At 53.8% G+C, this 57671-nt stretch carries 49 protein-coding genes (2 of these 49 running past the window's edge); 22 read left to right on the forward strand and 27 right to left on the reverse strand.

The window, feature by feature from the left end; genetic code table 11:
- Both ACONT6_RS12230 and ACONT6_RS12235 read left to right on the forward strand, forming a co-directional pair.
- Nucleotides 1–504: the end of a cytochrome c3 family protein gene (locus tag ACONT6_RS12230; protein ID WP_428818773.1), read on the forward strand. Its footprint begins 840 nt before the window's first position; 504 of the gene's 1344 nt are visible here — the last part of the coding sequence; its start codon lies beyond the left edge, outside the window; its stop codon occupies nucleotides 502–504.
- 101 nt (nucleotides 505–605) lie between these two features.
- Nucleotides 606–1073 carry a Tll0287-like domain-containing protein gene (locus tag ACONT6_RS12235; protein WP_428818774.1) on the forward strand — a complete coding sequence of 156 codons (468 nt, stop codon included), beginning with the start codon at nucleotides 606–608 and terminating at the stop codon, nucleotides 1071–1073.
- Nucleotides 1074–1231: 158 nt separating this feature from the next.
- On the opposite strand, the gene ACONT6_RS12240 is transcribed toward ACONT6_RS12235, so the two are convergent.
- Entirely contained in the window at nucleotides 1232–2551 is a 1320-nt protein-coding gene (locus ACONT6_RS12240; protein ID WP_428818775.1) for an NCS2 family permease, read from the reverse strand.
- Nucleotides 2552–2791: 240 nt separating this feature from the next.
- Between ACONT6_RS12240 and ACONT6_RS12245 the strand changes: the two genes are divergently transcribed.
- A complete protein-coding gene (locus ACONT6_RS12245; RefSeq protein ID WP_428818776.1) occupies nucleotides 2792–3889 on the forward strand; it encodes a nucleoside hydrolase in 1098 nt (365 codons plus the stop codon).
- Here ACONT6_RS12245 and ACONT6_RS12250 read toward each other — a convergent pair whose 3' ends face one another.
- Complete coding sequence (locus ACONT6_RS12250; protein WP_428818777.1) at nucleotides 3890–4543, reverse strand: TetR/AcrR family transcriptional regulator; 654 nt, start codon at nucleotides 4541–4543, stop codon at nucleotides 3890–3892.
- 228 nt (nucleotides 4544–4771) lie between these two features.
- On the opposite strand from ACONT6_RS12250, the gene xdhA reads away from it, so the two are divergent.
- From xdhA to ACONT6_RS12290, 8 genes are all read left to right on the forward strand, one after another.
- Nucleotides 4772–6226: a xanthine dehydrogenase small subunit gene (gene xdhA, locus ACONT6_RS12255; protein ID WP_428818778.1), complete on the forward strand. Its 1455-nt coding sequence runs from the start codon at nucleotides 4772–4774 to the stop codon at nucleotides 6224–6226.
- The gene (gene xdhB / locus ACONT6_RS12260) at nucleotides 6219–8558 is read left to right on the forward strand and encodes a xanthine dehydrogenase molybdopterin binding subunit (RefSeq protein WP_428818779.1); all 2340 of its coding nucleotides are present in this window, start codon (nucleotides 6219–6221) and stop codon (nucleotides 8556–8558) included. The genes xdhA and xdhB overlap by 8 nt, the downstream gene beginning before the upstream one ends.
- Complete coding sequence (gene xdhC / locus ACONT6_RS12265; protein ID WP_428818780.1) at nucleotides 8555–9463, forward strand: xanthine dehydrogenase accessory protein XdhC; 909 nt, start codon at nucleotides 8555–8557, stop codon at nucleotides 9461–9463. The genes xdhB and xdhC overlap by 4 nt, the downstream gene beginning before the upstream one ends.
- Nucleotides 9460–9957 (forward strand): 2-oxo-4-hydroxy-4-carboxy-5-ureidoimidazoline decarboxylase, encoded by a 498-nt coding sequence (uraD, locus tag ACONT6_RS12270; RefSeq protein WP_428818781.1) that lies wholly within the window; start codon nucleotides 9460–9462, stop codon nucleotides 9955–9957. Before xdhC ends, uraD begins: the two co-directional genes overlap by 4 nt.
- Before the next feature lie 34 nt (nucleotides 9958–9991).
- Nucleotides 9992–10324 carry a hydroxyisourate hydrolase gene (uraH, locus tag ACONT6_RS12275; RefSeq protein WP_428818782.1) on the forward strand — a complete coding sequence of 111 codons (333 nt, stop codon included), beginning with the start codon at nucleotides 9992–9994 and terminating at the stop codon, nucleotides 10322–10324.
- A gap of 55 nt (nucleotides 10325–10379) precedes the next feature.
- Nucleotides 10380–11762, forward strand: a complete 1383-nt coding sequence (gene guaD / locus ACONT6_RS12280) for a guanine deaminase (protein ID WP_428818783.1) — start codon at nucleotides 10380–10382, stop codon at nucleotides 11760–11762.
- A gap of 58 nt (nucleotides 11763–11820) precedes the next feature.
- Nucleotides 11821–13059, forward strand: coding sequence for a urate hydroxylase PuuD (locus tag ACONT6_RS12285; protein WP_428818784.1), 1239 nt, complete (start codon nucleotides 11821–11823; stop codon nucleotides 13057–13059).
- Between the two features lie 377 nt (nucleotides 13060–13436).
- Entirely contained in the window at nucleotides 13437–14750 is a 1314-nt protein-coding gene (locus tag ACONT6_RS12290; protein WP_428818785.1) for an endonuclease, read from the forward strand.
- Nucleotides 14751–14900: 150 nt separating this feature from the next.
- Here the strand turns inward: ACONT6_RS12290 and ACONT6_RS12295 are convergent, their stop codons facing one another.
- From ACONT6_RS12295 to deoA, 4 genes are all read right to left on the reverse strand, one after another.
- Nucleotides 14901–17141, reverse strand: a complete 2241-nt coding sequence (locus ACONT6_RS12295) for an aldehyde dehydrogenase family protein (protein WP_428818786.1) — start codon at nucleotides 17139–17141, stop codon at nucleotides 14901–14903.
- A 63-nt stretch (nucleotides 17142–17204) separates the two neighbouring features.
- Nucleotides 17205–18149, reverse strand: a complete 945-nt coding sequence (deoC, locus tag ACONT6_RS12300; RefSeq protein ID WP_428818787.1) for a deoxyribose-phosphate aldolase — start codon at nucleotides 18147–18149, stop codon at nucleotides 17205–17207.
- Nucleotides 18146–19435, reverse strand: coding sequence for a phosphopentomutase (locus ACONT6_RS12305; RefSeq protein WP_428818788.1), 1290 nt, complete (start codon nucleotides 19433–19435; stop codon nucleotides 18146–18148). The genes deoC and ACONT6_RS12305 overlap by 4 nt, the downstream gene beginning before the upstream one ends.
- Before the next feature lies 1 nt (nucleotide 19436).
- Complete coding sequence (gene deoA, locus ACONT6_RS12310) at nucleotides 19437–20780, reverse strand: thymidine phosphorylase (RefSeq protein ID WP_428818789.1); 1344 nt, start codon at nucleotides 20778–20780, stop codon at nucleotides 19437–19439.
- Between the two features lie 278 nt (nucleotides 20781–21058).
- On the opposite strand from deoA, the gene ACONT6_RS12315 reads away from it, so the two are divergent.
- The 4 genes from ACONT6_RS12315 (at nucleotide 21059) to ACONT6_RS12330 (ending at nucleotide 24646) form a co-directional block, all read left to right on the forward strand.
- Nucleotides 21059–22267: a NupC/NupG family nucleoside CNT transporter gene (locus tag ACONT6_RS12315; RefSeq protein ID WP_428818790.1), complete on the forward strand. Its 1209-nt coding sequence runs from the start codon at nucleotides 21059–21061 to the stop codon at nucleotides 22265–22267.
- Nucleotides 22268–22298: 31 nt separating this feature from the next.
- Nucleotides 22299–23240 (forward strand): cytidine deaminase, encoded by a 942-nt coding sequence (gene cdd / locus ACONT6_RS12320; protein ID WP_428818791.1) that lies wholly within the window; start codon nucleotides 22299–22301, stop codon nucleotides 23238–23240.
- A 73-nt stretch (nucleotides 23241–23313) separates the two neighbouring features.
- On the forward strand, nucleotides 23314–23949 hold the full coding sequence (upp, locus tag ACONT6_RS12325) for a uracil phosphoribosyltransferase (RefSeq protein WP_428818792.1): 636 nt from the start codon (nucleotides 23314–23316) through the stop codon (nucleotides 23947–23949).
- A 61-nt stretch (nucleotides 23950–24010) separates the two neighbouring features.
- Nucleotides 24011–24646, forward strand: a complete 636-nt coding sequence (locus tag ACONT6_RS12330) for a TetR/AcrR family transcriptional regulator (RefSeq protein WP_428818793.1) — start codon at nucleotides 24011–24013, stop codon at nucleotides 24644–24646.
- Nucleotides 24647–24664: 18 nt separating this feature from the next.
- On the opposite strand, the gene ACONT6_RS12335 is transcribed toward ACONT6_RS12330, so the two are convergent.
- From ACONT6_RS12335 to ACONT6_RS12355, 5 genes are all read right to left on the reverse strand, one after another.
- Nucleotides 24665–25885: an allantoate amidohydrolase gene (locus tag ACONT6_RS12335; RefSeq protein WP_428818794.1), complete on the reverse strand. Its 1221-nt coding sequence runs from the start codon at nucleotides 25883–25885 to the stop codon at nucleotides 24665–24667.
- Nucleotides 25882–26904: an adenosine deaminase gene (locus ACONT6_RS12340; protein ID WP_428818795.1), complete on the reverse strand. Its 1023-nt coding sequence runs from the start codon at nucleotides 26902–26904 to the stop codon at nucleotides 25882–25884. Before ACONT6_RS12340 ends, ACONT6_RS12335 begins: the two co-directional genes overlap by 4 nt.
- 34 nt (nucleotides 26905–26938) lie before the next feature.
- A complete protein-coding gene (locus ACONT6_RS12345) occupies nucleotides 26939–28075 on the reverse strand; it encodes a pyridoxal-phosphate-dependent aminotransferase family protein (protein ID WP_428818796.1) in 1137 nt (378 codons plus the stop codon).
- A gap of 112 nt (nucleotides 28076–28187) precedes the next feature.
- Nucleotides 28188–29000 (reverse strand): sulfite exporter TauE/SafE family protein, encoded by an 813-nt coding sequence (locus tag ACONT6_RS12350; protein ID WP_428818797.1) that lies wholly within the window; start codon nucleotides 28998–29000, stop codon nucleotides 28188–28190.
- A 32-nt stretch (nucleotides 29001–29032) separates the two neighbouring features.
- Complete coding sequence (locus ACONT6_RS12355) at nucleotides 29033–30586, reverse strand: gamma-glutamyltransferase family protein (protein WP_428818798.1); 1554 nt, start codon at nucleotides 30584–30586, stop codon at nucleotides 29033–29035.
- A gap of 376 nt (nucleotides 30587–30962) precedes the next feature.
- On the opposite strand from ACONT6_RS12355, the gene puuE reads away from it, so the two are divergent.
- Both puuE and ACONT6_RS12365 read left to right on the forward strand, forming a co-directional pair.
- Nucleotides 30963–31880: an allantoinase PuuE gene (gene puuE / locus ACONT6_RS12360; RefSeq protein WP_428818799.1), complete on the forward strand. Its 918-nt coding sequence runs from the start codon at nucleotides 30963–30965 to the stop codon at nucleotides 31878–31880.
- A 49-nt stretch (nucleotides 31881–31929) separates the two neighbouring features.
- Nucleotides 31930–32223 (forward strand): DUF1330 domain-containing protein, encoded by a 294-nt coding sequence (locus tag ACONT6_RS12365; protein ID WP_428818800.1) that lies wholly within the window; start codon nucleotides 31930–31932, stop codon nucleotides 32221–32223.
- 3 nt (nucleotides 32224–32226) lie between these two features.
- Here the strand turns inward: ACONT6_RS12365 and ACONT6_RS12370 are convergent, their stop codons facing one another.
- A complete protein-coding gene (locus ACONT6_RS12370; protein WP_428818801.1) occupies nucleotides 32227–33588 on the reverse strand; it encodes a uracil-xanthine permease family protein in 1362 nt (453 codons plus the stop codon).
- A gap of 100 nt (nucleotides 33589–33688) precedes the next feature.
- On the opposite strand from ACONT6_RS12370, the gene ACONT6_RS12375 reads away from it, so the two are divergent.
- Nucleotides 33689–33919, forward strand: a complete 231-nt coding sequence (locus ACONT6_RS12375; RefSeq protein WP_428818802.1) for a DUF4089 domain-containing protein — start codon at nucleotides 33689–33691, stop codon at nucleotides 33917–33919.
- The gene (locus ACONT6_RS12380) at nucleotides 33919–35334 is read left to right on the forward strand and encodes an AtzE family amidohydrolase (protein ID WP_428818803.1); all 1416 of its coding nucleotides are present in this window, start codon (nucleotides 33919–33921) and stop codon (nucleotides 35332–35334) included. The genes ACONT6_RS12375 and ACONT6_RS12380 overlap by 1 nt, the downstream gene beginning before the upstream one ends.
- A gap of 61 nt (nucleotides 35335–35395) precedes the next feature.
- On the opposite strand, the gene ushA is transcribed toward ACONT6_RS12380, so the two are convergent.
- Entirely contained in the window at nucleotides 35396–36991 is a 1596-nt protein-coding gene (gene ushA / locus ACONT6_RS12385) for a bifunctional UDP-sugar hydrolase/5'-nucleotidase UshA (protein ID WP_428818804.1), read from the reverse strand.
- Nucleotides 36992–37126: 135 nt separating this feature from the next.
- A complete protein-coding gene (locus ACONT6_RS12390; protein WP_428818805.1) occupies nucleotides 37127–40264 on the reverse strand; it encodes a TonB-dependent receptor in 3138 nt (1045 codons plus the stop codon).
- 474 nt (nucleotides 40265–40738) lie between these two features.
- Here ACONT6_RS12390 and ACONT6_RS12395 point away from each other — a divergent pair, with 474 nt between their 5' ends.
- Nucleotides 40739–41545, forward strand: coding sequence for a S1/P1 nuclease (locus ACONT6_RS12395; RefSeq protein WP_428818806.1), 807 nt, complete (start codon nucleotides 40739–40741; stop codon nucleotides 41543–41545).
- Nucleotides 41546–41817: 272 nt separating this feature from the next.
- The gene (locus ACONT6_RS12400; protein ID WP_428818807.1) at nucleotides 41818–43092 is read left to right on the forward strand and encodes a tyrosine-type recombinase/integrase; all 1275 of its coding nucleotides are present in this window, start codon (nucleotides 41818–41820) and stop codon (nucleotides 43090–43092) included.
- Nucleotides 43093–43224: 132 nt separating this feature from the next.
- Here ACONT6_RS12400 and ACONT6_RS12405 read toward each other — a convergent pair whose 3' ends face one another.
- From ACONT6_RS12405 to ACONT6_RS12455, 11 genes are all read right to left on the reverse strand, one after another.
- The gene (locus tag ACONT6_RS12405; RefSeq protein WP_428818808.1) at nucleotides 43225–43779 is read right to left on the reverse strand and encodes a hypothetical protein; all 555 of its coding nucleotides are present in this window, start codon (nucleotides 43777–43779) and stop codon (nucleotides 43225–43227) included.
- Between the two features lie 3 nt (nucleotides 43780–43782).
- Complete coding sequence (locus ACONT6_RS12410; RefSeq protein WP_428818809.1) at nucleotides 43783–44130, reverse strand: hypothetical protein; 348 nt, start codon at nucleotides 44128–44130, stop codon at nucleotides 43783–43785.
- 9 nt (nucleotides 44131–44139) lie between these two features.
- The gene (locus ACONT6_RS12415) at nucleotides 44140–44916 is read right to left on the reverse strand and encodes a TIGR04255 family protein (RefSeq protein ID WP_428818810.1); all 777 of its coding nucleotides are present in this window, start codon (nucleotides 44914–44916) and stop codon (nucleotides 44140–44142) included.
- 350 nt (nucleotides 44917–45266) lie between these two features.
- Nucleotides 45267–45851 carry a hypothetical protein gene (locus ACONT6_RS12420; protein WP_428818811.1) on the reverse strand — a complete coding sequence of 195 codons (585 nt, stop codon included), beginning with the start codon at nucleotides 45849–45851 and terminating at the stop codon, nucleotides 45267–45269.
- On the reverse strand, nucleotides 45841–46572 hold the full coding sequence (locus ACONT6_RS12425; RefSeq protein WP_428818812.1) for an AHH domain-containing protein: 732 nt from the start codon (nucleotides 46570–46572) through the stop codon (nucleotides 45841–45843). The genes ACONT6_RS12420 and ACONT6_RS12425 overlap by 11 nt, the downstream gene beginning before the upstream one ends.
- Before the next feature lie 257 nt (nucleotides 46573–46829).
- Nucleotides 46830–47399: a hypothetical protein gene (locus ACONT6_RS12430; protein WP_428818813.1), complete on the reverse strand. Its 570-nt coding sequence runs from the start codon at nucleotides 47397–47399 to the stop codon at nucleotides 46830–46832.
- A gap of 114 nt (nucleotides 47400–47513) precedes the next feature.
- On the reverse strand, nucleotides 47514–48176 hold the full coding sequence (locus ACONT6_RS12435) for a recombinase family protein (protein ID WP_428818814.1): 663 nt from the start codon (nucleotides 48174–48176) through the stop codon (nucleotides 47514–47516).
- Nucleotides 48177–49265: 1089 nt separating this feature from the next.
- Nucleotides 49266–49649, reverse strand: a complete 384-nt coding sequence (locus ACONT6_RS12440; protein ID WP_428818815.1) for a hypothetical protein — start codon at nucleotides 49647–49649, stop codon at nucleotides 49266–49268.
- 613 nt (nucleotides 49650–50262) lie between these two features.
- The gene (locus tag ACONT6_RS12445) at nucleotides 50263–51645 is read right to left on the reverse strand and encodes a hypothetical protein (RefSeq protein WP_428818816.1); all 1383 of its coding nucleotides are present in this window, start codon (nucleotides 51643–51645) and stop codon (nucleotides 50263–50265) included.
- Nucleotides 51646–51853: 208 nt separating this feature from the next.
- Nucleotides 51854–52072 (reverse strand): hypothetical protein, encoded by a 219-nt coding sequence (locus ACONT6_RS12450; RefSeq protein WP_428818817.1) that lies wholly within the window; start codon nucleotides 52070–52072, stop codon nucleotides 51854–51856.
- A gap of 21 nt (nucleotides 52073–52093) precedes the next feature.
- A complete protein-coding gene (locus ACONT6_RS12455; RefSeq protein ID WP_428818818.1) occupies nucleotides 52094–52624 on the reverse strand; it encodes a hypothetical protein in 531 nt (176 codons plus the stop codon).
- 1400 nt (nucleotides 52625–54024) lie between these two features.
- On the opposite strand from ACONT6_RS12455, the gene ACONT6_RS12460 reads away from it, so the two are divergent.
- Nucleotides 54025–54906 carry a DUF2971 domain-containing protein gene (locus tag ACONT6_RS12460; RefSeq protein ID WP_428818819.1) on the forward strand — a complete coding sequence of 294 codons (882 nt, stop codon included), beginning with the start codon at nucleotides 54025–54027 and terminating at the stop codon, nucleotides 54904–54906.
- Between the two features lie 634 nt (nucleotides 54907–55540).
- On the opposite strand, the gene ACONT6_RS12465 is transcribed toward ACONT6_RS12460, so the two are convergent.
- Both ACONT6_RS12465 and ACONT6_RS12470 read right to left on the reverse strand, forming a co-directional pair.
- On the reverse strand, nucleotides 55541–57121 hold the full coding sequence (locus ACONT6_RS12465) for a glycosyl hydrolase family 18 protein (protein ID WP_428818820.1): 1581 nt from the start codon (nucleotides 57119–57121) through the stop codon (nucleotides 55541–55543).
- 91 nt (nucleotides 57122–57212) lie between these two features.
- Nucleotides 57213–57671, reverse strand: the 3' portion of a protein-coding gene (locus tag ACONT6_RS12470; RefSeq protein WP_428818821.1) for a glycosyl hydrolase family 18 protein. The gene runs 2406 nt beyond the window's last position; 459 of the gene's 2865 nt are visible here — the last part of the coding sequence; its start codon lies beyond the right edge, outside the window; its stop codon occupies nucleotides 57213–57215.

Below are 57671 nucleotides of genomic sequence, written 5' to 3' on the forward strand. Positions count from 1 at the left end.
CTGTCACAGGATGTGCCCGAGGCATTTCGAAGGGAGTCCGGTGCAATGACGCCGTTGGAAGCCGTAATCCCGATGAAAAGTACTGCAAAGGGTGAGCTCAGCTGCATCAGCTGTCACGGTGCGCACGAGACTGACACGCGCTACGCCGCCGTAGACGCCTGCCTCAGTTGTCACAACGATGAACACAGCCTGGCCTACCGCGCATCTGCACACTTCAACCGTTGGCAGTCGGATGCTTCAAGTGGTGTCAGCTGCGCCAACTGCCATATGCCGCGAGAGGTGCGCGGCGATCAGGTTGCGGTCAACCACAACCAGAATCACAACCTGCGCCCCAATGAAAAAATGCTGCCGGTATGCCTCAGCTGCCACGGAATCGAGTTCTCCGTTGCTGCGCTGGCAGACAAGCAGTTACTTAAGAACAACTTCAATGGTCCGGTAAAAAACCAACACGAGACGTTCCAGCTGATTCGTGAACGGATCGCCAAGATTCAATCCAGCAAGTAATCCCATCAGGAGGGGAAACCATGCGAACTAGAGCGTTCATCTTGGCTGCAGTGGCAGCGCTTTCAGGTTGTGGGGAAAAATCAGGAATCGAACCCCAGAGAATGGCCGATGCGATTTTCGCAGTCATCGAGGCAGACCGCGCAAGCTATACCACCAATGTGGTCAACCGACTGCAGAATGAAGAAAAAGTCATCAAGGCGGATGAGCACTGGCAAGACAATCAGGCACTGCCGCTGCCCGCGCAAATGATGCGCATGGGGGCCGAACGTGTGGCGGAACAGGAATCCGGTTTCAATTATGCGTTACTGTCCCAGTGGGCCATCAACAAACAGAACAAGCCGCGCACAGAGTTAGAGCGCCAGGGCCTGGAGTTTATTGTCGAGAATCCCGGACAGAACTTCTACGGAACCGAGAAGCTCGGCGACACTGAATATTTCACCGCGGTTTATCCAGACGTGGCCGTGTCTCCCGCCTGCGTCAGTTGTCACAATGAGCATGTGGACAGCCCGCGCAAGGACTTCGAGCTGGGACAGACCATGGGTGGTGTGGTGATCCGTTTCCCCCTATGAGTTGTGGATAAGTTTTCATGCGCGGTTTCCGCCAATAAAAAAACCCGGCTTTTGCGCCGGGTTTTTTTATTGGCGGATTTACCGGCGCGAGGCCGGGAAAGCCTGGAAAGCCTGAAAAGCGCTCCTGACCACCCGCCTTTGCGTCAGGCCAGTCGCTACTATAGAAAAGCGAACTTCAGCACAAAGATACTAGCTACCAGATAAACCACCGGCGGACACGTCTTAAACTGGCCATTGAGCAGCTTGATACCTGCGTAGGAAATAAACCCGAGACCAATACCATCGGCAATGGAGTATCCCAGCGGCATCGCCAGTGCGGTAATCACCGCTGGCGCGCTCTCACTGTGATCACTCCAGTCCACATCCGCCAGGCTGCGCGCCATCAGGCAGGCCACAAACAACAGCGCCGCGGCAGTGGCATAGGCCGGTACACTCTGCGCCAGCGGCGCAAACAGCAGGCACAGCAAAAACGCCAGCCCGCAGACGATTGCCGTAACCCCCGTGCGGCCACCAGCCTCAACCCCGGCAGCACTCTCGATATAGCTGGTCGTCGATGAAGTCCCCAGTAACGCACCACCCAGGGTGGCCCCGGAGTCGGCCAGCAACGCCTTGCCAAGACGGGGCAGCGAGCCGTCCGGGCGCACCAGACCAGCGCGATTGGCCACCCCCACCATAGTACCCGCGGTATCAAACACATCCACCAGCAGCATGGTGAGGATTACCGTGACCATCGATATATCAAATGCACCGGCAATATCCAGCTGCATCAGTACCGGTGCCGGTGAAGGGGGCATGGATACCACGCCTTTGAACTCCACCGCCCCAAGTAGCCAGCCGGCCGCACTGACCGCGATGATGCCAATAACCACCGCTCCGGCGACACCGCGCTGGGAAAGCGCTGCGATCAACACAAAGCCAACCAGACACATGAGCGGCTCGAACGCCGTGAGATCGCCAAGAGATACCAGCGTGGCCGGACTGTCGACCACAACTCCGGCATTGCTGAGCGCCACGATCCCCAGGAACAATCCTATCCCGGCGGAAATACCCAGTTTAAGATTGCGCGGGATGGCGTTGATCAGCCATTCGCGAAACGGCAGCAGGCTCAGCGCCACAAACAATATTCCGGACAGGAACACCGCCCCCAGCGCTGTCTGCCAGGGATGCCCCATCCCCAACACCACGGCATAGGTAAAAAACGCATTCTGCCCCATGCCCGGCGCGAGCCCCACCGGATAATTACCCAGCAGCCCCATAAGAATGGAACCAAACGCTGCCGCCAGGCAGGTCGCCACGAACACCCCACCAAAGTCCATACCGGTCTCGGAGAGCATCGCCGGATTGACCACGGTGATATAGGCCATGGCCAGGAAGGTTGTCAGCCCCGCAAGCACCTCGCGGCGCCAGAAGTTTGCCGACACCTCCCCCTTCAGCGACGTCGCCGGCCCGAAATTGAAGTACTCCACCACTCTCTGCATATCAGTTCACCGATGTTCTCGTTCCCAATTAAGTGGGCCAACCCCAAACAGGTGTAACCCAGATGCTTTTAACGACTGCAATTTTTAAACCAAGTGGTCAACTTTTTGGCGCGACACTTGCTTACCCGTAGAGAGCACAGACTGCTCCCCGGTTTGACTGTGGAGGATTCCCAATATGGAAGGCTGTCTGTTGCGGCGAAGGACACAGTAAAACACCACAACGATGGTTTGACCCCCACGATGAAAAAACGAACACCTCTCAGTATTTTCTGCATCTGCCTGCTGATCACTTTGCTGTCGAGCGCCCACGCGTCCAGTCCGCGGCCGGTGATCTTCGATACCGATATGGCTATCGATGACTGGTCTGCGCTGCTGGTGCTGGCCATGCATAAGGAACTGGAGCTGGTCGCCGTTACCAGTAACGGCGCCGGCGAAACCCGCTGCGCCCCCGCGCTGGACAATATCGGGGCGCTGCTCGACCTGACCGCCAGCGGTGACGTGAAGATCGCCTGCGGAGACGACTACCCCATGGACGGATACTTCGCATTTCCGGAGCCCTGGCGGCAGCAGGCCGACACGCTCTCCGGCATTACATTGCCCGACAGCACCCGCACCGCCACTGAAAAGCACGCAGTGGATGTCATACACACCACCCTGGCCGACAGCGATCAACAAGTCGTATTGGTAGCCACCGGGAGTCTGACCAACATCGCCCAGTGGCTCGAAAAATACCCAGCAGATACCGATAAGGTCCAGCGTCTGGTCATCATGGGCGGCGCCTTTGAGGCCCCGGGCAATATCATCGTGCCCGGGTTTACCGACAACCACCCAAATACAAAAGCGGAATGGAATATTTTTGTCGACCCAGAAGCCGCGGCCCAGGTTTTCGCCTCCGGACTGCCCATTGAAGTCGTCGGTCTGGATGTCACCAATCAGGTGAAAGTAACCGAGGCATTCGCCCGCGACTTCAAAGCGGTTGCGAAAACCCCGGCTGCGCAGTTCTGGGATGCGGTGTTGGATGACAACGACTGGTTTATCGAATCCGGGGAATACTATTTCTGGGACGTACTGGCGGCACTGGTGGCACTGGACCCGGCCTTCTGCCAAGGAGACATGGCACCGGTTACCGTCAGCCTGGAAACCGGATCTCCCTGGCAACCATCATCCCTACGCTCAATCCCCAATATCACCTACAGTGGCGCCGAGCGGCGACACCTGGATGCGGAGAAAAGTGGCATTACCCGCACTGGCGGTGACAACCCGGCGGTAAAAATCTGCCGTGAAACCGACGCCGAGCGAGCCTTTAACCTATTTACCCAGACTCTCAACCAAAGCTGATCAGCGGGGGGCTTCCAGCCCTACTCCGGCGAGGATGGAGCGGCTGAGAAAGTCTGCGATGCGGTCGATCATCGACCGCTCGTATTCAGCGCGGTTGAGAATGGTCAGCACCTGCGCCTCGAAATCCGCGTAATGCTGCGTGGAAGACCAGATCAGAAAAATCAGGTGATAGGGGTCCACCGGTGCCATTTTCCCGGCAGCGACCCAGGCTTCAATCACCTCCGCCTTTTTTCTCATCCAGGGACGCAAATCATTGCGTAAATAGTCCCGCAAGTGCGGTGCCCCCTGAATGATTTCCATCGCAAACAGCTTGGAAGACTGCGGGTGGGTATAAGAAAGCTCCACTTTGCGGCGAATAAAACGGTCGAGTACCTCGGCCGGATCATCCTCCGCGCGCAGCTCATCGAAGTGGTCGTTCCAGAGGACAACAATTTCCTCCAGCACCGCGACATAGAGATTCGACTTGGTTTTAAAGTAATAGTGCACATTGGCCTTGGGCAAACCTGCGCGGTCCGCAATGGCCTGAATACTCGCCCCGGCGAATCCCTTGAGTACGAACTCCTCTCGCGCCGCCCCGAGTATCCGCTCCAGGTTCTGGTCACGGATCTTTCCGCGACGATAGGTTCTTTTTGTTTCTGCCGAGCTGTCAGCCATTGTTATCAACCATTGCCGTAAAGTCCCTGAAAGAATCCCCGAAGTTGTCCATTGCGACAAGATTACCTAGCGCCGCCCCATTAACGCAACTTGCGTGCCAGAGGCCTCCAGATAGAAAGAATAAGGTCACCCCATTAAAACCTGTCCAGTTGGCCAGCTTTTTGCTTGAGCAGTATCTATCGGATGCAAGTCTTCCGGATTCGGTAAAAAAAGCTGCTGGAGCCTCTGTTGAAATTTGTCCTGAATCACGATCTTGTCGAGGAAACCGCACCCGCTGCGGATACCACGCTACTGCGCTATCTGCGGGAGTCCAAACGCCTGTGCGGCACCAAAGAGGGCTGCGCTTCCGGCGACTGTGGTGCCTGCACGGTATTGCTGGGAGAGCTGGACAACGGGCGTATCCACTACAGCACTGTTAACGCCTGTATTACCCCCGTCGCTGCTGCCAACCGCCGCCACCTTGTCACCATTGAGGCCCTGGCCAATGGTGGAAAACTACACCCTGCGCAACAGGAAATGCTGGACAACCACGGTTCCCAATGTGGTTTCTGCACACCGGGCTTTGTCATGTCGCTGGCGGGCCTGCACCAGCAATTGCTTGCGGGCGAATATGCGCAGGCGGACCGCGCGCAGGTGTGTGAAGCCATCTCCGGTAACCTCTGCCGCTGCACCGGCTATCGCCCCATCGTCGATGCAGGCCTGAAAATGGTGCAAGCGCCTGACGAAGCGCACCGTCTCGACGCACAGACGCAAATCGAACAACTGGCCAGTATCGCCGACACAGACGCGCCAGCGGATTACCTCCAGCCACAGAGCCGCAAAGAACTAGAACAGGGACTGGCCCTGCATCCAGATGCTCGCCTGATCGCCGGAGGCACTGACCTGTTACTGGAAGTCACCCAGCAGTGCCAGCCCATTCGCAAAATGATCGATCTGTCCGGTGTAAAGGAGCTGCACCGTATCGAAGAGCGCGACGGTGTGATTCACCTGGGCGCGGCGTTGACTTATCGCGAGCTGGAAACATTCTTTGCCGGTCGCTCCCGCAGTATCAGCGCCCTGTTTGAACGCATTGGTTCGCGCCAGATCCGCAACCGCGGCACCCTGGGCGGCAATATCGCCAATGCCTCGCCCATTGCCGACCTGCCACCACTGCTATTAGCGCTGGACGCCAGCATTACCCTGGCGGACAACCGCGGTGACGAGCGCCAACTGCCCCTGTTGGATTTCTATCGAGGCTACAAGGAAACGGCACTGGAAATCGGGGAATACCTGGCCGAGATCAGTTTCCCCGCCAGGGCTGTGAATGATTTCCACCGGGTTTATAAAGTCAGTAAGCGGCGCGAGGACGATATCTCCGCAGTAATGGCGGCCATCCGTTTGCGCACCGGGGCCCGCGAATACGGCGACGAGTTTACCGAGGTGCGCATTGCCTTCGGAGGCATGGCGGCCACCCCGGTGCGAGTCACCACTGCCGAATCAGAACTTCTCGGGTCTAACAGACAGGATGAAAGCGCGCTCCACGCTGCACTGGCCGCTGTCGCAGAATCTCTAAAGCCCATTGGCGATGTCCGCGCCAGTGCCGACTACCGGTTGCAGATCGCACAGAACCTGCTGCGCAGTGCCTGGCACGCGTTGAATAGCGAACGGTCCAGGAGCCACGCATCGGAGGCGCTCCATGCGTAAGCTGCCAAAAGCACTGGAGCGCGTGCAAACGGAAAGTGCACACAAGCCCACGTCTATCGCCCACGAGTCGGCCTACAAACACGTTACTGGTCGCGCACAGTACCTGGACGACATCCCCGAGTGGCCGGATATGCTGCACCTGGCCACCGTGGGTGCCGAGCACGCCAGCGCGATAATCGAGAGTATTGAACTCGACGCCGCGCGCCGCGCACCCGGCGTGGTGGATGTCATCACGCAGGGGGATATTCCCGGCAGCGCCGATGTATCACCCGTATTCAGCGGCGACTTGCTGCTCGCCGGCGAACGCGTCGACTATATGGGGCAACCGGTAGTGGCGGTGGCCGCCACCAGCCTGGAAGCCGCACGGCGCGCGTGCAAGCTGGTAAAAATTCGCTACCGCGCACAGCCTGCGCGACTGTCTGTGCAGGAAGCACTTGAGCGGGAGGAGTTCGTACTGCCAAGCCATACGATCAGTTCCGGCGACGCCAGTGCCGCCATTGCCAGTGCCGAACACCAGCTGCACGGCGAGCTCTACCTGCGCGGCCAGGAGCATTTCTATCTCGAAGGGCAGATCAGTATCGCCCTGCCCAACGAGGATGGCGGTGTGCGCGTCCACAGTTCGTCCCAGCACCCGGCCGAAGTACAGAAGCTGGTGGCTCAGGTGCTCGGCGTACCACTTCATCTGGTGCAGGCGGAAGTACGGCGTATGGGCGGGGCCTTCGGTGGCAAGGAATCCCAGGCCGCCGCGCTGGCGTGCATGGCCGCGGTTTTCGCGGTGCGCAACCAGCGACCGGTGAAATATCGCATGCCGCGACGCGACGACATGACACAAACCGGCAAACGCCACGACTTCTGGAACCAGTACCGCGCAGGCTTCGACAGTAGCGGGGTTATCCGCGGTGTAGAAATGGATCTGGCGGGCCTGTGCGGCCACAGCGCCGACCTGTCCGACGGGGTCGTCGACCGCGCCATGTTCCATGCAGACAACGCTTATTTTTACTCGACGGCGCGTATCAGCGGCCACCGCTGCCGCACCAATACCGTATCCAACACCGCGTTTCGCGGCTTCGGCGGCCCCCAGGGCATGCTCGCCGCCGAGGCCATGCTGGACGATATCGCCCGCGCTGTGGGTGCGGACCCACTGGATGTCCGCAAGCGCAACCTGTACAGCGCCGACAGAAATACCACGCCCTACGGCCAGGCACTGGAGGAGGAAGTGTTGCCGCAGTTGATCAAGCAACTGGAACAGACGGCCGACTACCGCGCGCGCCGCGAACAGATCCGTGCATTCAATGCATCCAGTACGCAGGTCAAAAAAGGGCTGGCGCTCACGCCGGTAAAATTCGGTATTTCCTTTACCTCCAAGCACCTGAACCAGGCCGGTGCGCTACTGCATATTTTTGCCGACGGCAGTATTCACGTCAGCCACGGTGGCACCGAAATGGGTCAGGGATTGCACACCAAGATCGCACAAATCGTCGCGCGGGGATTTGGCGTAGACCTGGAGCGAGTGCGGGTGGCCGCCACCGCCACCGACCAGGTCCCCAACGCCTCCCCCACCGCCGCGTCCGCCGGCACAGACCTGAACGGCATGGCGGCGCTGAACGCGGTGAATACCCTGAAGCGGCGCCTGCTGGAATATGCCGCGGAGACCTACGGTGCCGATATCGAGCGCATCAGTATCCGCGACGACCAGTGCTGGGTTACGGAGCGCGCGATTCCCTTTGCCGAGCTGGTGAAAGGCGCCTATATGGAGCGCGTGTCCCTGTCTGCGACCGGCTTCTACCGCACCCCGAAAATCGGCTACAACCGCACCGCCGCACGCGGCCGCCCCTTCCTCTACTTCGCCAATGGCGCAGCGGTCTCGGAAGTGGAGGTGGATCTGTACACCGGCGAGTACCGGGTAATACGGGTGGACATCCTCCAGGATGTGGGCGACTCACTGAATCCGGCGATCGATCTCGGTCAGGTGGAAGGCGGCTTTGTGCAAGGAATGGGCTGGGTCACCAGTGAAGAACTGCTGTGGAACGATCAGGGGCGGATCATTTCAGACAGCCCCGCCAACTACAAGATTCCCACTGCCGGCGATGTGCCGGAAATCTTTAACGTGGATTTTTTCCAAAGGCCGAATGAGGAAGAGACGGTATACCGCTCCAAGGCGGTGGGCGAGCCGCCTTTGATGCTGGCCATCTCCGTCTGGTGTGCACTGCGCGATGCCTGCGCCAGTCTCGCCGAGTATCGCTACAGCCCTCCTCTCGGCGTACCCGCCACGCCCGAGCAGGTGTACTTCTGCGCACGCGCAGCGAAAGATTATTCGGAGGCAACATCGTGATCAATAAAACCCCCTGGTTCGAGGCGGCCGCCGACCGTCGCCGTCGCGGCCAGCCGTGGGTACTGGCGACCGTATTGAGTACCCGGGGATCCGCACCGCGTAACAGCGGGACCAAGATGGTCATCGACGCCCGTCACAGCTTTGACACACTGGGTGGAGGGCAACTGGAATTCCAGGTAATTACCCGCGCCCGCGAGCTGATCCAAGACGGCCGCGAGCGGCAGCTGCTGGAACACTTTCCCCTGTCCTCTCGCGCCGGTCAGTGCTGTGGCGGCAGTGTCTCGGTACTGCTCGAATGCTTTGCGGGCGCAGAGCTGCAGCTGCACATTTTCGGTGCCGGCCATGTGGCCCGCGCCCTGCTGCCGGTATTGGCCCCCCTGGAGTGGCAACTGCACTGCATCGACAACCGAGCGGAACTGCTGGATGAAATAGCGCTCGAGGACAATCTAAACGGCCGTGTGCACAACCATTTCCTCACAGACCCGGTGGAGCATATATCCCGGATGAATACCGGTGCCTTTGCGCTGGTCCTGACCCAGGATCACGCCCTGGACTACCGGCTGCTTCACGCCCTGCTGGATCGCGACGACTGTGCCTATCTGGGTATGATCGGCTCACGCACCAAAGCACTGCGTTTTCGCCGTCGGCTGGCTGGCGATGGCCTTACACCGGAGCAGATAGACAGCTTTTACTCTCCCGTTGGTCTAACAGACGTACCCGGTAAAAAACCGGCAGAAGTGGCCATTTCCATCGCCGCCCAGTTGCTCGCGGAAAAACACCGGCTCGCCGCCAGTGAGGAACAGAAATCCACCGGAATCAACTGGAAAACCCTGCGCGAGAGCCTGAATACCGATCTCGCAGCAAGTGGTAAAAACACAAAAGTACATGAGAGAGAAACATCGTGACACCGCACACGCTCAAGCAATTCAACCAGCTTGCACCGGAGCAACAGCGAGACCTGTTACTGGACTGCTGTCATTGCAGTCGCTGGGCAGAGAGGCTGCTGGAACTGGGCCCGGCCAGAAGTGTTGGGCAAATCCAGAACCGTGCATTCAAAGCCTGGAGCAAACTCCACGAAACCGACTACCTGGAAGCATTTGCCGCGCATCCGCGGATAGGCGACCTGCAGCGACTGAAAGAAAAATTCGCCAGCGCAGAGCAAGGGCAGGTTGCGCACGCCGATGAAGCCACACTTGAGGAATTACAGCGTCTTAACGACACCTATTACGAAAAGTTTGGTTTTATTTTCATCATCTGCGCCAGTGGAAAATCGGCGCAGGAAATGCTTGCCGCGATAAAGTCCCGTATCGACAACAGCCGCGAACAGGAAATAGAAAACGCTGCCTGTGAACAGGCAAAAATCACCCGGCTGCGGCTGACAAAATTGCTGACGGCGTAAACCGAGCCGTGCCGAAGGAATAAGGGAAAGTACTATGCATAAATCCCCGATCACCACCCATATCCTCGACCTGCACCGGGGGCAACCCGCCGCCGGGGTCCGCGTGGAACTTTACTGTGCCGGTGACTTGATCGCCATCGCGAACACCGACAGCGATGGCCGTGTCGTTCACTGGGATACAGGTTTTGAGCTGGCACCCGCGCACTGGGCACTGGTATTCCAACTACATCCATGGTTCCAGCAACAGGGAGACGAATGCTTTTTCCCCAGCGCGACACTGGAATTCAGTATTTCCGACTGCACACGCCACTACCATATCCCGCTGCTGCTCAATCAGTACGGCTACACCACCTACCGTGGAAGCTGAGAAAAGTCGAAACGATATTGAGCCTGAAGCACAAGAGTATCGAGAGGATATTGAATTGAAACAAACACTGCTGCGCAGTCGTATAGTGCACTTTCGTGACGATGTCGCCGGCTCGCCGGATACTGCACTCGAGTATTTCGAGGATGGCGTTATCGGCTTCGCGGATGGGCGTATCACCCTGCTTGAAGATGCTCGCCGTGCCGAGAAGCAGGGCCTGGACCTGAGCACCGCTGAACACAGGCCCGAGGCGCTGGTCACCAGCGGCTTTATTGATGCTCATGTGCACGCACCACAGCTTGCCGTGATGGGCAGCTACGGCGAAAAACTGCTGGACTGGCTACACAAATACACCTTTCCTGCGGAGCTGCAATTTGCCGACGAGGAAATTTCCCGGCAAAACGCCGAATTTTTTATCGATGCCCTGCTCGCCTGCGGAACCACCAGCGCCATGGTATTTACCACCAGCTTCGCCCACAGTACCGATCACCTGTTCCAGGCCGCCGAGCGCGCTGGCATGCGACTGATCGCCGGTAAAGTATTGATGGACCGCAACGCCCCAGATGCGCTGCTGGATACTCCGGAACGCGCCCTGCGCGAATCTGCCACGCTGATCGAGAAATGGCATGGACGCGGTCGGCTCGGCTACGCCGTCACCCCCCGCTTTGCCGGCACTTCCAGCCGCGAGCAACTGTCGGTAGCGGGTCAGTTACTACGGGATTATCCCGACCTGTGGCTACAGACGCACCTGAGTGAAAATCTCGATGAAATCACCTGGACCGCCTCTCTTTTTCCCGAAGCCAGCGACTACCTCAACACCTATGAACTGTATGGGCTGCACGGCGAACGCAGTATCTACGCCCACTGCATTCACCTGAGTGAATCAGAACAACACCGTATCGCCTACGCTGGCGCCTCTGTGGCCTTCTGCCCCTCGTCCAATCTTTTTCTCGGCAGCGGCCTGCTGAAACTACAACAATTGCGCGAGCACGAAATCCCGGTGGCGCTGGCCACCGACGTGGGCGCCGGCACCAGTCTGTGTCAACTGCGGAGCATGGGGGAAGCCTACAAAGTCTGTCAGCTCGGAGACTATCCCCTGGGGGCCGCTGAGGCTTTCTATATGGCCACACTTGGCGCTGCCCGCGCCCTGCACCAGGAAAGGCATATAGGCAACCTGGCACCGGGCAAGGAAGCAGATATTCTGCTGCTAAATGGCAACAGGGAACCGCTATTGCGCGAGCGGCTACGTCACTGCCGGGATATTCGCGAGGAGCTTTTTGCCTACATGTCCATGGGGGACGAACGCATTATCGAGCGCACTTATGTAGCAGGAAAGGTGGCAGGCAAGATGGCAGGAGAGGTGGCGGGAATGAAAACAAAAATGGGCACATGTTCGCCCCGCCACGAACCGCAACATCACGAACGCGTGCACGCACCCTAAGAAATTTAGCCATGCCTACCCGGGCCCGCATGGCAAACCGGAATAAAAGAGATCACAGATGGAAACCCTGCTCTACGATTGGTTCAACCTGCTGTTGCGTATGCTGCACGCCATTGCCGCCATTGCCTGGATAGGCGCTTCATTTTATTTCGTGTGGCTCGATAACAATCTTGAGGCGCCAGATAGTGAAGGAAAAGCCCGTGGACTGGCCGGTGGCCTGTGGGCATTTCACGGCGGCGGCATCTACCAGGTGAGCAAATACAAGCTCGCACCACCGGTGATGCCTGAACGCCTGCACTGGTTCAAATGGGAGGCCTATACCACCTGGATTAGCGGCGCGTTACTGCTGACACTGGTTTACTACGGGCGCGCTGACCTGTACCTGTGGCAACAGGGCAAGTGGTTGGCCACGCCGACCCTAGCCATCTATATGAGCATTCTGTTTCTCGCTGCTGGTCTGCTGTGTTACGAGCTGCTATTCCGTTTCCTGCGCCCGCACAGTCGCCGGGTGTTCAATGCCCTACTCATAATGCTCATCGCCCTCGCCTGCTGGCTCTCCAGCCAACTGTTCAGCGATCGCGCGGCCTTCCTGCAAGTGGGTGCACTGCTTGCCAGCATTATGGCCGGCAACGTCTTTTTCGGCATTATCCCTGCCCAGAAGGGTTTTATCCACGCGCTGGACCACGGCGAGGAACCCGACGCGGTCCCGATGCTGGCAGCCAAGCATCGCTCGATACACAATAATTATTTCACACTGCCGGTAGTATTCTGCATGCTTAGCAATCACTACCCTTTTCTTTACGGTCACCCGTTCAACTGGCTCGCCCTGATGGCTATCGTCGCCCTCGGCGCCTATGTGCGACATTTTTTCAATCTCCGCCACCGCGGACAGTTAAAGCTGCATATTCCCGCGGTCGCCGCCGTCGGTTGCATGCTGCTAGCCCTGGGCCTGGCCCAGACGCAAAAAAACAGCACCGACCTGAACGACACTGGTGCGCAGCAATCAATCGATGTATCCGGCGGTGCTCCCATGCATCTGGCTCCCATGCATCTGATAGAAACCCACTGTCAGGGCTGCCACTCCTCGGCTCCCACTCAGCCGGGCTTCAGCGCCCCTCCTCTGGGACTAGAACTGGATACCGCTCAGCAGGTTAAGGCTGCACGCAGTAGAATCCTGCCGACACTACAAAGTCGCTATATGCCTCTGGGTAACATTACCGGCATGAGCGACAACGAGCGTGCAACACTGATCGCCGCACTGGAAACCGATAACGAAGTCACTTTCACCGAAGACTGAATTCCCCCAGTAACCCCCTGAGAAATCCCTCCTGAAAAACGCACCAATTACTGTCACATATGCACGTTAATGTGGCAGTAATTATCTGCGTTTCCCGATTGAAAATTTCACCTTGACGCCGGTAGAAAGCATTTTTAAAGTTGACCAACTGATCAGGATAAATACTTGCTCAGTGCCTTTAATGCAGCCCCCAAAAGCTTCGCATTTACCTGCGGATGAATCGGTACCCGGGTAGAAGTGGTCGGTGCGCACTTCCACATTTTGAGTGCCTATCGACCAGCTGTAGTGGTAACCAGGCGGGAGCCCTAGTGGACCACACAGTCAATTCTGTAACCACCCACTGGAGTCCCCGAAAATTCATCCTCAGGAAAATTGTAATGAAAAAGCATCTAGGTACTTTTGTATTGCTTGCGGCATTGAGCGCATGGGTAAATGCCGATGTAGATAATGGAGACTTTGAAGACTGGACGAGTGGCAGCCCGGACGGCTGGACCACAATCGATTCAGGTATCGACGTAAGCCGGACAACGTCCACCGTATACAGCGGTAGCTCGGCGGCGTCGGTGAGAGTAACAACCGGCACGCAATCCTCAACGGATCTTCGGCAGACCGTCAGCGTCAGTGCCGGCCAGACCTATAACTTTTCCGTCTGGGTCCGTCATACCGAGGGCAGTGTCGCCGCACGACTCTATGTCAACGGTTACCGGGATTACACCAACTACTCGCAGACGGGTCAGTGGCAACAGCTGAGTTACAGTTTTACCGCCAGCGGCAGCGGCACCATCGAAGTGGGACTGCGCTTTTACGACCGCTGGGGATTCGACGGCTCAGAGGTAGTTTATGTCGATGCGTTTGAACCCACCAACACCAGTGGTGGCGGATCCAGTGGCGGGGGCTCCGGTGGCAGCAGTTCCAGCGGCGGCGGCAGTTATTACGATTCCGCAAATGGCCTCAGTGGATACACGCTGAAAACTGCGCTCTACAATATTATCCAGGGGCACAGTACCCGCAGCTATGGAGACTTGTGGGATTTCTATGCCGCCAGTGACCGGGATTACTACTACGAATATGATGGCTCCATTGTGGATATCTACTCCGAGAACCCCGCTGGCAGTGATCCCTACAATTACACAGCGGTCAACGATCAGTGCGGAAACTACAGTGGTGAAGGAGACTGTTACAACCGCGAGCACAGCTTCCCGCGCGCCTGGTTTGGCGGTGCCGTAGCGCCAATGAACACCGATGTGCACCACATTTTCGCCTCCGACGGCTATGTCAATTCCATGCGCAGCAGTTACCCGTTTGGCGAAGTGGCTACGACCAGTGCCATATCCAGCAACGGCAGCAAGCTCGGCAGCGGCCAGTCCAGCCAGGGCTATACCGGCACGGTGTTCGAGCCCATTGATGAATTCAAGGGAGACCTGGCGAGAGCTTATTTCTATATGGCTACCCGCTACCAGAATGTGATTGCCGGTTGGGAGAACAACAGCAGTTACGGCAATGCCATGCTCAATGGCTCCAGCAATCAGGTATTCGAGAACTGGGCGCTCCAGCTGTTGATCGACTGGCACAATGCGGATCCGGTAAGTCAGTGGGAGATTGATCGCAACAATGCCGCGTACAATTTCCAGGGCAACCGGAACCCCTTTATTGATCATCCGGAATATGTAGAGTCTATCTGGGGACAGTAATCATTTCTGCGGGAGGTGATTTTCGCGATATGTGACAAGCGCCACCCTGCGGACTCGCCGGCGAGATTTTTCGCCGGCGAGCTCGCTCAAGCTTTTTTCCATCTACCAGTTACCGGGCACCACCGGTTAATAGCTTTTTATAATCCCTTTCTAGTTCCCGCATGGAATCAGGATATTCTTTACCGCGCAGGCTTCGCGCAGAAAGTGCTTTCCCTCCCCCTCTGCAAGGGAAAACCAGTCCGGGAATTTACCGCGATTTACCCAGATGCGCTTGTTAGTCTGAGCCGAGGATTGCTCGATCTGACCACTGCCTTCGGCACTGCCGAAGTACCAGACATGATCCACCCGCTCATGGGCGGCAAGCTGCTGCATTAAATCGTCGCGAACACCAGTGACAATATTGACCACGCCGGCCGGTATACCGGAGCTTTCCAGTAGCTGCGCCAGCAAGCCATAGAAACCGGCCCCAACCTGTGTATTGTTTTCCGAAGGCACCAGCACCACGCGATTGCCCATAGCGATGGCCGGCGCCAGCAGTGAAACCAGTGCCAACAGTGGAAGCTGGTCCGGGCAGGCTATACCAACCACACCGACCGCTTCATTCATTGACATTGCAACCCCGGAGGGGGATTGCCGGCGCATTGTGCCGTCAATTTTGTCGGCCCAGGCGGCGTATGTGAAAAGACGCTCCACGCTGTTGCCCACTTCGCGTTTTACCGCCTGTTCAGGCACGTCACCAGATTGCCCCAGATGCCAGCCAAACTCCTCAGCTCGCGCACTCAGGTTCTCGGCCACTGCGTATAAAGCCCCGGCACGCTGGCAGCCGCTAGTGCGGGGCCAGCTCTCCACCTTGAGTGCAGCCTCCACAGCACCTGCGACAGAACCGGCGTTGCTCGCAGTTGCAACGGAGCTCTTTCCCGAACGCGTAGCAGTGTTAGAAAATTCAAACCGCGGACGCAGGTACACTTCCAGTCCCCCAGCGCCCCGTTCATATCCAGATTGTCCACCGAAGTCGCAATCGATATCAAAAGGATCGCAGGAATTGATACAGATCGTGTCGGCGTTAAGCTTTGGCCCCACCTCCAGGGCGCGATTGACATTTTCCGACCACACACTGGCAAGTGTGCTGCGACCAAAGCCGTTGGCAAGCGCCACAGCCTCGGACTGGAGCCGGAAAGTCATCACGCTAAGTACCGAGCCGAACACATCTTCGCGGGCAGCTGTGTTTGAGGGTTCGACAGCACTCAGCAGCGTCGGTGGATAAAATTGGCCCTCAAGTGACGACGAGATGGGCGATTGCCAGAGTTCAGCTCCGTCATCCACACCCTGCGCCACCAATTCAGCGATACGAGCATACCGTGCCGGGTCAACAATAGCGCCCAGGTCGGTGTTGCTATCCAGCGGATCACCTACACGCAGCTTTTCCATGCGCGCACGGATTTTTGTAATGGCCGCGGCTTCAATGCCCTCCTGTACCAGTAGTTGCGCACTGTTCCACATGCCCTGTCCCTGGTTACACCAGATGGCATCGACCAGGCCTTCCACGGCACTATCCAGATCCGCGTCTTCAAAGAAGATAAACGGGCGCTTGCCCCCCAGTTCCAGGTTCAGCGCTTTGCCGCTGCCGGCAGTGCGGTTACGGATGGCACGGCCCACTGCCGCAGAGCCGGTAAAGTCGAGCAGGTCGACCTCCCCGTGATCCACAAGGAATTCACCGGTGGCTGGACCACCGGTAACAATGTTGACCACTCCTGGCGGCAAGCCAACTTCCTCGCACAGCTCAGCAAACATCAGCGCGGTGAGGCTGGTATGTTCAGAGGGTTTCAGTACGATGCAGTTACCTGCGGCGAGTGCCGGAGCGATTTTTTGCGCAGCCACCAGCAGTGGAAAACCTGCCGGATTAAAAAGGCCCGCTACGCCTCGGGCCTGTCGGCCGGATAATTCCGTATCAAATAGCTGCGCCCAGCCCGCATAGTGCTGAAAACAGCCGCTAGCGAGGGGAAGATCGATATTGCTGGTTTCGCGAATAGGTTTGCCGCTATCCAGGGATTCCAGCACCGCAAATTTCCGCGCCTGCTTCCGCAGCAGCTTCGCCAACTTGTAGAGATAGTGGGCGCGACCACGGCCGCCGAGCTTCTCCCAGGTGGATTGCGCTACGTGTGCAGCATTTACCGCGGCATCCACCGCATCCCTATCGGCAGCCGCAATCGTTGCCAACCGCCTGCCAGTGGCTGGGTTAACACTATCCAGCGTTTCCGCTGAAGATACCCACACCCCATTGATAAAAAGTCCGCAGCCTTCCGCGCGGGCGTCCAGCCAGCTATCGACTTCTGCAGTATTCACCGCGGCGGGGCCGTAGTTCATGGTTTTAAAAATTTCCGCGACCTGCATAAGGTAGTATCCACTGTTTCAACACGCTGATGCATTTCAGAACCTTTCCCTGGCTGCATCCGCTCACGCACACTGTGCCAGTTGCCGTTCGATATCATCCAGAAGACTCGAGGCACCAAACCGAAACAGCTCCGGTGTCAGCCACGCGTCTCCCAGCTCTTCCTTCACCAGCACCAGATAGTTGAGTGCATCTTTCGCTGTCGAGATGCCACCGGCGGGCTTAAATCCAACAAGGTGGCCGCTCAGGGTTTCGTAGTCCCGAATTGCGCGCAACATCACCAGGCTTACCGGCAACGTCGCGTTGGTGGACTCCATACCGGTAGACGTCTTGATAAAGTCGCTACCCGCCATCATGGCGACCATAGACGCGCGGGCAACATTGGTCAGGTTGTCCAGTTCACCGGTGGAAAGGATGGTTTTCATATGCGCAGCACCGCAGGCAGCGCGAAAAGCTTGCACCTCCCGGTAGAGGGAAGCCCAATCGCCGTTCAACACATGGGCGCGGGTGATAACGATATCGATCTCCTGTGCGCCCGCGGCAACCGAGGCTTTGATTTCCGCAATGCGGGTTTCCAGCGGCGACAGACCGGCGGGAAAACCGGTGGACACTGCGGCCACGGGGATACCGCTACCGGCCAGTGCGCAAACGGCGGTTTTCACCATCTGGTGGTAAACGCACACGGCACCGGTTGTAAGCTGTAGCGATTCAATATCCAGCGCGTGTTGCAACCCAGGACTCAGCGGCGCACGCGCCTTGGCACAGAGACGGCGCACTTTACCCGGCGTATCCTGGCCAGACAGCGTCGTCAGGTCGATACAACTGATCGCTTTCAACAGCCACGCCGCCCGCCAGTTTTTTTGCAGGGAGCGGCAGGCAGCCAGCGCAGCAATACGACGCTCAACGGCACTGCGATTTACCCGGATTTCCGCCAACCAGTCCGCATTGAATACGACACCCGGGTTGGCAATCTGGCCAGTGGCAGGCGGTGGCTCCATCTTCTGATTCATCGGTATCCGCTTCCCTGCGAGTGCAACTGAGGATAGAAAGACCGACCACTCGCCAGTGGCGCCAGTCGGAAAAATTCGGCCAGGGTCTGACCGATATCCGCAAAGCTGTGCCGCAACCCCAAGCTGCCGGGGGCAACGCCGGGGCCGGAAAAGAGCGCGGGGATATGCTCGCGGGTGTGGTCACTGCCAGGCCAGGTGGGATCGCAACCGTGATCGGCGGTAATGACCACAACATCGCGGGGACGCAGCAGCGCCTCCAATTCCGGCAGGCGGCGGTCCATGGCTTCCAAAGCGGCGGCATAACCGGGCAGATCCCGACGGTGGCCATAGAGGGTGTCGAAATCAACAAAATTGGTAAATATCAGGGTCGGCTTATCCGGCTGCTCACTCGCAGCCGCGAGCGTGGCATCGAACAGCGCCATATTGCCGTCAGCCTTGATGCTGCGGCCAATACCACGCCCGGCGAAAATATCGCTGATTTTGCCGATCGCCACGACTTCACCACCGCTGCCTTGCAAACTATCCAGCAGTGTAGGTCCGTGTGGTGGTGTCGTGTAATCGCGGCGGTTAGCAGTGCGCGAGAAGGTATCGGTACTCTCACCGATAAAAGGCCGGGCGATCACCCGCCCCACATTCAGCGGATCAACCAGCGAGCGCGCGGTTTCACACAACGCCAGCAGGCGCTCGAGACCAAAGTGGGTTTCATGGGCGGCAATCTGCAATACCGAATCCGCAGAGGTATACACAATCGGCTTGCCGCTGCGAATATGTGCTTCCCCCATTTCCCGCAGAATTGTGGTGCCGGAGGCATGACAGTTGCCGAGGATCCCGGGCAGGTGACCGCGGTGGATCAACTCATCGGTCAGTGATGCGGGGAAAGCCGGCACGGCGTCGGGAAAGCAGGTCCAGTCAAACTCTACTGGCAGGCCGGTAATTTCCCAGTGGCCACTGGGCGTGTCCTTGCCGGCGCTGACTTCGGCGCAATGGCCGTATGCGCCAGTAATCGATGACGGCGTTTGGATACCCTCAGCCACACCACCGCTGCATGCTTCCAGCGCGCGCCCCAACCCCAGTCGCAACAGGTTGGGAATGGTCAAAGGACCACTCCGCAATCCCTCCCGATCTCCGTGCCCACGACTGCAACCTGCGGCAATACTGGCAAGGGTATTGGCCCCCGAATCACCAAATTTGTGGGCGTCGGCGGTCGCGCCGATGCCAAGGGAATCCATTACCAGGATAAAAGCACGCGGTGGTGCTCTGCGCTCCGCCGGTTCACTCTCAGACATATCAGCCTTCCCCGCGCCCGCCGAATCGTTGCAGGATCACTGGAGCAGGCTTCACGTCGGTGCTTTCGTCTCTGATACCCAGACGGAATGCCTGTAGCAGTCGTGCGCGGGCTCTCTCTGCATCCGCCTCGCTGGCGGCGTGAATCATCGCCAGCGGTGTGTCTGCGCCAATAGTATCTCCGGGCGCGCGGATGTCACTCAGCCCCACGCGGTGATCCACCGGGTCGCAGGCGCGTCGGCGACCGCCCCCCAGCTCCACCACGGTATTGCCAACGGCGCGCACGTCAATTTCGGTAACGATGCCGTGGCCTTCTGCAAAAACCGGCACGACGATGGGGGCGGCAACCAAATGCTTTTCCGGCCGATCCAGTAAATCCACCGGCCCACCCAGCTCAACTACCATGTTGGAGAAATATTCGCAGGCAGCGCCACTCTCCAGGCTCCACTCCATCATTTCACTTCCCTGGCCCAGTTCACTGACACGACCACTCAATTGCAACAGCTCTGCCCCCAGGGCAATCACAACCTCATGCAGACGCGGATCGCGGAAGTCGCCGCGGAGATAATCGATCACCTCGCGCACTTCCAGCGCATTGCCTGCGGTTGGTCCAAGTACCTGGGACATATCGGTGATGAGCGCTGAGATAGGCAACCCCAGCCCCTCGCCCACTTCAACAATACTGGTGGCCAGTTCTACCGCCATGGGGAAGTTATCCGCAAAGGCCCCACTGCCGGTCTTGATGTCCATCACCAGACTATCCAGACCAGCGGAGAGTTTTTTCGAGAGGATAGAAGCAGTAATCAGCGGGACCGACTCCACCGTGGCGGTGACATCGCGGATGCCGTAGAGGCGTTTGTCTGCGGGCGCCAGTTCTGCAGTCTGGCCGACAATAGCGCAGCCGGCCCGCTTGACCACCTGCTGGAAGGCTGGAATATCCGGGCTGGTGTTGTAGCCGGGAATACTGTCCATTTTATCCAGAGTGCCGCCGGTATGACCGAGGCCACGACCGGATATCATCGGCACGAAGGTGCCGCAGGCAGCAAGCATCGGCGCCAGCATCAGGCTGACTTTATCCCCCACACCACCGGAGGAGTGCTTGTCGACTACCGGGCCCGGCAGGTCCAGTGCCGACCAGTCGAGTGTGGTACCGGAACCCTGTAGCGCCCGGGTCAAAGCCACAGATTCAGGACGTTCCAGCCCCTGAAAGAAAACGGCCATCGCCAGCGCAGCCACCTGGCCCTCGGTAATGCTGCCATCCATCATGCCGCGGGCAAAATATTCGATTTGTCCTGAGGACAGAGCGCAGCCCTCGCGTTTTGCGTGAATGATTTCCTGGGCCAGCATTATTATTTAATCCCTGATTATTGCAGCTGTATTACAGCTTTTTATCGATCGACACATCATAGTTCAATCTTAACCAGTTGGTCCACTTTTTGCAGCTTTACCTGTATGATCCCGCAATGATTTTCTCGCGGAGCAAGTGTTTCAAATTGACCGGATAATCAGCCTTTGATAATTTCCAGACATCGCGTCCCAGTAAAAAAATTAATAACGCGAGCTAATTACTCTCCCAAACCGGTAGCGGAATACGACGGGACAGCGCAGCTCCAGCAGGCACCTATATGAGTTTGATTGGCATACTTGCCCTGGTAGTCATCGCTATCCTGTTTTCAGAAAACCGCAGAGCCATCAAGCCACGCACTGTCTGCGCAGCGTTCGCGATACAGGCCGGCTTCGCCGCCCTGGTGCTGTATGTGCCCGCCGGGCAATCCGCACTGGCCACCCTGTCAGAAGGGGTACAGCATGTTATCGACTATGCAGATACGGGAATTAATTTTCTGTTCGGTGATATTGGCAAGAAAAAACTCGGGTTTATCTTCGCCTTCCACGTACTACCAGTTCTGATTTTCTTCTCATCCCTGGTGGCCGTGCTCTACTATCTGGGCATCATGCAGAAAGTTGTCGGGATTATTGGCACTTTCTTTCACCGGGTACTGGGCACCGGCCATACCGAATCCCTCTCCGCCACAGCCAATATTTTCGTCAGCCAGACCGAGGCCCCCCTGATCATACGGCCTTATATTGCCGGTATGACACGCTCGGAACTGTTTGCGGTGATGGTGGGCGGGATGGCTTCCATCGCCGGCTCACTGCTGGTGGGCTACGCCAATATGGGCGTGGACCTGAAGTACCTGATTGCAGCAAGCTTCATGGCGGCACCCGGCGGCCTGCTGATGGCGAAGCTCATGGTTCCCGAACAGGAGGGCCTGCGGGACACGGCCCAGGAAATTGTTTTTGATGAAGGCGAGCGGCCAGCCAATGTCATCGATGCCGCCGCAAGTGGCGCGCTGAGCGGCATGCAACTGGCGGTCAATATCGGCGCCATGCTAATCGCCTTTATCGCACTAATCGCAATGGTCAACGGTGCTATCGGCGGCATTTTCAGCTGGTTCGGACTGCAAGGGGTGACACTACAAAGTATTCTCGGTGCCGCTTTCTCGCCCATTGCCTATTTACTGGGGATTCCCTGGGCAGAAAGTATCACCTCCGGCAGCCTGATCGGGCAGAAACTGGTACTCAATGAATTTGTCGCCTACGCGGATTTTGTCGATCACAAAGAGGCGCTTTCTCCCCACGCCCAGGTCGTAGTGACTTTTGCCCTGTGTGGCTTCGCCAACTTTTCCTCCATTGCCATATTGCTGGGCGGCCTCGGCAGCCTTGCGCCATCGCGCCGTCCGGAAATCGCTCGCATGGGACTGAAGGCCGTCATGGCCGGAACCCTGGCCAACCTGATGAGCGCGGCGTTGGCCGGATTCTTTACCTCCCTGTAACGCCCGCAACAATATGCAACAAGATTCCCCAATGCTCGAAGCAGCGCTAACAAGCTTCCCCCAAACACTGCGCACCGAACTGGAACAGGTTACAGCCAGCGGCGGCATAGTGCGCCCAGACTTGGTGCAGCATTTCTGCGAAGCACTGGATCTCGATGTCGATGCCCTGATGCTGCGACTGGTGCCGCTGGCAGCCGCCTACGGCGTGGCACCGGTATCCCTTTACTCTGTCGGTGCCGTTGCGCGCGGTGAAAGGCTGGATAGCAACGGGTATGCAGCGCTCTACCTGGGGGCCAATATGGAATTCCCCGGGCGCGCCCTCTGCTTCAGCCTTCACGCGGAGCAAGCCGCGGTGGCCAGCGCCTGGAATAACCGGGAACCCGGCATTGCCAGCCTGGCAGTGTCCGCAGCCCCTTGCGGCCATTGCCGACAGTTTCTGTATGAACTTTCCGAATCCAACCCGCTGCAGATCGTGTTTCCCGAGGGCACCCGTCAGCGTTATCGGCAAACAGATATTGCCGAACTGCTGCCCGGCGCTTTCGGCCCCGCTGATCTCGGTCACGAGGGCAATATGATGGCGGTGAACATTGCCGCCACTTCCGCGCAGCTGGAGGTTGAGCAAAGCGCGAATGGCGACGCGCTGGTGACGGAAGCCCTCAAAGCCGCGCGTTTTTCCTATGCACCCTATACTCGAAACCATGCCGGCTGCGCAGTGCAGCTGCAAAACGGACTGATATTTTCCGGCAGCTACGTGGAAAATGCTGCACACAATCCCGGGCTGTCACCTCTACACGCTGCACTATCGAATATGCGCATGGCGCTTGGCCCCGGAAGCGGGCGCGAGGGTCTGCAGAAAATTGCCCGCTGCGTGCTGGTGGAGAAAGCAGCCGATATTAGCCAGCGGGAACTGGTCACCACGCTGACCTCCTCCTTTGCGCCAGACATTGCATTGGAGTATTACGCAGCCTATTAACCCATCATCAAGCGCCCGGCGACTAACCCGTTAGCCGGCCCCACTTAAAACGAAAAATACAGGGCACAGTGAAATGAACGAAAACTTTGTTTTGATCGACCACCCACTGATTCAGCACAAGCTGACGATCATGCGCGATCGCGCCACCACGGCTGGAAAATTCCGTCTGCTGTTGAAGGAAATCAGCCTGCTGATGGGCTACGAGGCGACGCGGGACCTGCCAATCACCAGTAAAAATATTGAAACCCCGCTGGAGGAGATGGATGCTCCGACGCTGTCAGGTAAAAAACTCTGCCTGTTCTCCATTTTGCGTGCTGGTGATGGACTGCTGTCCGGGCTGCTGGAACTGGTACCCTCTGCCCGGGTCGGCCATATCGGCCTGTACCGCGATAGCAAGACACTGGAAGCGGTGGAGTATTTCTTCAAGGCGCCCAAACAGCTGTCCAACCGTTTATGCCTGGTGGTTGACCCGATGCTGGCCACGGGTCACTCCGCCTGTGCCGCGCTGGACAAAATCAAAGAGCATGGCGCCAAGAATATCCGCTTTATTTGCCTGCTGGCGTCCCCCGAGGGGCTGGCCACACTGGCCGAGAAACATCCGGATGTAACGGTTTATGCGGCCGCTCTGGACAGGGAACTCAACAGTAAAGGGTATATCCTTCCGGGTATTGGCGACGCGGGGGATCGCCTGTTTGGCACCGGCAAATAGCCGCCCCGCATCGCATGTGAGAGAATCACCTGCAACCAAGTTCAGTACGACCAGACACTCTATGCCCGATAATAAAAAGCCTGGCACCGCAAGGAAGTCGGGCATTCGCGAAGCAAATACCCGCCAGATCATTGCCGCGGCAGAAGCCCTGTTCTCGGAAAAAGGCTTTAACGGCACCTCCACCCAGGAGATTGCCGACAGGGCCGGCTTGCCCAAAGCCAATGTGCACTACTACTTCAAGACCAAGCAGGACCTCTATACCGTAGTGTTACAGGACGTCCTGCAGGGCTGGCAGAAAGATGCAGAAATCTTTCAGCGCTCCTCGGACCCGGGGGAAGTACTGCGGTCTTATATCCGCGCAAAAATGGAACACTCGTTTACCCGGCCAAAAGGCTCAAAAATGTGGGCGATGGAGGTTATCCAGGGTGGGCCGGTGATGGGCAAAGAGATCCGCAAGGCGCTTGTCTCGTGGGATGACACAGTGCTGCAGCGAATCCAGTCCTGGATCGACGAGGGCAAAATCCAGGCTGTCAGTCCACAGAGCATGCTCAACATGATCTGGGCTACGACGCAGTACTATGCCGACTACGATTATCAAATCCGGGTTTTGAATGGCAACAAACGCCTGACCAAGTCGCAGCAGGAAGAGGCCATTGAGGATGTGAGCCGGATGATCCTGCACGGGGTTTTGACATAGCCCCCAGGCACCGCAACTTCAGCCGCCGGCTTGGGTTTCCTCCACTGCAGCCTCAAATACATCCAGCGCCAGCGCCACATCCCCAGCATCGACAGATTCATCCGGATGGTGGCTGACGCCCCCCGCACAGCGTAAGAACAACATGCCTACGTCGGTCGCGACTACCATGGCCATGGCATCGTGACCTGCGCCGCTTGGCAAGGAAAACTCCGGCTGGCCACAGCGCGCCAGAGCGCGACTGCCGGCTTCGCGCAACCGCGGGGCACAGGCCACGGCCGGTGCACTGTGAATTTCACAGTACTCCATCGCCACCTGTGAGCGATCACACAGGGACTCGATACCTTCGATGATTTCTGCCAGCGCGCGGTCGCGCAGCTGGTCTTCGCCACTGCGGATGTCCAGAGTAAATTCACAACGGCCGGGAATCACATTGACCGATCCCGGTTGCGCTTCGATTTTGCCAACAGTGGCCACCACGCCACAGCGGCGCGCGACCGCATCCACAAGCTGCACCGCACCCGCCGCTGCAAGCAGCGCATCCCGGCGCATGGTCATCGGCACGGTGCCCGCGTGGCCGGCGCGGCCCTGCAGGGTAAACTGCAGGCGCCGCGCACCGGCGATGGCTGTCACCACCCCGAGCGCCAGGTCTCGCTCTTCCAGCACCGGCCCCTGTTCGATATGTAATTCCCAGTAGCCCAGTAGCGACTCCCCGGCGCGGGAGGCTGTGGTAACCATTGTCGGGTCCAGACCGAAAGCGGTAAAAGCCTCGGCCATGGAAACCCCGTTGGCATCGCACAATTCCAGCAACCCCGGATCCCACTGGCCGGCAACGGCGCGGCTACCCAGCAGCGTAGCGCCAAAGCGGCTGCCTTCCTCATCCGCAAAACCAACCACATCAATGTGAAACGGAAAGCGTTTGCCACGCTGGTGAAAGCGCGACACTACTTCAATGGCGGCCAGCACACCGAGAATACCGTCGTAACGACCGGCACCCGGCACCGTATCCAGGTGAGAACCCAACACCAGGGTTTGCCCATCCGCATCGCTGCCGGCGTAGTGCCCCCAACAGTTGCCCGCGGCATCGGTGCGGGTTTCCATTCCAGCCTCACGCATCCACTGCATTACCTGCTGATTGCAGTGGCGGTGCTCATCCGTCAGATAAGTACGACAGATAGAACCCTCGGTGGCACTGATGGTTGCGAGCAGATCGCAGCGTTGCAACAGGCGCTCGGCACTCACGCGGCCTCCGCAAAATTGTCGAGCTGCTTCAACAGCGCGGTCTTTTCCGCCTCGGGCAGGAAGCTGGCCTCAAAGCCGTTGCGCAGTAACTGCAGAGCCTGGCTACGGTTGAGGTTCAGCGCACGGTGCATCGCGATAAAGTTATCGTTCATGTAGCCGCCGAAATAGGTGGGATCATCGGAATTGACGGTTACCATCAACCCACGCTCCAGCAGCTGCAAAATATTGTGCTGCGCCATTTCAGGAAACACACACAGACGCACATTGGACAGCGGGCAGACCGTAAGCGGCACGCCGCGCTCGCGCAGCCATTCCACCAGCGCGTCGTCTTCCACACAGCGAACACCATGGTCGATGCGTTCTACCTGTAAATCCTGCAGCGCGGAATAAATAAAGGCGGGCGGCCCCTCTTCACCGGCGTGTGCGGTAAGACGGTAACCGCGCTCCCGGGCACGACGATAAAGTTCGGCAAATTTTTGCGGTGGGTTACCCTGCTCGCTACTGGCGAGACCGATGGCAACGAAGTCGTCCCGATATGCCTCTGCCTGATCCAGCACCCCCAGCGCCTCCGATTCCGGCAGGTGACGCAGAAAACTCAAAATCAACTGTACAGACTGTCCCCAGCTGCTACGAGCCTCGACGATGGCGCGCTTGAAACCGGCCATAAATACCGGAAAGTCGATACCGTTCGGCAGGTAGGTCTGCGGCTCGATCATGATTTCGGTGTGGACAATATTGTTCTGCCGGCAACGCTGCAGATAGTCCATCATCAAATGGTAGAAGTCCTCTTCATCCCGCAGCACCGAGGCACCCAGGTAGTAGAGGTCGAGAAAGCTTTGCAGGTTTTCAAAGCGATAAGCGGCCTCTACCTCTGCCAGCGATTTATAGGGCAACTGCACACGGTTTTTCTCTGCCAGTTGCAATAGACGGCCCGCTTCCAGGGTGCCGTCCAGATGCAGGTGCAGTTCCGCCTTGGGCGCGGCGCTGAGCCAGTCTTCAAAATGGATTTTTTCGTTCACGATCCTTTCTCTCACTGTGTCCGGGCCCGGGTAATCAGGCACCCAGGATATCCATGGCTGCCGCGACCGCATCGCCGGTATTGACGGCTACCCGGTTCAGAATCAGTACCTGCTCCAGGCAGGCCAGGGTCTGCAGAACGGCATCTTTGCGCGCATTGTAGCCCATGGTGCCAATACGCCAGATACGCCCGTGCAGCGGGCCAAAAGAGGTCCCGATCTCGATGGCAAAATCCTCTAGCAACTGCGCGCGGATCTTTTCACCGTCCACACCTTCCGGAATATATACGCCGACCACATTGTTCATACGATGGCGCGAATCCCCGAACAGTTTAAGTCCCATGGCTTCAAGGCCAGCGGCCATCGCAGCGCCGGCACGTCGATGACGGGCGATCACGTTTTCCCCGCCCTCCTCGAGCCACAGGCGCGCACACTCCCGCGCGGCATAAAGCATACTGGTGGCTTCGGTGTGGTGATTGAGCCGCTCCTCGCCCCAGTAATCCATGATCATCGCCAGGTCGAAATAATTGGAGCCAATACGCTCGCCGGCGGCGTCGCGATGGTGACTCGCTCGTATCCCCGCCTCCACGTGGCGACGGCTGTTGATCCGCTGTACCGCATCGTCGTTAAGCGTAATTGGCGCGATGCCGGAGGGGCCGCCCAGACATTTCTGCAGACCGGCGGAGACTACGGAAATACCCCAGTTGTCGGTCAGAAAAGGATTGCCGCCGATGGACGCCGTGGCATCACAATAGGTGAGCACCCCTTTTTCCCGGCACAACTGGCCGATGTCCGCCAGCGGCTGACACATGGTCGTGGAAGTATCCCCCTGCACCAGCGCCACCAGATCCGGTTTGATCCTGTCGATGGCCGCAGCCACCTGTTCCGGTTCCGCCACCCGCCCCCACTCGAACTCAAGGCAGTGCACCTCGGCGCCGGCGCGCTCGGCAATTTCCCGCAGCAGCAGGCCAAAGCGCCCGAACACCGGTACCAGCACCCGCTCTCCGGGCTTCAACAGTGATACCAGTGCCGCCTCGATACCTCCGCGGGCAGTGCTGTCTACCATGAACGTCCAACGGTTTTCAGTCTGGAAAACACCGCGATAGAGGTCCATGGTCTCATTCATGCAACGGGTCATGAACGGGTCAAACTGCCCCACCAGTTGCTGTGACATAGCTCGCAGCACCCTTGGATCACAGCTGATGGGACCGGGCCCCATCAACAGCCGGGGCGGGGGTACAAAAGGTTTCATATTCACTTTGTCTGATTCCTGCATCACCGTGTACTCACCCCATTGCCGCCTGGTAGATCATCCGTGTACCACTAAAAAAAAGAAAAATCGCAAAAATCCGCTTCAGCGCCGCACCGTTCAGACGCGAGCCCAGCCACACGCCTACCGGCGCCAGGGCCACCGACAGCGGGACAATCAGGGCAAAGCCCGGCAGGTTGATAAAGCCGTAGGTCGCTTCCGGTGCATCCACCGGAGTCTCCCCCAACAGCAACATCAACAGCGCACCGGGTAGCGCGATCACAAAACCCAGTGCCGCGGCGGTACCCACCGCGCGGTGCGCGGGCGTATTGAACGCGGTCAACAGCGGTACTCCCAAGGTACCGGCACCAATACCCATCACTGATGACAGTAAGCCGATCACGGCGGCCATCCCCCCTTGCACCGGACGCCCGGGCAGGCGCTCGGCCAGCGCTGCGGCATTGGCCCGCAACAACATATTCAGTGCCACCAGCAGCGCCACCGCACCAAAAATCCCCGACGCCAACACGCCGCCGCCATGGGTCGCCAGCAGCACGCCACCGATAACCCCCACGGCAACAAACGGTGTCCAGCGCTTCAGGATTTCTGCGTCCACATTGCCGCGCTGGTGATGCGCGCGCACCGAAGACAGGCTGGTGGCGACAATAATCAACAGCGAAGTGCCGGTGGCCACAGACATGGCCGTGGCCGCACCGACGCCCAGCCACTGAAAGACGAAGAACAGTACCGGCACAATCACAATACCGCCGCCAACGCCGATCAGGCCCGCCAACAGGCCGGCTATCATGCCGGTAAATACCAGTGCGGCAATCACCGGCAGCCACTGCATAAGAGTTTCCGCAAACATCGAACTATCCGCTTTTAATCCAGGGTTTCACACAGAGCCAGGCCGTCGCTGCGCGGATCTGTCGCGCATTCGACGCGGCCGCTGGCATCGATATAAATACCCCCAGCGTGGCCCATCATTTCAATATGCTGTGGCACCGGTCGTATCTCGTGGCCCATGGCCGCGAGCTGGGGGCCGATTCGCTCATAGAGCGCCTGCTCCATTTTCAGGTCCATGGAAGTCTCGCCCCAGGTACGCCCCAGTAGCCAGCGACCTTCGGCAATGGCATCTGCCAGTGGCAGCCCCTGGTAGAAACGGCGTGCGAACACTGCCGCCTGGGTCTGCGGCTGCCCTTCCCCACCCATGGTGCCGTAGGCGGCACGCCCACCGTCGCCGAAATTCGCCATCGCCGGGTTCAACGTGTGGAAAGGCTTTTTACCCGGTGCCACAAAATTGCGTGAAGCCGGATCTCGGGAAAAACCGAGGCCTCGGTTATTCCACACCAGGCCCAGTTCCGGTAAAACCACACCGGATCCGAATTCCCAGTAGACACTCTGGATAAAACTCACCAGAGTGCCGTCCCTGTCCAAAGCGCCCATCCATACGGTATCGCCGGGTTCCGCTACTTTGCCCCACGGGCGCGCACAATCTGCGCGGATATTCGCAGCCAGCTGACGGATATGTTCCGGCTGCAACAACTGCTCCCACTGATCGCTCAGACTGACCGGGTCTGCCACTTCGCGATCGCGTACCAGAAACGCCTGCTTGGTAGCTTCGATCAGGTGATGCACCCGCTGCAATTCGTCCCAGTCCTCCTGGTACAACTGATCGTAAATGGCAAGAATCAGTAGCGAAGCGACGCCCTGAGTAGGTGCTCCCAGGTTGAACAGCTGAGCGAGAGACGTCTCCACAGAAAGTGGTATTTGCAGCTCGGCACGGTAATCGTGGAAGTCCGTTGCCCGCAGGGGGCTTCCGGCGGTTTCGAGAGCAGCAGCCATTTCCTCTGCCAGGGATCCGCGATAAAAACTGTCCAGTCCCTCTGTGGCCAGCCGCTCGAAAAGCGCTCCCAGGTTTGGGTTGCGCAGCCGCGCGCCAACGGCAGGCAGTTTGCCGTCGGGGTAGTAAAGCTGCTGAATATCCTCACAGCCCTCCGCCGCACACTTTCGCAGCGCGGCAACCAGGCTTTCGGTTACCTCTATCCCCTCGTCACAGCCGCGACGCGCCTCGGCAAAGAGCGCTTGCAACGGCTGCAACTCGGTAAACTGCCCAATGTAGTCACGTGCCGCCTGCCAACCGCCCACGGTGCCGGCAGAGGTGAACGCGGCACCGGCGCCGCGGCTGGGCGGCGCTGATTGCGGGTCGATGGCCGCGGCCGCGCAACCGGCGGCATCGATGGCCACGGGCGCTTCCCCCTCACGCTGGATCAGCCAGAAACCATCGCCACCGAGGCTGTTCATATGGGGATAGTGCACGGCAATGGCAGCCGCGGCGGCTACCATTGCGTCCACGGCGGAACCGCCGTTGCGCAGAATTCCCATTCCCGCCTCGGTCGCTTTGAAATGTGGTGCGGTAAAGGCAATGTTTGTCATGAATAACTTCCGACTGTTTTTCTTGTTTCGCGGCCACGCCGCGTATGCGGCACCAGTTTTCGCCCTGCAGCAGGCTGCAACATTTGCGCCAAATTCCTGTCCAATCGGTTAATTTTTTAAAAGCCTCAGCGCTGATGCCACTTTGGCGAGCGCTGGGTGTCGCAATTAAACCGATTCCCAAGCAACGGGACGCACCAGCAGAAAGCATCGGGATCCCGGCATGCACAGCTATGTTGCACCGCGCTCGGATCCATACCCCACAGGTGCAACTGAGCGTTACGTTTACACCGCGGCTACAACCAAAATAAAACTTATCTATCTGGTCAGCTTTTTGCATTATTCTCGCAAACGGCATAAATGTGCAAATGGAGCGCCCATGAACACCCCTTACCCGCGTGACCTGATTGGCTACGGTGCCGAGCCACCGCAAGTACGCTGGCCGGGCAATGCCCGTGTCGCGGTACAGTTTGTTATCAATTATGAGGAAGGCGCAGAGAACTGTGTGCTGCACGGCGATGAGCGCTCGGAAACCTTTCTTTCAGAAATTATTGGTGCCCAAGCCTACCCCATGCGCCACATGAGCATGGAATCTCTATACGAGTACGGCAGTCGCGCCGGTTTCTGGCGGTTGTGGCGGCTGTTTCAGGAGTTTGATTTTCCGGTCACCGTGTACGGCGTCGCCATGGCGCTGGAGCGCAACCCACAGGTGGTAGAAGCGATGCTGAGAGCGGAATGGGAAATCGCCAGCCATGGCTATCGCTGGATCGACCACCAGTTTATGCCCGAGGAAGAAGAGCGTGAACAGATTGTGCGGGCGATAGAGGTACACCAACGGGTAACCGGCAGCCGTCCACTGGGCTGGTACACCGGGCGCGACAGCCCCAACACCCGCCGCCTGATTCAGGAACAGGGCGGCTTCCTTTACGACGCCGATTCCTACGCGGACGATCTGCCTTACTGGACGGATGGGTGCCAGGGCCCCCATCTGGTGGTTCCCTATACCCTGGACAGCAACGATATGCGTTTTGCCACTGCTCAGGGGTTTCATACCGGCGAGCAGTTTTTCACTTATCTGAAGGATTCTTTCGACACACTCTACGAGGAAGGTATCAGCCATCCCAAGATGCTGAGTGTGGGGCTGCACTGTCGCATCATTGGCCGCCCGGGCCGCCTGCAGGGACTGAAACGTTTCCTGCAGTATATCCGGGAGAAATCCGGAGTCTGGGTTTGCCGGCGCGAGGAAATCGCCCGCCACTGGCACAAGCACCATCATCCAGAAAATAGCGCTAAGTAGCCAGGCGAAACCGTCCAGCTAAACAATTCAGTCAAAAAAGGAGAGTAGCGTGAGCGCATTCGTCATCGTGGATATCAAAGTCAGGAATCCCGCAGAGTACAGCCGATATATCGAGCTGATCACCCCATCAGTCGCCCACTACAATGGCCGCTATCTCGTGCGCGGTGGCAAACCACAGACCCTCGACGGCGACTGGGTTTCCGAACGCATAGTGATCATGGAGTATCCCAGCCGGGAAAAGGCTCAGGCCTGGCTAACAGACCCCGCACTTGTGGATATCCACAACATGCGCCGGGAGAACAGCTACCAGTGCGACATGTTGCTGTGTGACGGGGTAAATTGATTTCTAGACTTCCGAGTTGGTTGCCGCACCGGCCGCGGCGGGCAGTAGACGGCGAGTTGCCTCGATCAACAGCGCAATCACCGCGCCGGTGGAAATGGGAAATTGCAGTAGCGCCGCGAGCCGCGCCGGAAGAAACGGCAGATCCCGGGCCAGCAGCGACACAATAACGCCGCCGGCGACTGCAGCGAGTACCAATGGCCAACTCTTCACGCGGCTGTCGCCGGCATTAACAATGTCGATCCCCGCCAGCAGCACCAGGAAAAACATCAGCAGGGTGGCGCCGTACACCAGTGCAGGAGGAATGGCGATAAACAGTCCCGCTACCAGCGGCGAAGCACCAAGTAGACACAAAAACACTGCCACAAAGCGTCCGATATACGGGCTACACACCCCAGTCAGACGAATAACGCCATTATTCTGGCTAAAGGAAGTATTGGGAAAGCTACCAAACAGGGCGGCAAGAAAAGAATTAAAGGCATCGCCACTCAGGCCACCGCGTACACGCTGCCAATAGTTATCAGACCCCACTTCGATAGAAGACAGGCGGCTGGTGGCGGTCAGGTCGCCCAGGGTCTCTACCGAGGAAATAAAAAATACCGGCAGCAGCACCGCCACGACACCGAAATCCACGGCCAGGGGAAAGTGATTGAAGTCGGGCATAAAGAGCGGATCGAGATCTCCCAATCCTGAGAAATCCACCAGATCAAATAGTAGAGCAATCGTAAAAGCTACCAGAAGACCAATAGTAATACTGGCGATACGCAGATAGCGATTGCGCTGGCGAGATAAAAACAGGGTGACACCGAATACCGCGATCGCCAGCAGTGGCACCAACCAGGGGGCGTCACCGGCCTGCTCAAAAGCCGCGAACTCCCGCCACAAATTTTGCAGTGTGGTGTACACCAAAGTGGCACCAATCAGAATCACCGCAGTACCGGTGACATTGGTTGAAATCAATAAGCGCAAACGCTGTACGAAGCGCGCGCAGATGCCGATAACCAGCGCGCACACTGCGCAACTGCCCAATACGATACCAAGGGCTTGCTGCGGAGCGTGGTTTTCCAGCAGAAGGAAGTAAACAGCCAGTATCGGGCCGATAAAAGTAAAGCTGGTGCCCTGGATACTGAGCAAGCCGGAACCCAGTGGTCCCAGGCGATGAATCTGGATAAACGTGGCAATACCGGAGATAAACAGAGACGCCGAAACCAGATAGGCGGTATCCGCCTCCGCCAGCTGCATTCCGTGAGCGAGGATCAGCGGTGGCGCGATCACCGCGCCAAACACGGCCAGCAGGTGCTGCAAAGCAATCAACAGCGAAGCTGGTAGCGGCGGGCGCGCATCAAAATGGATGGCGATGTGTTTCATGTTTTATCTCTTTTATTAAGTCTTCTGACTAAACGAGAGCAAGAGCCATGCCACGTACTATTTATCGAAGAACAGCATTTCTACGGATAAGGATGACATCATGAGTAATGAAAATAACCTCGATCCACAGGCTTACCTGGAACTGATGCAGTCAACGATGGGTATTCCCATACGCGAGGAATGGAAAGCCGGTGTATGCCTGCACCTGGCCAACGCTGCGCGGATGGCCGATATCGTGGAGGCAGCTGATTTGGACCGGAACACCCTGGAACTGGCAGGTGTGTTCGAACCGGGCAAGGGTCGATGGAACGCGGCCACGGAGGATGCATAGTGAAGGATCCTCTTTTCTCCAGCGCCAGTGAAATCGCCGCTGGTGTCAGCACTGGCCGCTTTACAGCGAGTAAAGTGGTGGAATCTTTTCTCGCGCATATCGCACAGAGAAACCCAACCCTGAATGCCTTTACCGCCGTGCTCGCAGAGCGGGCAACAGCAAAGGCGGCAGATATCGATGCTCAACTGGCACTGGGTAAAAACCCGAGCCCCCTCACCGGAGTACCCTTCGCGGTAAAAAACCTGTTCGATATCCGCGACCTCCCTACCCTCGCCGGTTCGGCGATCAATATCGCCGATACGCCGGCACGGGAGGACGCGCTATTGATCCGCCGTCTGGAAGAACAAGGTGCAATACTGCTTGGCGCGCTGGGAATGGGAGAATACGCCTACGACTTTACCGGAGAGAACGCGCACTATGGTAACTGCGCCAACCCCTGGAATACCGCCCATATGAGTGGAGGCTCGTCCTCCGGTTCCGGCAGTGCGGTGGGCGGCGGCCTGGTGCCGCTGGCCCTGGGATCTGACACCAACGGCTCCATCCGCGTGCCGTCTTCTTTTTGCGGTATTTTTGGCCTCAAGCCCACGTATGGTCGCCTCCCTCGCAGTGGTACCTACCCCTTTAGCGACAGCCTTGATCACCTTGGCCCCATGGCGCGTAGCAGCCACGATCTGGCGCTCGCTTTCGATGCCATGCAGGGCTACAGCAACAGTGACCATGCCTGCGCGGACCGGCCAACAATAAATTCTGCTGAAACATTGAAAAAAGGCGTGGAGGGCCTGCGGATCGCTCGTGCCGCAGGCTATTTTTCCCTGGAGGAATACCCCCAGGCTGCCCGCGCAGTGGACAAGATATGCAGGGCTCTGGATTGCACCGCCCAGATAGAGTTACCGGGTACCCTGGAGGGGCGCTCTGCGGCTTACCTGATTACCAATGTCGAGGGTAGTCGGCTGCATTTGCCGCGGCTGCGCACAAGACCACAGGATTTTGACCCGGACACCCGCGACCGGTTTATCGCCGGTGGCATGCTGCCGGCAACCTGGTATGCCCGGGCACAACAGGTGCGTCACTGGTATGCGGAAAAAGCGCGCGAGGTATTTCGCGATGTGGATATCATCGTCGCCGCGGCAACCCCGTGCGTGGCACCGCGCATGGGCGAGAAAACCCTGACTATCCGCGGCGAGGCACAACCCTTGCGCCCCAATCTGGGTTACTTCACCCAGCCTATCTCCGCCGCCGGTCTGCCAAGTTGCGTGGTACCGACATTAGATGAAGAAAGTGGCTTGCCCATCGGCGTACAGATAATAGCGGCACCCTGGCGAGAGGATCTGTGTTTACGGGTCGCCCATGCGCTGGAAGAACGCGGCTTCGCTGCACTCCAACCGGGCGTCATACAAGAACATTTTACTGACTGAAAAACGAAGAGGCCCCGCTCATTGACGGGGCCTCTTTTCAGCGTCACTCATTTTTTTGAGTTCAAAACTCTGCCGGCGATATGCTCTCACGTCCGGCCAACAATTCCTGTACCGCCGTGAAATCCACTACCCCACTATTTACATAGGTAGGCTTATCCAGCAGAGGCGGATAACCATCGCCTCCTGCGGCAAGGAAACTGTTGGTGGCAAGCCGGTAAACCTTTTCAGGGTTCAGGAGCTGGTTTTCAACACCAACAACAATATCCCCATCGCCGTTAAAAGACATGCCGGAAAACTGTATACCGCGGCGGTTTCCGCCGGACAGCCCAATGGCCTCAAAGTACTGCTGCAACTCCTTGCCATTCAGATCCACATAACCAATGGTGTTGGCAAACGGCATTACCTGCATCAGCGATTTGACGGTAACGTCACCTTCATACAGGTTGTCCCGAATACCACCACTGTTGGTGATAGCAATATCCGCGCGGGAATACTGTATGAAAGCCCGGGTAATCAGGCTCCCCAGCGGGCTCACATTGTAAGGTTCACGTCTGTCGCGGCGATCAAAGGTTTTTTCCGCGCGAGTGATAACTTCGCTCAAAGCCTCACCGCCTTTGTCCTGGAAGCCCTGCAAAAAAGACTGCAACTCCGCATCCGGAGTAATACTGGCTAGAACCGTTTCCGGCTCATCGCCCTTCCCTGCTTTCAGATTGACGGGGATCAACTGGTAGTCCACCAGTTCTACGGAGTCCTTGTCGATAACAAGATCCGCACGCCCGACGTATTTACCCCACTCATGCGCCTGCATGATCCAGGTGTCGTTTTCGAAGTCGGGTTTGCAGGGTGTGCCCGGCTGGTAATCCCTGATCACATCTCCCTCTTTATCCGTGCACACCGGCTGCTGGGAGTGGCCACCCACAATGAGATCAATACCATCTACAGCTTTGGCAAGAGCAACATCGGTGCCAGTGTCATTGATATCGTGCCCCATATGGGTAAGTGCGATGACCACATCGGCTTTGTCCTGGAGCTCGGGCAATAACGTTGCCATTTCCTGTTCCGGCAGAATAAAGTCGAGTCCCTCTACGTGTTCCGGGTTGCCGATATATTCGGTGGACTGGGTAATCAGGCCGACAACTGCGATGCGCTTGCCACCCTTGTCAAAAATTTTGTAGGGCTTGAACAAGCGCTCGCCATCAGCTGCGTAGGTGTTCGCCGACAGAAAGTCGAAACTTGACCACTCCTGCTGTTTTCTGATCACTTCGAGCGGATTGTCAAATTCATGGTTGCCCACGGCCATGGCGTCGTAGCCCATACGGCTCATGCCTTTGAAGTCCGGCTCCGCGTCCTGCATATCCGACTCCGGCACACCGGTATTGACATCGCCGCCGGACAACAAGAGCGTATAGCCACCATCTGCTGTGACTTCCGCACGGATCTGGTCGACCAGGGCCTTGCGCGCGGCCATGCCGTATTCACCATCGCTGTTGTGCCAGAAGCGACCGTGGTTGTCGTTGGTGTGCAGCAGGGTCAGACGGACAGGCTCGTCCATCCGGGCTGCAGGCGTTTCCGGCTGACAGCCGGAAATCAATAGCAGCGCTACCAGCAGAGTTGTGTAAAAACGTATGCCTTGCGAATTTGATTTCTGTTTAGCCATGGTAACTCCGGCATGGTTTGTATGAGTTTTCTTACACGGTTCTTTTGCGGAGCTGACGCTGCGCAAACCCGGGGTATTCATGCAAAAAAAGCCGGCGCAGATACGCCGGCTTGAAACGACTACGGATGCCGAAAATCAGAAATTGTATTTCAGTCCCAGCTTCACTCGCCACGCAGATTGCTCTGTTCGGAAACGGCTGTAGTTGTCGGTATTCAGACCACCGTAGGGCTCGCCGTATACGTATTGCCCCTGGTCATTGACGTCGTAATCAAACAGCCTTTGCTGCGGAAACTCGAGGTCGTAAACCTTGCCCCAGTCGTCGTTCAACAGGTTGGCAAAATTGTCGACGGTGAGATAGACCAGACCGCGGTGGTCCGGCATAAAGCCGGGGACTTCCTGGGTGATCGCCAGGTCCATGGTGGTGACCCAGGGCATATTCTTGGAATACTTGTCGGTAAAACCACCAGCGGACCCGGCGACACCAGCCTGCTCGGCAATCGCCATGATTTCGTCATAGCTGAGACCGTTTTCGAAGTCCACATTGGGATCGTCGGCGCCGGACGGAATGTAAGCCAGATAGACATCGGAATCATCAAAGCTTGGCTGATCACCGAAATCCGCATCCCGGTAGGCGTCCAGGGTATAGGAGAAGGGACGACCGGAACGACGCTCGACAAACAGATTGAAATTGGTGGCGTAGCCCTGAACAAACTCGGTGCGATAGCCCAGGTTCAGTACAAAGCGGTGCTCAATTTCATAGTACGCAGTGCCTTCCAGCGGCTCGCCACGGTTTTCCACCACTTCGTACTGGTAGTTGGATTCCGCAGTGGAGCTGGTGCCCGGGTTAACTTCGGTGATGTCCTGGTGGGTATAGGACAGATTGAAAGACAACCCGTTGTCGAAGGCCTTGTCCAGAGCGGTAGTCCAGATAATGCTGCGGCCACCGTTATCCACATTGGTAAGCTCCAGGTCGTAATTGCCCTCGAACTCGGTGCCGTCATAAATGTTGTCCCAGATAATGCGGTCGCCGACCCGTTTGCCGTTGTCTACACGAGACAGGTCGCGCCAATAGACTGAGTCTTCACGATCTACATAGGTAAGCTCATTGGTCCAGGCGAAATCGGTGCCGAGCCCGGGAATATCGAAGATATAATCCACTCCCAGCTGGTAACGCCAGTCGGACGGCAGCTCGAAATCCGGATCAATGCTGTTGGTACTACCGGCACCCGGTGCCAGGTCATTCATGGCCACCTGGGGAACACTGGTGAAGTCCACAATACTGGGATCGAGATCAGTGAGGTAGGTCGCGTCCTTGGTGGTACCGTCATTGGTGTAGGCGTTGGATACCCATACCAGCGGCATGCCGCCACTGAAACGGCCCACGCCACCACGCAGCGTCAGATCGTCACGCAGATCCCAGGTGAAACCAACCCGTGGCAGCCAGATATCCCGACCGTCGAGGTTTTCGGTATTGGAATAACCGTAGGTTTCCTCAAAATTACTGTTGGCACTGGGCGCGTTATCAATATTCAGGGTCTCGTAGCGCAGGCCCGCAACCAGTTCGAAGTTGGCAAATGGCTCCAGGGTTACGTCGCCGTACAGGGAGTATTTGGTGCTGCTAACGTCATAGGCAATATCCTGAATGTCGTTGGTGTAAGCGTTGCCATACTCCAGGCTGGAAGCGATACGGTTTTCAAAATCGTCAATGCTGTCGAAGCCCCAGGTACCGGCAGAGTCGCGGCCATACAGGTTGTAGTTCCAGGTATCCTCGAGCTCGGCACCGAAGCGATACTGGGCATTGTCAGCGAGATAGGTGCCGTGTACACCGAAATTCCATACCTCATTGGCCAGTACGTTGGCATGACGGTTTTCATCCTGGCCCGCAACGATATTGCCGCTACCGGTACGGATATTGACCTCACCCCAGTTAGAGTTGGTCAGGGAAGCCTGCTCATATTCCTTGTAAGAGAGGTTGACCTCGGTACTGAATACGTCACTCCAGTCGGAGAACAGATGCGAGGTGTAATAGGTGTTGTCCTGAGCCATGGTCCACAGGTTGGAAGACAGGTTCAGGGTACCCTCGTCCTGGGTGTAATTGCGCGCAGAACGAGTTTCCTGGTTACTGTAGCTGAAGTCCGCACGGTGATAATCGTTGATATTCCAGTCCAGTTTGACCAGGAATTTCTCGTCGCTGTCGGGCGATGGTGCGGCGCCCACGGAGTCACTCACACCATAAACGTCTTCCATGATACCCAGTACACGAGACACGTCTTCAGGGGAGACATCGTGGTTTGCCAATGTATCCAGGTTGTAGTCGAACGCGACCTCCTCTTCCCAGCTTTCATAGGAGGAAAAGAAAAACAGCTTGTCCTGGATCAGCGGGCCACTGAAAGTAGCACCGTAGGTTTCTTCTTCATTATCGATGTTGTACTCGGTTACCGAGCCGTCATCGGACAGCTTGTCGTCCTTTGCAGTCCCGGCCCAGGGCACGGACTCAAAGAAAGCACTGCCGTGAAATTCATTGGTACCGGATTTGGTAACAGCATTGATATTACCACCGGAGAAGTTGCCCTTGCGCGCGTCAAACGGAGCGTACTCAATGGATATCTGCTCCACTGCGCCCAGCGAGATCGGCGGACGGGCATTGGGGTAGCCATTGGAGGCCAGACCAAAGGTATCGTTGATACCCACACTATCGATGGTCAGCGAGTTGTACTTGGGGTTCGAGCCAGCGACGCTGAGCTCAACACCATCCGGGCTGACCACAGCCAACGGGTTTGAGCGCACCACATCTTTCAGGTCGCGGTTGAAGGTTGCTGCGTTGGCAATCTGGTCTTCCCCGAATACGCCACTGGATCCACGATTGTTGTAAACCTGCGCATCGGCAACCACCACCACTTCTTCTATCGCGCTCAGCTCGACACCTGACTCACCCAGGCTGATGGGCAGGGTCAGGGCTGATCCCAGACTCAGGTAGATATCATTCAGGACCTCTTCACCCTCTTCCGACTCCACACGAATGGTGTAGGGACCGCCCACGCGCAGGCCATTCAGGCTGAAACGACCGGACTCACTGGAAAGAATTTCACGACGGCTGTTGGAAGGGGTATGAATGGCGATGATTTTGGCATCGTCTACCGGTTGGCCACTGGCACCGGTCACTACACCGCGAATGGCGGTACTGGTTTCTTGCGCTGAAGCGAGGGGCGCCAAGCCCATCGCCGAAATCACCGCGGCAGACAAGAGCCCATGCGGAAAAAGGCTGCGTTTCATGAAGTTCTCCTCATTGTCAGATGGCCTGAAACAACGACCGTCGTTGTAATTGATGCTTATCGTTATCCGTATCCGTCATAACAGGTTGCTGACGGAGGTCGATGCGTTGTGATTCTCAGGGAGAAATATGACACCGACATTAAAATCTCTCGAATGTTGACCAAAAGGACAACATAGGAAAAAACAGCAACTATCGTGCCAAAACCTGTCCAAGTGGTTAGGTTGAAATCACCAACCATAGAGATCGGTTACACGGCCACGGTCAGACGTGAAATCAACATGCTATTTCTCTGAATCGTCAGCCTTACTCCCCTGTTTTCGAGGTCAGGCAGCACCAATTTCGGGCAGTGTGATCAGCGGATAACCGGCGATGCATCAAAAGCGTTCACGCCAAACAAAACCTGTCCTACTGTTCAACTTTCAATAGAGATATGGGTAATATAGAGATTCCAATAACGACAACAGGGGCGCAAAGTGAAGTCCGAGAAACGTATTCTGGCCGGTTTATTCCTCTATCTTTCCCTACTCCTGGTCACCAGCAATGCCCTGGCGTGGGGGGAAAACGGCCACCAGATTGTGGGCGAAATTGCCTGGACCTACCTGCAACCGGAAGTAAAAACTGAAGTAAAAAAGCTGCTGAAAATCGCCGGTGAGCCGGGGCTTGCAGAAGCCAGCACCTGGGCCGACCGCGTTCGCCGTGAGGAGCAATACAAGTGGAGCGCACCTCTGCATTACATCAATCTGCCACACGAGTGGCACGGTTATGTAGAGGCCAGGGACTGCCCGCCCGCCGGCTGCATTGTGAAAGCTCTGGAGAAGTATGAAGAGACCTTAAGCAATCCCAGGGCCACTCAGGACGAGCGCGCACAGGCACTGCTGTTTGTGATCCACTTTGTGGGAGATCTGCACCAGCCGATGCACACGGGGCTTCGGGATGACCGCGGCGGCAATGACATAGAGGTGCGCTTCTTCGGCTTTCCAACCAACCTGCACGCACTCTGGGACGTCTACCTGCCCGCAGGCTTTGTCGAAGACTGGAAAAACTACGCCCATCAGCAGCAGGGCAACATCACTGACATTCAACGCACAGCCTGGCAAAGCAGTGACAAGCTCATCTGGACCGAAGAGTCACACCACCTGGCACACAACAATGCTTACACCGACAAAGCGAATCTCGGAGAAGATTACTACCAGAACAACCGTAAAGTGGTCGAACAGCGCCTGCAGCAGGGCGGCGTAAGGTTGGCTGGTCTGCTCAATCGGGCATTAGGCACCCATTAATAGCAAGCGCGATTGGCCAGCAAACTGCCAGCAAAAAAAATCCCCGCACCGGGACTGCCGGTGCGGGGATTTTTTGTTTCAAAAACAACTTACGGATACGTGTGTCGGCACCACTCAGGGCAGGTTGTGCACATGGCTACCCACGGGTCCGGAGAAAATACCACCGTCGTTCATATCCCAGTTAATTGACCAGGGATTGCACAGGAACACCAGCCTAAAATTTCAATGTTTTCAATAGGTTACAAATTACATGCTTATTGGAGACAACCCAAATGGCACAAAAACCGAGCCGCAAGTTCCCCTATATCCTAAAACGTGGTGGCGGCTATACATTCCGCTATATCTTCCCAACCCATGTACAGACTGCCTTACCCCACTTACCGAAGGAGCTAAGGCGCACCCTACGCACTGATAGCTATTCTGAGGCTGTTTGTCTGGTCAGTGGAGTAATCCCCATCATTCAACAGATCAAGCGCTGTAGAGAACGTCAGGCACTCCACCAGCTTTGCACAGCTTTAACAGAAGTAGGCTTCTATACCACTACCCAGGTTAACCGGAGTAGTACAACGACCAGTATCAGCCAAACAACCCCAATAGCCAGCACCACACCGCTACTATCCAAGGCGTGGGAAGACTTCACACAGTGGAAGAGCTGGAAACCCAAAGCCGCGTCTGCATTTGAAAATATGTTTGCTGACCTATTGTTTTTCCTTGGTGATCGATTCGTAGACACCATCTCAAAGAAGGATATTAAAGACACCTTACATAAAATCTCATTGCTTCCAAAACGTAACTTTAAGAAGTATCGAGATAAACCGATACAGCAACTTTCAAAACTGAACACTCCCATAGAAGAGCGAATTTCGGGTAAAACGGTGAAAGGATATTTGGCGCTTTGTCAGAGCCTGTTCAGCACCTACTTGGTGAATGAAGTTGAATTACTTTCTATTTCCCCAACAGATGGCATCAAGTGGAAGTATGAAAATCAGCGCTATGCATGCATGTCTGACACTGAAATTAGAGACACCCTGAAGGCGGCGGAAAGCAAACCTGAGTGGTTCAAATGGTTTTTCAGAATAGCCGCCTACTCTGGTGCACGAAGATCTGAAATAGCCAGCCTGACAAACGAAGATTTTAAGATAGATTCAGATTCAGGAAGACATTACTTTGTCATTAGTGAGGGTAAAACCAAGGCTGCTACCCGGTGCGTCCCAGTACACCCAGAACTGATTGCCTATGGACTGCTGGACTGGGTCAGTTCAAGAGCTGATCAGCTATTCCCAATACCAGCTCTACACCCTTTCAGAGCTACAGACATTTTCCGAAGAATGGTAAAGAACAAGGAGAATGACATAGGAGAGCGAATCACGCTTCACTCAGTGAGACACACATTTATCACTAAAGCCCGCTCTGCTGGGATAGCTGACACTTTGATACAACAAGTAGTCGGCCACGAGAAGAAAGGAGCTGGTATCACTGATCGTTATACGCACACATTCCCCATTAGCTCAGTAGCTACTGTGGTGGATGCAATCAAGTACGATTAGGTAACATACAGTTACATGGAGGTAATACTGCCACCCCGAAAGGAAAATATAAGTTTCACGTAAAGTGCAGTTAAATATAGGGAGATCTACACAGTCGAAAGCTACATAAAGGTTTGAAGGCGGGAATCATCATTAGTCGTCAAATCGACCGTCATCTCTAGCCAAAAAACGCACTAAGCATGAATGAAGCAAAATCCAACTATGAATAGTCATTGAAGCAACAATGTCAGCATGCTTCACAAGGCCGGTTTTTCGAATAGTCACCATCTTTGTAAAGTCAGCAAAGCACAGCGAACCATCAACATCTTGTTCCCATGGAGGAAGGTAAAATTGTCGGCTGTAAGCGTAGGTTAAATAAGACTGCCTATCCTGTACCGTCACATCTTCGCCACCCAAAAAAACAATTGGTACGATCTGAGTGGTATCCACTTGCTCAATATTTCGATCAATATCACAAGTATTGCCCACTACCATCCAGTACTCAAACTCCCCCAAGATTCCCGCTTGGCCATCATCCCAAATTAGAGGGACGGCAGATTGCAACCTAATAATATCGCCTTGATATGGAAGCCCCTCAGGCCGAACACGGTAAAAGTTTTTATACACTTCGGCGCTATTTGAGAGTTTAGCGATAGTAACTTTCAGGTCTTCAGCATCATAAACTGGAGGCCACCGCTCACCCGCCATAAGCTATACGCGCCGCGTGAGCCGTTTTACTGGCATTTTTGAATATGCTTCCGACATCAAAGAACTAACATGCTCATCTAACTCTCTATCGATGGGCAGCATGGCTTTCCCGATATTCCGCAAATATTCTGTAGAATTGGAAACAAGCTTTTCAACTGGAGAGGCAGAGTAAGAAGCTCCTGTTGCAAATGCTCTATTAGGCACAGGAAAAACAGTGCCCCCCACACCTGTAGATTTGTGATCGACAAAACGAATAATTACTTCGTTTCGAGGAGTTTCAACCTGGCAAGTATATGCTCCAGTAGCAGCTGCTATACCGGAAAGCGCGAGTGTTGTAATTGAAGTGCTCACAGTAACCCCTTAACTGTCCATCCATAGTTTTAATTTTTCAGCCATAACTTTATCAAAAAGACAATAAATATCTTGAGTGAAAGACTCTATTGTTTTTTCAATTCCAGTTAGCTCGATATTTTCTTCTGAGTGTAAATAGCGATCTAAGTCAAAACGAAAGCAATCGCTAGCACCTTGCTGATTTTGTGTTAGTCCGAACCTTAAAGTCATCTCCCCATCACCATTCGCAAGGTTGGACCGAATTTCAGTCAAAAAATTAGTGTTAGATAAATCATCAATTTCGTGAGGCATACTCAAAAATTCCCCAGAAACGAGACTCCCCCACTCAAGTTGCTGATTCAAATCTGAAGATATTCGCTCTTTATCAATATTGTTGACGTAACGGACACCCAAGCGAAAGGCACTCACTTCCCCAAAAACCTCTGTTAAAGCATTCATGCCTATAGAAAACTGTTCGATTAAAGCGTGACGGTCTTTATGGTCACTACTATTAACTCTTAATATTTGCTGATTAAGCGTTATCGAGTTCCTTCCCTTCACATCCGAAAATTCATATTCAATTTCATCTTGAACACTAAAATTCCCAAGCGGGTCAATGGAAACGCCTCTAACATTGTTCTGCTTAAACTTGGGAAATGTTTTTCGGACCAAATCTTGAAACATCGCGATATCTGCCTGCTGGCGTCCGATTCGCGTGATTGGATGAAACCTCAGCTCAATATGAGTAGATGCAAGAGGGTTTCGTCCATAAATTTTGGGGGAAACATTTTCGAACTGCCAAGTCATGGATAGATATCTCAATCCTGAGAAATAGAATTTTAGGACGAATTGCGCACGAATCTTACAGTAGCGAACCAATCCTTACTATCTAGTAGTAGCTAAATTTTGACCTGACACCATATATTTGGTTCAAAAGTGCACAAATACAGCCACCAATAGGTCAAAAAGCAGCCAAAACATGGGCAACTTTGACCGCTAGGTCACATTTTGAAGGCTTACGACCTAGCATGCAGCTCAAAAAATCAGCAGCTGGAGCGGTCGATTAGTCCGCCTTCGTATAGATACCTTTCTACCTTAACTTAGCGAATACTTTACTTGTAGCACTTTCGACGTGCTAGCCCGGATACATGAGCTTATTATCGCCACCCAGCGCTAGCTAAATCTTCCTCAAACACCAATCCTTCTAAGTCATACTCTTCATACAACTCTTTAAATTTTTCATTACAAAATGGAGCTTGATAAAACTCGTACTCGGATTTAAATAAAAGTTTTTCATCCACATCATTTCTATCGAACTCGAGATTGTTGACTGTCATAGGTTCACCGAATTCATCGTTTTCACGAGAGCTACTCTCGGTATCAACCTCCCCCTCTTCCATGATATGGAACAAGTAGAAATCATGCCCCTCTACCTCAATAGGCAAGAACTCCCCAAAGGGTTCTAACATGAGCTTAAAGAGGGCATATGCTTGACCAGAGAACACCAAGCCTGCACCTTTCCATACAGAAACATCAGGTATCTTAACTGCCTGGGTACCATTCATAGGCCCAAAGGATGAGCTAACTTTTCCCCACTCGCTAGCTATAGGTGAGCTATTAGAACTGGTGAGCCTCTTGATCTTACGCAAAAGGTCTTCCCTACCCAGCTGTTCTACTATTTGAATAGTATCAAGCTGCAACACTTGAAACGTTTCATAGTCATTTCTTAGTTTAAAAACCATTATATTTGGGTTTCCAATTAGCATCTTTCTTTTGAACAATTTCGGGCGGGTGCGTACCTTCTCTGAGCTGCCGTTTGATCACAGACAACCTGTTCATGAATGCGTTTTTCTTAAGTGTGTCTGGTAGCGCACCAACAATCCAGTGCTCGTAGTTCCAACAATGTAACTCTTTATGTACAGGTGCTTTAGGAGTTGCCCAGTGATGCCGGCTATCCTTATTGTCGGGAAGATAGATACCATTTAGAGGATCGTTAATCCCAACACCATGTTCGTGTAAAGAGAGGCGCACATCTAGGATTGCCGCCTGAATCCACCGGCCTTTTCCTGGAATAATATGATGGGCAACATGAGCGGGGCTCGGTTTTGGTTCATCAGCTGCGGCCATATTCTTTTCAAGCTTTCTAGTTGGGTGATGCTTTTCTTTGGCCAGTGCCATTTCAGACTTTCCAGCCGCTTCTGCCCTGTATGCATCGAGTTCAGCCTGAAGACCAGCCATTGACTTTAAACGAATACGCTCTTTCTTTAGATGTAACCGGGTGGCCTCCCACTCCGCCTCACGCTGTTTCCGTGACTTCTCTGACTCGTTTTTACGAGCACTATCTGCACGAGACTTGTGGTACGAGTGTGCCAGTTTTTCATATTCGTAAACTGCCATCTCGAATGGTGTGGCATATTTTGGTGGAGCTTCTGGGGCTCTTGGCTGCTCGAAACGCTCTCCCATTGCAATCTATCCATGATTAGTGAAAATTCACGGAATCTTACAGGGGCTAAACAAAGGGATCAAAAAAATCTCTAGTTGGTACGATTTCACCAACAGCAAATTCTTAATCTAACAACGTTTAAAACCTATATTTCCTATCTCAAAAAACATCAAGTACATTTCAGTTCTTAAAAAGTACAATAAGGAAATACAAAAATTCAAATCATATCAATTACATTTTTTGGTAAAGATACTGTCGTTTTGTTATGACACCCCTTTTACAAAAAGCTAGTGGATAGCCCCAACCTTTGCAACAGCTCGACCTGCTTACCAAAATATGTATCGAGCTGAATGATGTCTGGATTTTCTTTCACTCCGTAGTAAATCGAGACTGGCTCCGAAAACTCCCCATCAGAATTTTTCGGGTCTGTCAAAATGGCAAGAGCAAATGCATTTACCATAGCGTATGAGACGATGAATTTTCCCTTCTTGGAAACGCCCAGAGCCGCGCCAGAATCAAACACCAAGTGTTTCTCGAAACCGTCGCCATGAAGTAGCGAACTCCGAATTAGTTTATAGAAAACTTGTGATAGCGGATAGTTAGTACCGCGAATGCTGTACATAAATGATATTGCCTGCACGTTCGGCATGCAGAGACGCATAATGAAACCTTCATTATCACCAATAAATTTCTTGATCCTCTGCCCAACTTTTCCATTTTTTGCAAGATGCGGATACTTTTCTTTGGATAGCGCATCAACCGCAATAGAAATATGTTGCAACGCCTCCTCTAGATCATCATCGATTGAACGAAACGCACGAAATAAACTTCTATTAATTTTGTTCATGGATTAATTTCCGGTGTAGAGGTACTTAACCACCTGGCGCCGATTAAAGTCACAGGATTTATGTTTTTAAAATATCATATACTTAATTGGCTTATAAGCTTTCTTATACTTTTCTTATTCGGTAAGACTAAGCCTATCCAACACTCGCTTAACAGTCATTGCCCTAAATTCATTACCTCTCGCCGTACGTAAACCAGCGTTGTTGAGAGTGTCAGCCATCTCCTGAAGTGAGTGCTTTCCAAGCATCGGTTTCAGTATACCGGAGAGCTTCTGTGCTGCTTCCTGGGCGTGTTTCTGTCTCTTGATATTGGCCTCAGTGGTTGTAACGTTTGGTCGTCCCAGCTTAACCCCACGAGCCCTTGCTACCGATAGAGCGGCCTTAGTACGGGTGGAGATGAAATCCCTCTCCTGTTCAGCCAGAGCTGCATATATATGGAGCTGGAATTTATCTGCGTGCGGCATCTGAGCAACTTTAAACTCTAGCTTTTTATCATCGAGTAATGTTGCGATAAACGAGACTTTCCGGCTCAAACGATCAAGCTTAGAAACCAACAGAATAGCCTTCTCAGCCTTTGCCATCTTAATTGCGCGGTTTAGCTCAGCTCTATCACTGTTCGATCCAGATTCAATGTCTGTGAACTCCTGAAGCACCTTATACGGCTGACCACTGTAGTTATCCAAGAATAATTGAATATCTCTTTGCTGTGCCTCCAGCCCCAGACCACTATCACCTTGACGTTTAGTGCTAACTCGGTAGTAAACGACGTACTGAATCAATGCCTTGCCCCTTCCTTGTTGCTATGAGCCAAATCATAACATTTCGAAACGGACATTTTCACAAATATTGAAAACCAATTGCGTATGAAAACAGGCAACAACAGGTGTAGATCAGCTTCACTAATAGACACGCCTATATCCCCGCCACCCTAGCGCCACGTTACTCTCACGGCCATTGACCACGCATCCCCCTGATCCATTTCACCTGTTATTTCATAGGGCGTTGTTGCTGTAAGCGCCTATTTTTGTGGGCTTCATGAATTCGCGGTGATTTTTTAACATGGAGGGCTGTACTCGAAAGACCAATCTGTTAAGCCACACGCCAATGATGTCGGCGCGCTACCACTATTCCGGGTCTATATTTGAGCCACATTAACAACTTATGGTCGCTACAAGTGAGAGCAATCAACTTCTATACTCTTACCGTCTTTCTCCTGACACTTAGCTCTTTAAACACTGTGTTGGCATCTGATTTTCTACCGGCCTGGTCTAGATGGCAGCTTTCGCCTAATGGTGCAGGTTGCGATCTATTAAAGACATACCATTTCTTAGAAAATACAGAACCAAAAAATGATCATATATTTTCAACAATTAGCTTTCTATTCAGAGGATATGTACCGTCGGGCCCTAACAGCGGAACTAGCGAATCTGGGAGCATCCAAATTGGTATACATCTTCAATCACGGGACAACAGTAAGACAAAGCCTGAGATAATTGATAACGCTGTAATTCAGGGATACAAAGTTAAGAGAAACGAACATTCCGACTCAAATACTATTTTTTTCTGGATGAACTCTGAAGAATCTCAGGAAGTATTCAATGAATTTTATGAAGGAGAAAACATTCAGATCACACTGAATTACAGCGACGGAAATACTCAAGAGTTCAGCATATACAAGAGCGAAGGGCATATTAATAGAGTTTGGGGCGAGATGCTCAAGACGTGTATGAAATTTCACAGAAAGTAATTTTTGAATGCGGAACCTTCTGATTTTTCCTACCCTCGATCACTCAAAATTGGCTATCTATCCGCAGTGTTTACAAGAGGTTTAGAGGCAGTTGGACACTAGCCCAGTAGGTAGATATGGTTCAGCTAAGTTGGACACTATTTCTAAGGTTAATTGCAGTAGATTTAGACACACCAAACAACTGTTCTGCCTTCCTTGCACTACTACCATCTTGGATCATATAGGCAATCACTCGATCTTTAGTTTCATCGTCAATCTGTCTACCTTTCTTCTTGTTCGATTCCAAGCGTCTGGCCTTGTCTTGATCCTGCTTCAACACGATAAACATTAATTGTGTGTGCTTCTCTGGATCATCTAAGAGAGAGTAGACAGAATCAATGATTGACTCTGATTTGAGTTCTACAAGCTTTGTGCTGTCATTTTCCATTGTCTTAGGCTTGCCGTAGACGACAGTTATAGGGGTTAGAGACGTCTTGTTGAAGGCGAGGTATGCTTTTTCATTCACTTATAATTTTCTCCTTAATTTTGATTATTTTGCTTTCTTTAACTTTCATCTTCTCTGCAATCCAAGCCACTGGATAACCACTCTCAAGCAACCTACAGATGGCGGCGTATTTCGATCTATGCATACTTATCCTTTTTATTAATTTAAATAACTGACCAGCAATGAACACAACCAGCTCAGCAGATAACCGCATCAATAGGATCGACAGGATAGGATTGTGAAAGATACTGATCGCTACTGAGGTGGGCACATCTGGATGCAATGGGCCTACTTATTATTTTTATAATGAAAGGTTGGTTTTATTAAGTATTCCCCAAAGTACTACATAGGCATTTCCCTTGCCTCTCCTATAGGAATACTCACTTAGGATCACTTATTTACTGAATTTATTAAGAATAGATAGTAGATATCTTAAGAAAACAGGCAGGAACCAAAAAAAGTACTACATAGGGGTTCTCTCTCTCCCTCCCTATATAAATACTATCTATTACTATATTGTCTGAATGTATCTGTATCCGTTGGATACCATAGCCAGTACAGAAAAAGCTTATCTTGCGAATAGATCACGTAGGATCATTCACTTGGTCAGATTCAAAAGTACTATATACGTCGGTCACTGAACCTTAAGCACTTGGTCAGAGGTGAAGCTACTACCTAGCTCGTCATTGATGGCCTGAGTGGCTACCTCTATCAGCTCTTGCTTGTACTGCTCTCCGATAATGAAGCTATCGTGTACAGTCAGCACAGGCTCAGACTTACTACTGAAGTATTCGATAACCCGAAGAAGAATATTGCTCTCATGGAGATTGGCATTCTTCCAGCTACCACGACCGAAATACTTAGAAATCACCTTGTGGCTTTCCATCATCGATAAAATTATTTCATCCAGCGTAATTTTATAATCTTTCTCAAGATGCCGCCGCCATTCCTTAAGGCTTACCATTTCTTCTTCTTTGATTCTGTCTTTATCCAGGAATGATTGCTTGATCTTGGATATCAGTGCATCTACATCCACAGCACCACCATAGATAGGAGCTTCAATAGACAGTAGAAGTAGCATAATCCGCTTGCACAGCGAGCGATTAATCTCATTGATATAGGAATTGTCGCCTCTACCCTTTGGGAGAATCTCGCAACTATAAATATCCTCTGGGAGATCAGCACCAACCAAACCATAAAAAATAGTACTCTGTGTGGATCGAATGTCCACCTCACAGGTTGGACTACCATTGATGGTTATCGTGTCTCTCAAGGAAGACTGCATGCTCATCCAGCAAGCGCCTTGTAGCCTACCGTCATAGATCATTTCTTTGGTGTGGAACAATCGAAACAGAGTTTTATCTGCATCTGATATAGGATTTCCGTCTACGCGAATATCAGAGTCATACAGTCCATTTTGGTATTGCCTAAGAGTGTCACCACCTACTGTCTTTGCAACCTCCTCAGAGGCAGCTATACGCCTACCTTTAGGATCTTTGTAAAACACCATCTGACTGTTATCAATATCAACACAATCAACTGAAATAAAACTAAATGATTTATAGCCCGATGATGTGAATCTGATTTTTGTGCTGTAACCCTTACATCCCTTCTTAACCTCAATGAGGCCGCTCATTTCAAGTTGAAAAACAATATTTTCAATAATTTTTCTGCCACCAACAAGGAACTGCTCACCCTTCTGAATCAGGATAGATAGGCAGCGACTATCACTATGCACTCTATAAACATGATGCAAGTTCAGAATCAATGACTCGTATGTTTCGAGCCATTTTTTTGATCTACCTTTGATAACTCCAGGAATTACCAAAGAATCATTGCCCTTGTATGTGAGTGGGAGAATCGAAATCGCATTATTATTGTTGTACCACCAGTCTTGGCAAGCCAGACGCTTTTCATGCTTGAAGCTACGTTGGCCTAACTTTTGTTTCTTCTGGGGAAGTACTACGGTATCGCTGGTAAGGTTATTATCGTTCTGAGGTGTGGTCGTTTTGGTCAAATTGTTCCCCTTGCGTACTTTGTGATTTGATGTGAGATTTCAGAATTTGATTGAAAAATTGGCTGGTAGCCATTTCGAGATTGTCCAGTTGTTTGTTCATGTAAGGTATTAGGCTTTTCTCAATGTAAATGTTTAGTTTCTGTACTTCGGCTCTATTCGAGTCCATGTTTTTTCCCTTTTTTGGAAAGGAGGCGCTATTGCCCCTCCCTCAGCTACTGCACATTCGATCGAGGTAAACAGCAATTTTCTCATTACGAGATTGCTTCCGAGACTTTTCTAATTTTGATGTACGTAACTGATCAACTTCGCTCCTTAGATGTCGAATCTCAGCGAGAAGAGACTCCTCCTCTGAGTTTCCAGCATCTGTACCAGCCTCTAGCCTTTGGGCTTTATCAAGGTGTTGAGCGATTTTCTCTTTGTTAGCCATATAGTGTGCTCTCCCTGTTAGTTATTGTTGTGCGCCAAACCGTTTGGAATCCAACTTCTCTACGTAAGATGAGACATCAATAAACAGCTCCATCTCTTTCAGTTTAGCCTCCTCTTCTTTAGTGATAATTTCCCGAATGCTCTCAAGGTCCATACGCAAATAGTTAACGGCCTGAATGAGAAATTTTTCAATCACTCCTTTATCAACTGTTTTAATCAAGATCCTTTGCTGTTGTGGCTGGTGTTGGTGCTCTACAACGATCTTGTTTTCATCTTCCAGGATGGCTTTCAGGGAAATTTCCTCGCCGCTGTCCTTGTATGTGCTGACCTCATGGAGGAATCCACCACGGCAATTGATGGCCGGAATACTCTGAATACGAGAGAGCTGAATTGGTTTAGCGAACTGTAGAAGCACATCATGACCAGCCATCAAGCTGTTATATAGCGATAGACGAAGAGACTTAATAAAACCACTATCATCTTCATGTGTCGCCATATGATCACGGTATTCTTTCAGTGCGTGATATTCAGACTTTCTATTTTGTGTTTGCATATTTAATTTTCCTTTTAAAAATTTATTTCCTTTAAATGACTAAACCTCAGCTGGTAAAGGAAATAAAAACCCAGCTGAGGCTATACCCCACAATTGGTTGTTTGGAGTTAAGAATAAAAATGGGGCCAAATAGACCCCTAAGGGAGCAATCAATGCTCCATCCTATGATGATAAATAGCCCACCATCCCTCACCATCCAGCAGAGAGATGGCACTGCTTTGCAACTCAGTGAATTAAGCGAGAATAAAAATTATGGTGTTACCAGCGGGCGCAATTCTGGTTAACTATTTGTGTAACAATGAAGAAGTGAAATACAGAGCTTATTTTTATAGCTGAAAATATACGCCTTCCATTAAGCTCAGCATCAAGGAAACGTTCGTATAATTCCCTTCTCAGGTAGAGCCGCTCGCGAATATAGGAATCTATGGTATTGCTACTAAGATACATCCGGCAGGGTTACTGGTGGAAGCTTCAAGATCTCCTTCTAATCTTTCATTTACAGTGGATTCGAAATTCAGTGATTCACACAATAAGATTCCTACTCATCAATTTAGAATAAATAAGTTAAATGGATTTTTTAAGTAGGTATTAAGAAATGTGGGGCTATATTGTTTTTGATTATCTCTATATTTTTTGATGCCCTTTCGCGTAAGCAAACCGCGAGAGCGGCCCATGGGGCATCAAAAAATATAGAGATAATCAAAAACGCTGGAATATCTTTATATTATACACGGACTTGGCGCCCAGGTCAATAGACCTAACATAGAAAGTTGACCAATATCAAGGAGTTTAAGGGGTAAAATTACACTTCTTTACAGGTAGATCAAAATTTGAACACCTCATACCCAATCCGCACAACTTTCTTTAGTTCATTCATGTGTAATCGGGTGTGATCGACACGCAACCACTAAGTAATTAGCATTTGGCTGTCCGTCATGAATCGCGGGCAAATTGCAAAATCCTTTTATGGGCTGCCATTGGTGGCCCTTTTTTATGTAACATCCACCTAGTTAATATCGCAAAAGGATATGTCGAATGCTCGCAAGGATGTTTTTGAGGCTGTTTAAGTACCCGCTCGCTCTACTACTTACCTCCGTCGTGACGATGTACGTCTTAGGAACCTATATCCCCTCCCAGCTAAGTGGAAGCAGGATGTTTACGAAAGTAGCAGAGATATCGTTATCTGCGGCACCCTGGATTGGAGCGTTATTTCTGCTTGGTGCTACCGTACTTTTCTGGTTGGGCTTCGCCAGATTGTGGATGTGGAAAAATGGTAATGCAGCATGCTGCTCACAATGCGGAGGTATGGTTGACCAAAAATCAGGTAGATATGGGGCCTACTTACATTGCTTGGCATGTGGTAAGAATGAGAGTAATTGACTGAATATTGCGGAGTATTCGTGAGATTGATTTATCACTATACAGATGCATCGGCCCTAAAAGGTATTCTCGAGAATGATGCTCTTTGGCTTTCAGACCAAAGGTTTATGAACGATCCTTCCGAATTCCATCATGCCATTGATGGATTTATTAGGCACCTTGAAAAGAAATTACATAACGAAATTGCAAAAGATCGCATAAAGTCACGAATCAAACGCGGCGCACAGACACAAATGGAAAACCGCACGTTTCTGACATCATTTTCCAGTGGAGATTTACTGAGCCAATGGCGCGGCTACTGCCCTAGTGAAGGCGGGTATGCAATTGGGTTCAATAAAGAAAAACTAAGCAGTTTTTTGAAATCTAAAGCATTCAGCTTGAAGAATTCGGAGGGAAAGTCTTTTTCACACTTCGATATATTGAACTGCATGTACGATGAAAATGAAAAACAAGCGAACTACAACTACTTAATAGACTGTAGTATACCGGCTACTGCATTCATTCCACCTAAAGGTGATCAATTAGATAGGCGATTAGATAAAATTTTAGCTGACTATCATTTTCGTCACTTAACGGCCACTCATAAAGATAGCAGCTATCGCGAAGAGTCTGAAGTCAGGATTCTTTACTCGAAGCCCGGCCCTGATATTGAGCGGGAATATCGGGAACAGCTTGACGCTGCCATTCTACCGACAGAGTTTAGAGAAAAGAACAATTATCTATTACCGTATGTTAGGTTAACTGGTGTATTGGAGTGTATAGAAGAAATTATCGTAGGCCCGAGTGCAGATCAAGAACGAGCCCATAATGGATTAAATGATTTTTTAAAGCTTCAAAGCCACGATAAACCACACCTTTTAGAGGTTACACTTAGACTATCAACAATACCTTACCGCAATTAGTAACTTTTCTATTCCCGACGAAATTAACTTTAACGGTCCCGACAGTTAAGTGATAACTGCCCTCTTAGCCAACCAATCATGATCTCGCTTTAAAGCACGATACGAACCAATTGTATCCTCTATGTTTTTTCTCAAATTTCTATCTACAGGCACTTGAAGCCGACTGTTATAGAAGTTTCCGTGATTTAGCGATCTCACTTCGTAGTAAGAGATGCCAGCATTTGGTTTGATCCGGCGTATCTCAATTGGCTCTCCGTCAATCTGTATCAAACGCGGTTTGGTAGCCTTGCCCCTGGACTGTTCAACGGCCCGCTTTAGGGCTTCCCGTAAACCAATAGCAACTGGATAGACATAGCTAATGCAGCAGCCTATCAGGGGGCATAGGATGTACTGAGAGCCTTCGCGGCTGGCAATGAACTTCAATCCATCGAATTTGAATCTGTGGTCTGACACTAGTGACACCCGAATACTGTATATAAAAACAGTATATTTTATTCAAGGCTCGGCTAGGTACAAGACTCGGCACAAAATTTGACACAAAAAGAAAAAGGGGCATCATTGCTGACACCCCCATTGAAAACATTGAGGACTAGTAACTTTTTAAAAAATCCTTATTTATCAGTTACTTAGTCTTTCAGGGCAGGTTGTGCACATGGCTACCCACGGGTCCGGAGAAAATACCACCGTCGTTCATATCCCAGTTAATTGACCAGGTCATTACGCCGTTGAATGTCGGGTAGGCCTGTGATGGCGTCAGGGTGTCACAATTCAGCTGCTGGGTAAGGCAATCCAGCGCGCGGTTGATATCCGCGGTGGTGGCAAAGCCACTACCCGCTGAACTGGGCCCTGATGGCAGTGCCAGCCCTACCTGATCCGGGCGCAGTCCCTCAAAGAAGCCTGCATCGCCGTAGCCCAGGGGGAAACCTTCAATCAGCATCAGCGCGGAAGACACCATCATATCCACAGAGCCTGCCGGGTAAGCCGGTCCGCGATAGGGTGTGGCGAGGCCGCCGTTGTTGTACAGCTGTACGTGCAACAGATCGAGTTCATCGCGCAACTGATCGATCATCGGCAGATAGGCGCCCCAGATACCGGTATAGGACACATAGCCACCCTGTACATAGGGATGTTCCGGAGCCATGGACAAGTACATGCCGGGATAACGCTGCTTCAGTTGTTTTACTGCATCCACCATATTCTGGATGACCGGTGCACCGTGCATCACACCCGCGCCGGACTCCAGATCGATGTCGATACCGTCAAATCCGTACTCGTCGATCATCGCCGCGGTACTGTTGACGAAGTTGGTCACGTTCTCCTCGGTGTTCAGGGTAACGGTCCCCTTTTCACCACCGTAAGAAGCGATCACGATTTTGCCCGCGGCGCGCTTGGCTGCGATGTCATCTATGAACTGCTGCTTGTCGAGCCCCGGATCCAGATTGAACGCGATATTGCCGTTACCCGCATCGTCCACAAACGCCACTACGATCACATCCCACACATCGGATACTTCACTGATGCGGTACAGACCGGAGCCGTTGTCGAAGTTATGCCAGTAACCCACCAGCGCATGCTTCGGCAACAGGCCGCTATTGCCACCCGATGAAGAGCCGCCGGACGAGCTGGACGAGCCGGAGCTACCGGAAGACGAACTGGAACCGCCACTGGACGAACTGCTGGAAGAAGAACTGCCACAGTCTCCTACCTGGCTCCAGGCATCTCCCCAGTGCGCACCGACACCCGGCTCATACGCCCAGGCGGCCTCGGAAGAACACCAGCCGGCGATATTGCACTGGAATTCCAGCCCCACATTCTGCACCAGCTGGCCCGCCGTATAGCTGGTACCCGCGACATACTGCACAGAAGTACAGGAGCCGCCGCCGGAGCCACCGCTTGAGCTTGAGGAAGATGAGGAACTGGAGGAAGAACTTGAAGACGAGCTGGAAGAACTAGAGGAACTAGAGGACGAACCTGACGATGAACCGCCGTCACAGGCGCCCTCGTATTTCCAGTGCGCCCAGGTACCGGAGTGGGTTACCGGATCATTGTTCTGCGTCCAGTAATTTGCGGTATACGCATTGCCCAGGTGCTTGACCGAGTTACCACCCACATAGATGGCGCTGGCTTCCCAGTCCGGACGCGCGGAGCAGTCTACCGCTGCGGCTTCGAACGAGAATAGCCCGAGCGCAAGCAGACCAAGTAATTGCCTTTTCATATCTATTTCCCGATTTTATTTGGAAGTTTTTAGAAAAGAATTTCGAAAAGAACAGGGGGCGCCTTAGCGCCCCCTGTGTACTGCTTACGGCTTAGTTGCAGGTCGCTTCGCCGATTTCTTCCCAGTCGGAAGAAACACCCGGCTCGCTCTGAGTCCACCATTTGGCGCGGTAACGCAGGCCATTGTGGTTCACCTCGTCACCACCGTTGTAGGCCGTGCTGGCATTCCAGGGCACTTCCACATCGCTGATGAGTTTCCAGTCCGCAGAGCTGACGCCCGGCTGCTGCTGGGTCCAGTACTTGGCTTCCCAAACCAGTTGCTCGAAGCTCACCTGATCGCCACCGAGGTAGGTGCTACCGGATTGCCAGGCATCGAAATTACCGGCATTCGGATCGATCATCTCGCAGCCACCGCCGCCTTCAACGTTGGTTACGCTGACGGTGATGCTGTCACTGGCACTGTCGATACCATCGCTCACGGTCACGGTGAGGGTGAAGTCGGTATCGGCGCCCACCTGCGGTGCGGTGATGGTGATGCTCTCGCCGGAACC

Source organism: Microbulbifer sp. MCCC 1A16149 (genome assembly GCF_050368945.1).
Classification (GTDB): domain Bacteria; phylum Pseudomonadota; class Gammaproteobacteria; order Pseudomonadales; family Cellvibrionaceae; genus Microbulbifer.

What these genes read in the sequence shown, in the direction of transcription:
- ACONT6_RS12375 (WP_428818802.1), top strand. Translation starts at nt 33,689, where the DNA reads ATGAGTAATGAAAATAACCTCGATCCACAGGCTTACCTGGAACTGATG.
- ACONT6_RS12355 (WP_428818798.1), bottom strand. Translation starts at nt 30,586, where the DNA reads ATGACAAACATTGCCTTTACCGCACCACATTTCAAAGCGACCGAGGCG.
- ACONT6_RS12305 (WP_428818788.1), bottom strand. Translation starts at nt 19,435, where the DNA reads ATGTCTGAGAGTGAACCGGCGGAGCGCAGAGCACCACCGCGTGCTTTT.
- deoA (WP_428818789.1), bottom strand. Translation starts at nt 20,780, where the DNA reads ATGCTGGCCCAGGAAATCATTCACGCAAAACGCGAGGGCTGCGCTCTG.
- ACONT6_RS12245 (WP_428818776.1), top strand. Translation starts at nt 2,792, where the DNA reads ATGAAAAAACGAACACCTCTCAGTATTTTCTGCATCTGCCTGCTGATC.
- cdd (WP_428818791.1), top strand. Translation starts at nt 22,299, where the DNA reads ATGCTCGAAGCAGCGCTAACAAGCTTCCCCCAAACACTGCGCACCGAA.
- ACONT6_RS12405 (WP_428818808.1), bottom strand. Translation starts at nt 43,779, where the DNA reads ATGGCGGGTGAGCGGTGGCCTCCAGTTTATGATGCTGAAGACCTGAAA.
- puuE (WP_428818799.1), top strand. Translation starts at nt 30,963, where the DNA reads ATGAACACCCCTTACCCGCGTGACCTGATTGGCTACGGTGCCGAGCCA.
- ACONT6_RS12415 (WP_428818810.1), bottom strand. Translation starts at nt 44,916, where the DNA reads ATGACTTGGCAGTTCGAAAATGTTTCCCCCAAAATTTATGGACGAAAC.
- upp (WP_428818792.1), top strand. Translation starts at nt 23,314, where the DNA reads ATGAACGAAAACTTTGTTTTGATCGACCACCCACTGATTCAGCACAAG.
- ACONT6_RS12425 (WP_428818812.1), bottom strand. Translation starts at nt 46,572, where the DNA reads ATGGGAGAGCGTTTCGAGCAGCCAAGAGCCCCAGAAGCTCCACCAAAA.
- ACONT6_RS12345 (WP_428818796.1), bottom strand. Translation starts at nt 28,075, where the DNA reads ATGTCACAGCAACTGGTGGGGCAGTTTGACCCGTTCATGACCCGTTGC.
- ACONT6_RS12430 (WP_428818813.1), bottom strand. Translation starts at nt 47,399, where the DNA reads ATGAACAAAATTAATAGAAGTTTATTTCGTGCGTTTCGTTCAATCGAT.
- ushA (WP_428818804.1), bottom strand. Translation starts at nt 36,991, where the DNA reads ATGGCTAAACAGAAATCAAATTCGCAAGGCATACGTTTTTACACAACT.
- ACONT6_RS12330 (WP_428818793.1), top strand. Translation starts at nt 24,011, where the DNA reads ATGCCCGATAATAAAAAGCCTGGCACCGCAAGGAAGTCGGGCATTCGC.
- xdhB (WP_428818779.1), top strand. Translation starts at nt 6,219, where the DNA reads ATGCGTAAGCTGCCAAAAGCACTGGAGCGCGTGCAAACGGAAAGTGCA.
- ACONT6_RS12400 (WP_428818807.1), top strand. Translation starts at nt 41,818, where the DNA reads ATGGCACAAAAACCGAGCCGCAAGTTCCCCTATATCCTAAAACGTGGT.
- ACONT6_RS12290 (WP_428818785.1), top strand. Translation starts at nt 13,437, where the DNA reads ATGAAAAAGCATCTAGGTACTTTTGTATTGCTTGCGGCATTGAGCGCA.
- ACONT6_RS12295 (WP_428818786.1), bottom strand. Translation starts at nt 17,141, where the DNA reads ATGCAGGTCGCGGAAATTTTTAAAACCATGAACTACGGCCCCGCCGCG.
- ACONT6_RS12455 (WP_428818818.1), bottom strand. Translation starts at nt 52,624, where the DNA reads ATGCAAACACAAAATAGAAAGTCTGAATATCACGCACTGAAAGAATAC.
- ACONT6_RS12370 (WP_428818801.1), bottom strand. Translation starts at nt 33,588, where the DNA reads ATGAAACACATCGCCATCCATTTTGATGCGCGCCCGCCGCTACCAGCT.
- ACONT6_RS12315 (WP_428818790.1), top strand. Translation starts at nt 21,059, where the DNA reads ATGAGTTTGATTGGCATACTTGCCCTGGTAGTCATCGCTATCCTGTTT.
- ACONT6_RS12450 (WP_428818817.1), bottom strand. Translation starts at nt 52,072, where the DNA reads ATGGCTAACAAAGAGAAAATCGCTCAACACCTTGATAAAGCCCAAAGG.
- ACONT6_RS12350 (WP_428818797.1), bottom strand. Translation starts at nt 29,000, where the DNA reads ATGCAGTGGCTGCCGGTGATTGCCGCACTGGTATTTACCGGCATGATA.
- uraH (WP_428818782.1), top strand. Translation starts at nt 9,992, where the DNA reads ATGCATAAATCCCCGATCACCACCCATATCCTCGACCTGCACCGGGGG.
- ACONT6_RS12285 (WP_428818784.1), top strand. Translation starts at nt 11,821, where the DNA reads ATGGAAACCCTGCTCTACGATTGGTTCAACCTGCTGTTGCGTATGCTG.
- ACONT6_RS12240 (WP_428818775.1), bottom strand. Translation starts at nt 2,551, where the DNA reads ATGCAGAGAGTGGTGGAGTACTTCAATTTCGGGCCGGCGACGTCGCTG.
- ACONT6_RS12465 (WP_428818820.1), bottom strand. Translation starts at nt 57,121, where the DNA reads ATGAAAAGGCAATTACTTGGTCTGCTTGCGCTCGGGCTATTCTCGTTC.
- ACONT6_RS12390 (WP_428818805.1), bottom strand. Translation starts at nt 40,264, where the DNA reads ATGAAACGCAGCCTTTTTCCGCATGGGCTCTTGTCTGCCGCGGTGATT.
- ACONT6_RS12235 (WP_428818774.1), top strand. Translation starts at nt 606, where the DNA reads ATGGCCGATGCGATTTTCGCAGTCATCGAGGCAGACCGCGCAAGCTAT.
- ACONT6_RS12420 (WP_428818811.1), bottom strand. Translation starts at nt 45,851, where the DNA reads ATGGTTTTTAAACTAAGAAATGACTATGAAACGTTTCAAGTGTTGCAG.
- deoC (WP_428818787.1), bottom strand. Translation starts at nt 18,149, where the DNA reads ATGAATCAGAAGATGGAGCCACCGCCTGCCACTGGCCAGATTGCCAAC.
- ACONT6_RS12250 (WP_428818777.1), bottom strand. Translation starts at nt 4,543, where the DNA reads ATGGCTGACAGCTCGGCAGAAACAAAAAGAACCTATCGTCGCGGAAAG.